The following is a 56,098-nucleotide window of genomic DNA, read 5'->3' as shown; positions in this document are numbered from 1 at the left end:
AATATGGTCGGAGGGACGGTCTATCCTCTCCTTCAGAAGTTAGAAAAAAATGACTTGATTTTTAGTCAGAATAAGCCCTCGCCAGATGGACCCGATAGGAAGTATTTTTATCTGACAGACCAAGGAAAGGCTTATCTAGAAGATTTTTGGAGCCAGTGGACGGAATTGGTTCAAAAAGTTCAGCGATTGAAAGGAGAATAAGATGAGCAAACAAATGGAATACCGCAAGCAGATTGAAGTGATTGAAAGCCAGCTGACCAAGGAAAACAAGGAGTATATGGGCCGTATCAATGGCTACATGATGATTGCCTCTGTTTTTTACAGGCAGGAAGAAGCAGTGACTGCCCAGCTCTTGTCCATTTACCAAGATGTTCTTGAAGCCCAAAAAGACGGGCTTTCGGCGGAGGATTTTCTAGGTAAAGACAGCAAGCAGATGGCGGATGACCTACTCAGCTATCTCCCTCCAATTGGTTTTTCTGAAGTCGTCAATCTGAGCGGCCTCATGCTGGTCATCTATCTAGGTAGCCAATGGCTAATGGACTTTGCAGGGACAGGAACAATCTCCCTCAACTGGCTGGACTTGATCTGCGACGCGGTACTTAGCCTCCTCCTCCCAGCAGGGATTTTCCTTATCATTCGCAGTCTGATTTACCAGACCAGCAAAATCAAGGTTTGGGCAAGTTTTCTCTGCATCCCCCTTCTTTTTCTTGTGATTTGCGGACTTCGTCTCTGGGCAATGCCCAAGGAACCTGACCTAGTCTTGACTGGCTGGGGGCTACTAGTACCACTCACCTTGCTCGGTCTCGCTCTGCTATTTTTCCAAAAGGAAAAATTAGTCCGCTATGTCTTTTTACCGACCTATCTCTTCATGATTGTTGGCGGTGTGGTAAATATGGTCATGACCGTTCCAGTTTGGCTCAATCTGATGTTGGTCATTCTTCCAGCTATGGCCTTTTGGATTGGAACTGCGGTTTTGTTGGTGAGAAAGGAGAAGTAAGATGAACAAGCAACAAGAATATTTGAATGCTATTAGTAGCTTACGGGGGAAGTTGACCAAGGAAAACAAGGCCTATATGCGTAAACTTCATGGATATATGATATTGGCTTCGGCCTTTCATGAGCAGGAGGAAAGGGCGACAGAACTATTGCTTTCTATTCACCAAGATGTCTTGGATGCCCAAACAGACGGTCAATCCGCTGAGGAATTTTTAGGAAAAGATAGCAAGCACATGGCGGATGAACTCTTGTCAGACTTGCCGCCTATTCGCTGGTACTATGGTCTGCGGTTAACAGGATTGATTTCCTTGGTCTATATTAGCTGGTTTTTCTTAGGTTTGTTTGGAGTGACTGGTGAAATGGTCCTAGAATGGCGGGGCTTGCTGTGCGATTTGTTTCTGGCACTCATTCTACCCAGCTCTGCTTTTTTCATCCTAAAGAACCTAGTCTATGAACGGTCAAAAATCAAGTCCTATCTGCTGATGGGGACCTGGGGGCTTAGCTTTGTGGGGTTAATTGTCTTGCGTTTTTGGATTAGTCGGCAGTTTTATGAGGGGATTCCCCTGCCCTTGTGGGGCAGTCTTTTGGTGATTCTAGGAATCGTAGCTGGTCTCTTCTACTATCGCAGCAAGTCAGCAATTTTAGATACCTTGATTCCAGCCTCTGTCCTAACGGTTCTCAGCGGCTTTAGTCAGTTGCTGGTCAGCCAGTTTGGCTATGGATCGCAGGACTGGACAGGATGGTTGCCTCTGCTCTTTATGGTTTTTGCCTTTTTCTCAACGCTTGCAGGCACATTTTTCCTATTGAAAAAGGAGAATGTGGGTTAGAAACACGATCAGGCAACTCTTTAGAGTGGTCTGATTTTTTGGTATAATGGTTGAAAGAGAGAAAAGCAACAAAGGAGTAAAACCATGACATTTGAAGAGATTTTACCAGGCTTGAAGGCCAAGAAAAAGTACGTTCGCACAGGCTGGGGCGGAGCGGAGAACTACGTCCAGCTCTTTGACACCATTGAGGTTCACGGGCAAAAGCTGGAGGCGACGCCCTATTTCCTCATCAACGTGACAGGCGAGGGCGAAGGCTTCTCCATGTGGAGCCCGACCCCCTGCGATGTCCTTGCGACCGACTGGGTAGAAGTCCATGACTAAGACAGCCCTCATCACCGGCGTTTCCAGCGGCATTGGACTAGCGCAGGCGGAGATTTTTTTGGAAAATGGCTGGCGTGTCTACGGGATTGATCAGGCCAGCAAGCCTGATTTGGCAGGGGATTTCTACTTTCTACAGCTGGACCTGGCTGGCGATTTAAGCCCAGTCTTTTCCTGGTGCCAGACAGTTGATGTCCTCTGTAACACCGCAGGCATTCTAGACGATTACCGACCCCACCTCGATATTGCGGAGGATGAATTAGCTCATATCTTCGCAGTTAATTTTTTTGCGGTGACCAGACTAACCCGCCCCTATCTGCAACAAATGGTGGACAGACAGTCGGGCATCATTATCAATATGTGCTCCATTGCCTCCAGTCTAGCAGGTGGTGGAGGCTCTGCCTATACTGCCTCCAAGCACGCTTTGGCAGGCTTTACCAAGCAGTTGGCACTGGACTATGCCAAGGACAAGGTCCAGGTCTTCGGCATCGCCCCTGGTGCTGTCCAGACAGGCATGACCCAGAAGGACTTTGAGCCTGGTGGCCTGGCGGACTGGGTGGCAGACCAGACCCCTATCGGACGCTGGACCCAGCCCAGCGAAATCGCAGAGCTGACCTTCATGCTGGCTACTGGCAAACTCGCTTCCATGCAAGGCCAGATTGTCACTATTGACGGTGGCTGGAGTTTGAAGTAGGGGGGAGTATTATGATTCTAGAAACCAATCGTCTGGTGCTCCGCCCTTGGAGTGAAACAGATGCAGCGGACTTATTTTCTCAGGCTAGTCATCCAGATGTGGGTCCCGCAGCGGGTTGGCCAGTTCATCAAAGTCTGGAAGAAAGTCGAGAGATTATCAAGACAGTCCTCAGCCAACCCGAAACCTATGCCCTTGTCCTCAAAGAAACAGGCCAGGTCATTGGCAGTATTGGTCTCATGATTGGCAAGCAGAGTGGTCTTGATTTACCTGATTCAGAAGCCGAACTGGGCTATTGGCTTGGTCAATCGTTTTGGGGACAGGGTCTCATTCCAGAAGCTAGTCAAGTTTTACTGGATTACGGATTTGCCCAGTTGAGTTTAGATAAGATTTGGTGCTGTGCATTTGTAGAAAATAGCAAGTCCCTACGTGTCCAAGAAAAGCTGGGTTTTGTACACCAATACCTCTTGGAAGATGTACATTTCCCGCTCATTGATGAAGTCCGTACCGAAAGAGTGAGTTTATTGACGAGAGAGATATGGTTGGAAAGAGAGGAACATTATGGAAATTAAAGGAAAAAATGGCTTGGCCAAAGTCTTTACAGACAATATTGACCAAGGTGCCGTTGAACAAATTGAGAAAATGTTAGACAATGCGATTACGGAACAAACTCAAGTACGGATTATGCCGGATGTACATTACGGAAAAGGCGCGACAATCGGTACCACGATTCGATTGCCAGAAAATCGGAAGGATTGGAAGATTTGTCCGAATGTTGTGGGCGTTGATATTGGTTGTTCCATGCGGACCGTCAATATTGGAGTCCAGTCGCAGCTAGATTTAAGTGTCTTTGATGAGGCAGTGCATCGTCTAGTTCCTGCTGGTCACCGCGTTCACCAGAAACCCTTACTGCCTCAAGAAGAAATTAATCAGCTCTTAGACGGTTTGACTTTTTCCTTAAGTGCTCAACAAAGAGAACGGATTTCGTGTTCGCTAGGTACCTTGGGTGGAGGAAATCATTTCTATGAACTGGGGTGTGATGATGAGGGAGATTACTGGATTACCGTTCATTCAGGGTCACGTTATCTCGGTGTTTTGGTGGCAATTCATCACCAACAGATTGCAGGTGCAGAAAAAGAGCGGTATAGAACAAGACAATTTGATTTTCTAGTAGATACCTTGAAAAGAACAAATCGTCAATCGGAGATTCAGTCAGTCAAACTGGCTTGGAAGGAGGAAAAAATCACTTCAGAAATACAGGAAATCTTATCAGAATTTCCAGAAGTGTTTGTTCCTGCCAGTCCAGGTTTAGAGTATCTAACAGGGGACTTGTTAGAAGACTACCTTAACGATGTTCACATTGCCCAAGTTTTCTCCAGTCTGAATCGAAAATTGATGTTAGATGCCCTAGTGAAAGAGTTTGATTTTCAGGTGAAGGACGGCTTTGAATCCATGCACAATTATGTTGACATAGAGGCTGGTATTGTTCGGAAAGGTGCAACTTCTGCACAGAAAAATGAACGCCTGATTATTCCTATCAATATGAAAGACGGCTCTATTTTTGCTAAAGGTAAGGGAAATCCAGATTGGAATTTTTCTGCCCCGCATGGTGCAGGTCGCTTGCTTAGTAGAACGCAGGCAAGACAGCAGGTACAATTAGCGGACTTCAAGGAAAGTATGCAGGGGATTTATTCAACCTCTATCGGTGAAGCAACGTTAGACGAGGCTCCAAGTGTTTATAAGCCTTTAGATGAAATCGTTGAGAATATAAAAGACACAGTAACGATTGAAACGATTGTCAAGCCAGTTTACAATTTCAAAGCACACTAGAAAGGACCCCATGACACCTACACAACTCTGGCAAGATTTTCTTGCCATCAATTCCCAAGCAGGTCCTGAGCCGGAGGCCTGGGCCTTTGGGGCGGAAGCTGATCGACTGGCTGACTTGGTGGCCAGGGGCATAAAAACTTCGACCAGCTCTGCTCATGCCCTCTACGCAGTAGAGGGAGAAGAAATCCCAAGAGCTGGTGGCTATGCCATCATTCTGGACGGACAAGGTCAGGCTGTGTGCATTATCCAGACCACCAAGGTCTATGTGACGCCCTTTTCCCAAGTGACGGAAAATCATGCCTATAAGGAGGGCGAGTTCCGTCAGGAAGGTGACTTGTCTGACATAAAAGCGAAAAGTCTGATCCACTGGCGACAGGTCCATGAAGAGCTTTTCACTATCTGGCTGGAAGAAGCAGGCCTGTCCTTCTCAGAAGATATGCTAGTCGTCTGTGAAGAATTTGAATTAGTTTATCCTAAAAACTAGGTTCTTGCTTGTTTATTTTAAGTTGTTTATATTATAATAATATAAAATTAAACAAGGAGGTTCCTATGAATAAGGAACGTGCCATCAATTTATTGGACCAGCTTTCTTCTATTATTGCTGGAAAAGAGGAGGAGATTGGCAAAGAGAAGACAGGGAAGTTGCAGTCGGCCTTGCTTGTTGCCAAGGAAGATGTGGCTAGTAAGGAAGGAGTGGCTTTGGCAAATAGTTTGTCAGGCTTTGTTCAGATGATTTCCAAGGCTAGTCTTCCAGGCGCCAATCTCCGTTTTACAGACCAAGAACGCCCTGTTTGGGAAGAGTTTAAAGCCTTGACAGAGAAAGCAAGAGAAGATGGTCAACGAGGCCTTCATTTAACAATCTAAGGAGCTCAGGCTCCTTTTTATATCCTAGATTGTAGCATCTTTCTTGAACCTGGCATCAAAACAGTTTAGGCTATTCAGTGAAGTGTTTCAACCTAAACCTAGAAAGGTAGAAGCGAGGAAAAGGTTGAGATGTTGGCGGTAGTAGGTTCACATCATTCAGGGACTACAGTTAGCCCAGACTAGATGCTTGGAAGTGAGAGGGATACTTTGCATTTTGTCGAGTTCTATTTTCACTTCTTCCGCTATTTTCCAAAAACATCAAAATTTGCTATAATAGGAGTATATCATTGAAAAGAGAGAAAACTATGAGCAATAACTATGCAATTATCCTAGCGGCGGGTAAGGGAACTCGCATGAAGTCTGACTTGCCAAAGGTCCTACACAAAGTGGCAGGAATTACCATGTTGGAGCATGTCAAACGGGCTGTAGATGCTATGGAACCTGCTAAAACAGTAACCATTGTCGGTCACAAGGCAGAATTGGTGCAGACTGTTCTCGAAGGTCAGTCAGAGTTTGCCCTTCAATCTGAACAGTTGGGGACAGGCCACGCCGTTATGATGGCTGAGCCAGCTCTTGCAGGTTTGGAAGGTCAGACCCTTGTTATCGCAGGAGATACACCGCTGATTACAGGAGAAAGCTTGAAGAACCTCATTAACTTCCATGTCAGCCACAAGAATGTTGCGACTATCTTGACAGCTCAGGCTGATAACCCATTCGGATATGGTCGGATTATTCGCAATGCTGATGGGGAAGTGCAAAAAATTGTTGAACAAAAAGATGCCAACGATTTTGAAAAACAAGTGAAAGAAATCAATACAGGAACCTACTTATTTGATAATAAACGTCTTTTTGAAGCGCTTAAAGATATTAATACGGACAATGCCCAAGGAGAGTACTATCTGACAGATGTTATTTCGATTTTCCGTCAGGCAGGCAAAAAGGTTGGTGCCTATGTATTGCGTGATTTTGATGAAAGTTTGGGTGTAAATGACCGTGTCGCTCTTGCGACTGCAGAAGCTGTTATGCGCAAACGAATCAATGAAAAACATATGGTCAATGGTGTGACATTTATCAACCCAGATGCTACCTATATTGATATTGATGTTGAGATTGGCGCAGAAGCTGTTATCGAAGCTAATGTTGTCTTGAAAGGGCAAACGGTGATTGGTGAACGCACTGTCTTAACCAATGGTACTCGTGTACGCGATGCGAAAATTGCAGCAGATGTTGTCATCAGCAACTCAGACATTGAAGAATCTGTCATTGAAGAAGGTGTGACGGTAGGACCATACGCCCATATTCGTCCAGGCAGTCTCTTGAAAAAAGATGTTCACGTTGGAAACTTTGTGGAAATCAAGGGCTCTACACTTGGTCAAGGAACGAAGTCTGGTCATTTGACCTACCTAGGAAATGCAACGATTGGCGATAATGTTAACGTTGGTGCTGGTACCATCACTGTCAATTACGACGGTAAAAATAAATTTAAAACAACCGTTGGAGATAATGCCTTTGTTGGCTCTAACTCAACCATTATCGCACCAGTAACTATTGGGGACAATGCCTTGTTGGCTGCAGGTTCTGTTATTACAAAAGATATTCCAGAGGATGCCATCGGTATTGGTCGTGGTCGTCAAGAAAACAAAGAAGGTTATGCGACTCGTTTTCCGTTCCATCCAAGTCAAAAATAGGTAATCGTATGAATTTTGAAGAAAAAACCATTGAGCGGACAGAAATTTTTAAAGGGCACATTTTTGATGTAGTAGTAGATGATGTTGCCCTGCCAAATGGTGGAACTGGTAAGCGCGAACTCATTTTCCACAAGGGAGCAGTTTGCGTTTTAGCCGTCACTCCAGAAGGTAAAATGATTTTAGTCAAACAATACCGCAAGGCTATTGAACGTACTATTTATGAAATTCCGGCGGGGAAATTGGAGCTGGGCGAAGAAGATACGCTTGAAGATGCTGCTTTGCGTGAATTAGAAGAAGAAACAGGCTATACTAGTGACAAACTGACCTTGTTGGCAGATTTCTATTCAGCCATCGGTTTCTGTAATGAACGAATTCGCCTTTATTTAGCAGATAACCTTATCAAGGTTGAAAATCCTCGTCCAATGGATGAAGATGAGGTTATCGAATTACATGAGGTAACCTTGGAAGAGGCTTTGAACTTGGTGACTACTGGCGATATTTGTGATGCAAAGACCATCATGGCTATCCAATATTTACAACTCATGAGAAAGTAGGAAACTAGCAATGGGCAAGCCCTTGTTGACGGATGAAATTTTAGAGAAAGTGAAAAAGAAACAGTATTCCGACCAATCTAGCCAGTTTGGACACTATCGTCCAAACCAGGATATATCAATGGATGATGCTCTATTCGATCCATATCTAGAAGAAGATTATCAGGGATATGAAGAGGGACAAACGATCCGAATCCCGGTCAAACCTACTGTAGTAAAAAGTCGCCGTATCGAAACCATCAAGCGAGAAGCTTTCCGCAGTAAGGTAAACAAAATCCTTTTTTGGGTCATCATCTTACTGATAATGTTTATCATTGCAGTATTATTTATTTAGGAGAAGAGATGAAATTTGGAATTATCGCAGCCATGCCTCAGGAATTAAAGATTTTGGTCGAGCATCTACAAGATGCAACTGAAATCGATGTCTTGGGTCGAACTTACTATCAGGGACGAATCGGTCAACATGAAGTCGTTCTTGTTCAGTCTGGTATCGGTAAGGTTATGTCAGCTATGTCCGTGGCTGTTTTGGCAGATCGTTTTTCAGTTGATGTCATTGTTAATACTGGCTCGGCAGGAGCTGTTGCCGAAGGTATTGCCATCGGTGATGTGGTTGTAGCAAATCAATTGGCTTACCACGATGTGGATGTGACGGCTTTCGGCTATGCTTACGGGCAAATGGCCGGGCAGGAATTGTATTATCCGGCAGACCAAGTCTTGTTAGAACAGCTAAGAACCGTTTTAGCAGAGCAGGAAATGATTAGCCATGTGGGTCTGATTGTGACAGGTGACAGTTTTATCGCAGGTCAGGAGAGAATCGCTACAATCAAAACTCATTTTCCAGAAGTCCTTGCCGTAGAGATGGAAGGAGCAGCTATCGCTCAAGCAGCTGTCAATACAGGTAAGCCATTCTTGGTTATCCGTGCCATGAGTGACACAGCTCAGGGAGATGCCAATATCACCTTTGATGAATTTATTATTCAAGCAGGAGAACGTTCTGCCCAGACCTTGATTGCCTTTCTGGAGAAAAATTAAGCAGATTTTGACAACAATACATTGAAAAGGATGACAGTAGCAAAGAGTTGTTACTGTTTTTCTTATGCAGTAATTTGAGCCCGATATTATAAGGTTTCGGCTATCTGTCCCCATACAGTTGTGAATATGTAATGTTGAAAAATGTATGATAATCATTTACAATTTTGTTTATGAAAAATAATTTAGGAGGAAGATTTGATGCAACGATTATTGCTTGCAAATGATTTGCCTGGTGTGGGCAAGGTTGCCCTAGCCACTAGTATACCAATTGCAGCAGCTTGTCAGGTAGAAACAATGCTTTTACCTACAGTTCTTTTATCCTCACACACAGGCGGTTTCCCAGATGTTGTCACTGAAGATATGACTGACTTGAATCAAGCCTATTTTGAACAGTGGAAGAACTTGAATTTGGAGTTGGCAGGCATTTTGTCTGGCTACTGTAGAAATCCTCGGCAGCTAAGTCAGTTGGCTATGTATGCTAAACAAACAGAGACACCATTGATTGTTGATCCGGTCATGGGGGATGGAGGGAAGTTGTATACAGGTTTTACCCCTACCTATGTAGAAGCCATGAAAGCATTGATTCAGTCGGCCAAGCTCATTCTCCCCAATGTAACAGAGGCAGCTTTTTTGACAGGGAGGGATTATTTGGGAGCTTGCTACGATAGGGCGGCTATTGAGGACTTACTGGAAGCTTTAGCAGAGCAGGTGTCTGCAGATATTGTACTGACAGGAATTTCCTTTGATGATAGCCAAATAGGTGTAGCCTATTTTCAGCAGGAAACAGGGGAAATAACTACCTATATGTCTAAAAAATATCCAGCAAATTTCTTTGGAACAGGTGACATTCTATCTACCTTGTTGGCTGTAGCAACCATCCAACAAATCAATCTCCATCAAGCCATCCCTCTAGCTTTAGATTTTATCGACAAGAGTTTAGAGCGTACTCTCGCTTTGGATAGAGACTTGAAATTTGGGATTTCCTTTGAACCTTTTCTAGCAGCATTACAGCAGGCATTTCAAACATTAAAGGAGAAATTATGAAACAGAATCAATTGCGTCAATTAACAGAAATTAGCCTATTTGCAGCCCTTATTTGTGTGGTTGTCTTCTTTATTCGTATTCCTTTTGGGAGTCAATTTGTCCATCTAGGAAATGCTCTGGTGGTAGTAGGAGTACTAATCTTTGGTGCCAAAAAAGGGGCATTGGCAGCCTCACTCGGTCTAGGGATCTTTGATTTACTGTCGGGATATGCTTCCGTTGCTTGGATTACCATTCTAGAATCACTCATTGTCTGTTTTGTCCTCCACTTATTTTATGAGAAATTCCTACAGGCAAACGATAGTCTATCAAATATTATGTTGGTTGGGATAGTTGCAGCCTTCACAAAAATTATCTTGAACCTGTTGAAGTACACAGTGACGGGTAGCTTAGTCGGTGGACTAACGCCATCAGCATCATTTTTAGCTGCTTTGGGTAGGATTTTAGGAACCTATGGCACTGCGATTACGACCATCATTGCTGTACCTATTCTTTATCAGGTATGTAAAAGGTTATATAAGAGAAAGTAATTTATATTAGTGACATTAGTTAAATTCAATATGAAAAAAGGTCAGAAGGACTACACTGTAAGTGACGAAACAAACAGGAGGTTATACTCTTCGAAAATCAAAATTATCCGTTGTCAACTTGCCTTGATGAACTCCAGTTCTATCTTCGGCTTCGTTTCCTAGGCTACTTTTGATTTTCATTGAGTATTAGTACAAGTTCTTTCAAATATCGCCGTAATGTTGTCCTATCTATAGTAGAGACAAAAATAAAAGCACAGACAATTCGGCTGTATTTCATCAAAAATCAGCTTGAATCTATCTGTGTTTTTATTGGCTAGTTCTTATACTCATGTTTGTTGCGTATTTTTTAGAGCTCGTCAATAGAGTGGGTTAGTTTTTCCGGCGATGACTAACATCATTAACTCGTCAAGCACAAAGCCCTCACTAAGATTATACACCTAGTGAGGGCTTCATATTTATTTTCATTATTCTGTGGGTGAGGTCGGAACCATCAGGGATGCCTTTCCCAGCTTTTTTTATTATTTTTCTAAAGTAAATTCTTCATTTCCGTTAATAATGGTGGTATTTCCCTTGCGAGAATAGGAAATAATATCTTTTATGGAAATATCGTATGTAGTCAGTTGTTTGATTGCTGCGTCATTAATTTTTGTAATGGTTACTGTATGGAGGAGCTGATCGACATCTCCCTCGAAAAAGGTAGCAGAGATAGTACCAGTTTCTTGATTGTATGTGGCACCTAGTTCTTTAGCATACTCGTCTTGGTACTTATGAAATTCTTTTTCCGCCTCAGCTTGTGTAGGTAGAAATGATTTCAATTGCTTTTCATAGTCTGCTCCGAGAGCGGTTGTTAAGTATTCTTCTACGGAAATTCCCAGAGAACTTGCTTCTTTTTGTGCTTCCTCTAACATTACCTTATAGGCTTGATCCAAGGTTAATTTTGCGATTTTAGGAATATCAAAGCTTGTTGTAGCGGTGAAGACAGCTTTCTTATCTACGACTGTCATCGTATAAGTTGCATCAATCCACGTTTTATCGATACCTGGAAGTTGATTTTGTAACTCCTTGATACTGGTTTTGACAATGTCTTGTTCAGCTTGGGAATTGCGCCATGTACCGCTAATGTTGCCACTATTATATTTGAATAATGCAAGACAGGCAAAAAATACGATAATAGCGGTAAAGAGTGTGGTAATAATTCTAAGGATGCGATTACGTTTCTTTTTCTGTTTCGCAATGAGTTCTTCGAAAGTTTGAGTAGATGTATTTTCCATATATTCTCCTTTTATTTCCCTATTTTTAATATACTATAGTTTGTTTGCTTTGTCAATGGTCGTAGGGATGGAAACACGCTATCTGTATGAAGAAAAAGGTATGTAACTATTTTCTTGTTGTATGCATTTTTTTTAAAGCTTTTGTAAAACCTTCGCTTTAACAAGGACAATCCCTCATTTCCAAGGCTATTATATTACATTTTTTCTACTAAAAACTGACAGCAGTCGTGAAAATATGGTTTATAAAACAAATTTTTTCATGCGTTTGTCGTGGAATGGAAAATTTATTCACGAACAATCATTGTCAGTTGTTTTTTCTTGCAAAAATCAAAAATAAAATATATACTAGTTAATTGTTAACTGGTTAATAAGTCTAGGAGGACAAAAATGAAAAAGAAAACAACCTTATTTGCCTTGACAGGCATTATCCTATCTTGTCATCTTTTTTTGGCGGGTTGCCAAAAAACAGAGAATACTGCAATAAATCATCAAGATGTTCAAAGTAGCAATGTCTCAAAAGTAGATGAAAATACGATTGTGGTGTCTGAAGTTAAATCTAATGGCTATATGCGTCTATATGGAGAAGAGTCATACTTTTTTGAAGGTCCTATCCCGTATGCGGCACACTTTTTAAAAGATACCCTTCCAGATTCTGATTATAAATTGAATAAAGAAGATATTCAGTATCAGCTAGAGAAAGGTTATATTATAAAAGTAAATGAGCAGTACTTCTACTATCCAAAGGATAAAGATGCTAATGTAATTTCTATTTCTGAAGCTAAGAAACTCACCAAAAATCAAAAGAAACCTACTTCTCAAGCTAAAAAAGGGGTAGCTGGTGTTGATTATCCTACGGATGATGGATTTCTTTTTGAAAATGAAGGTCAAATTCTTTCAAAAACGGATGAGGGACTGGTCTTAGAACATAATGGTCATTCACATTTTATTTTCTATAAGGATTTAAAAGAAAGCAAATGGTCCTATTTGGTACCCAAAGAGTACATTGAGAATAGCCAATCCAGCTCACATTCCAACGCAAAGCAAGCGAAGCTATCACAAACTTTTGATGATGGTTATGTATTTGATCCGAAGGATATAGTGGCTGAAGATGCGAATGGCTATACGGTACGTCATGGAGATCATTATCATTATATTTGGAAATCAAGTTTGCAACACGGACAAGGAAATACTGGGGAGACCATTGGAAAAAAGGGACAGATTACTGTTCTTGATAATCATTCGTTGCATACTCCGACCACAAGAAATAATTTCGTCCCACTCAAGTCTACCACAGAAAAAGGGCATACTTCCACTCAGTCTAATTCAAAAAAAGCTTTCCCAGGTATTGATTATCCAACAAGCGACGGTTTCATTTTTGATGGTAGTGGAGTCCAAGGTCAAACAGCGTTAGGGTTACTCATTGGCCATGGTACGCATACTCATTTAATTCCGTACAGTCATTTGATAGGAAGTCCGTGGGAGTCTTATATTCCTACTCAGTATTTAGAGACTGCTAGAGCAGAATACCATTCGTCAACTTCCACTCAAGTTGATGTAGAAATTCCGTTGTCACCACAAGAAGGTGGGAAACCTAACTCAAGTGTAGAAGAAGAACGAGAAGCTAAAAAGAGCTACCTAGCCGAAAATCTGCATGTTTCAAAAGAAAAAATCAAGGTGATAGAAACAGATGCAGGACCTGCTTTCGTTTACCCTCATGGTGACCATTCTCATACAATCTTGATTGAGAAAATTGAAGTTGGAAAACCGATCGAAGACCCTCACGGTGACCCACATGCTCATGATAAAATTGGAATGGCTACTTTAAAACAATTAGGTTTTGATGATGAGATTATTGAAGATATTTTGCATGCTACGGCTGATACTCCTTTCCCATCTAATGAAACAGATTCCGAGAAGATGAGAGAGTGGTTAAAAACGGTAAAATATCTAAATATTGGTCAGCGAAAAGATCCGCTAAAGAGAGCCGGTCTGGACTTGATGCCAAATGTTGAAGTGTTGGGGATTGGTTTTACACCAATTGATGATGTAAAACCTATCTTGCAATTTAAAAAATTGAAACAATTATGGATGACCAGCACAGGCGTTAAGGATTATCAGTTTTTGAAAGAAATTCCAACATTGGAGGGAATTGACTTATCACAAAATGGTGTTTCTGATTTGGGCTTTTTGGAAGAATTTCCAAACTTAAAAGTAGTTTCTGCTGCAGGAAATGACATTGAAGATATCACTATTCTAGCTAAATTAAAAGCTTTGGAATCCTTAAATTTAGATCATAATAAAGTGACGGATTTATCCCCATTAGCAGATTTGTCACAATTGACAGCTGTTAGTTTAGATAATAATCGTATCACAGATTTATCTGCGCTTCAAAACAAGAAGAAGTTAACCCGTTTGTATATATCACAGAATCCTCAATTGGATATATCAACTCTAAAAACAGAGAATTTAGAAGAACTGACAGCTAATGAAAGTAATGTAAAAGATCTTCAGTTTGTAAAAAATAATCCAAACTTAACTAGTCTTACTCTTAAGAATAATAAGATTACTGAATTACAAGGGATAGAAGAAAATGAAAAATTAGTAAATCTGGATGTAGAGGGTAATCAAATTAAGACTTTGGAAATAGAGGGTAAACAAGAATCGGTTGTTCGATTAAATATTGCAGATAATCAATTGAAGAATCTAGAAGGAGTCAATGATTACAAAGCCTTAGAAGACCTGAATGCTTCAAAAAATGATATTGAAACACTTGCCATCACAGAGCCAAATAAGACTTTGAAAACAATTGATGTGAGTGAAAATCACATTCCGAAGGAAGAATTAAATCTAAATGATAAGAAGATCCCATCTGCGATTGCAGAACATTTTCCGGCAGTTGAAGGTGGCAGTATTGAGAACAATCAACCTAAAGAAGTTGATAAGGAAGCAAAGGTAAGCGAGTAATTCTCATGTTTGGTAAAGACCTAGTGCCTAAGATAGTCAACTAGTAGCTTTTTGTGTTATACTATAGAAAAATACCAAAGGAGCCATATTATGGGACTATTTTCAGGTTTACTAGGTAATGCCTCGCAAATGGATAATGATAAGATTGAACAGGAATTGGAGCATGTTCTACTGGATAATGAACAGGTTGAGATGGCATTTAGTCTGGTTCGTGATTTGATTGTTTTTACAGAATATCGATTGATTTTGGTCGATAAGCAAGGAATGACTGGGAAAAAGGTATCTTATAAATCGATTCCTTACCGCTCGATTTCACGCTTTACGGTAGAAACCTCTGGTCATTTTGACTTAGACGCTGAGCTGAAAATATGGATTTCCTCGGCTGTTGAACCTGCTGAAATTCTTCAGTTTAAGAGCGATAAGAGTGTCATTGCTATTCAAAAAGCTCTGGCTTCAGCTGTCTTAGGAAAATAGGAAAAAAGTACAGAAAGTGGCTATCCGCTTTCTGCTTTTTTTGATATACTAAGGTGGACTGTTTGTGAGGAGAGAATATGATGCAGATGAAATGGAGAGACTGCTTATTGATATGTTTTGGGGCAATCCTATATGCCCTTGTTTTGAATATGCTCATCATTCCACATGAATTTGGCGAAGGTGGGATTACTGGTGTTACCCTGCTTTTGTTTTATATGACAGGGATTGAAACAAGTCTGTCCAGTTTTGTTTTGAATGGGATTTTGATTGTATTAGCCTATCGCTTTTTGAGTAAGTTAACGGTTTTCTATACTTTCTTAGCGGTTGCTACTATGTCCTTAACCATGCATTATACGACTTTTCTGCAAATAAAATGGTTGCCCCTGATTCCCTCTGCTCTCTTGGCGGGATTGGTGACAGGTTTATCAATGGCTCTAGTCATTTATGGAAACGGGTCCACGGCAGGAAGTGATATTATTGCATTGTTGTGTAATAAATATTTCAAATGGAAGATTTCCACCGTTATTCTCATTTTTGATGTATTTGTGGTAACTCCTTTGGCTTTTAAAATTGGGCTTGTAAAAACATTTTGGACATTGGTAATGGTTGTCATTATCAGTAAAAGTTTGGACTGGTTCTTGCAAGCATTGAAAAGGAATAATCATAAATAAAAATACAAGAAAAGTCTAGCTATGCACATATAGCTAGGTTTTTTGTTATAGTCGAATGAATTAACTTTCAGACAAGGAGCAGATACTAGAGTAGGGCAAACCGAAAGTGTCGATGTATCAAAGCTAATTCAAATGACTATAAAAATGATGGACTCCTCATGAAAACGTATTATTGAGTTTTTAAAGGTAAATACTAACTATTATTGTTAGATTGTGTTATACTTGGTAAGTTGCAAATCCAATATCAGTGGTTCGACCCTGATATCTTGTTACAAAAAAAGTTAGATAAGGTAGCTTCGCACTGCCTTGTAAAAGAAAGGAAATGCGTTAGGAAACTAGTTCGGGAAGAGCATTCGAACCCGTGCTAAAAACTTCGTGAAAAAGATAGACTTCCTAGTGTGTTGTCACACTGCGTCAGTCTCCTATTTTCACCTTGTTTTCTTAACGCACTTGGTATCATAATTGAAATTTACTGAATTAAATCTGTCAGAAGACATTTTGCTTGCCGTTGAGAAGGCAGGTTTTGAAACGCCGTCGCCTATCCAGGAGCAGACTATTCCGCTTGCTCTGGAAGGAAAAGATGTGATTGGTCAAGCCCAAACGGGTACAGGGAAAACTGCAGCCTTTGGTCTGCCAACTCTCAACAAAATTGACACCAACAATCAAGCTGTTCAAGCCTTGGTTATTGCCCCAACGCGTGAGTTGGCGGTGCAGAGTCAGGAAGAGCTTTTCAAATTTGGTCGTGAAAAGGGTGTGAAAGTCCGCTCTGTTTACGGTGGATCAAGTATTGAAAAACAAATCAAGGCCCTTCGCTCAGGTGCCCACATCGTTGTTGGTACGCCAGGGCGTTTGTTGGATCTAATCAAACGCAAGGCCCTCAAGCTTGACGGCGTTGAAACCCTCATTCTTGACGAGGCTGATGAAATGCTCAACATGGGCTTCTTGGACGATATTGAAGCTATCATCGAACGTGTTCCTGAAAGTCGCCAGACTCTCCTGTTTTCTGCGACCATGCCAGAGCCAATCAAACGTATTGGTGTTAAGTTCATGAAAGAGCCTGAGCACGTTAAGATTGCGGCTAAGGAATTGACCAATGTGAACGTGGATCAATACTATATCCGTGTCAAAGAACATGAAAAATTTGACACCATGACACGCCTTATGGACGTTGACCAGCCTGAATTGTCTATTGTCTTCGGTCGTACTAAGCGCCGTGTCGATGAATTGACTCGTGGTTTGAAATTGCGTGGCTTCCGTGCAGAAGGTATCCACGGAGATTTGGACCAGAACAAACGTCTACGTGTTATTCGTGACTTTAAAAACGATCAGATTGATGTCCTTGTTGCGACGGACGTTGCAGCGCGTGGATTGGATATTTCAGGTGTAACGCATGTCTATAACTACGATATTCCACAGGACCCAGAAAGCTATGTGCACCGTATTGGTCGTACAGGTCGTGCGGGTCAATCAGGTCAGTCTATTACCTTTGTTTCGCCGAACGAGATGGGCTACTTGGCTATCATCGAAGATTTGACCAAGAAACGTATGAAAGGTCTCAAGCCAGCAACTGCTCAGGAAGCATTCGAAGCTAAGAAGAAAGTTGCTTTGAAAAAGATTGAGCGCGAAATGGCGGATGAAACTATCCGTAGCAATTTCGATAAGTTCAAGAAAGATGCAGTCAAGTTGGCAGCAGAATTTACCCCTGAAGAGTTAGCGCTTTATGTATTGACCTTGACTGTTCAGGATCCAGAAAGCCTGCCAGAGGTAGAAATTGCGCGTGAAAAACCTTTGCCATTCAAGTTTGCACCTGGTCAAGCTAAGGGCAAGGGTGGCCGTGGTGGTCGCGACCGTGATCGTGGTGGCCGTCGTGACGGTGACTGCAACCGAGACCGTGGAGGACGCCGTGGCGATCGCAACGACCGCAACCGTCGTGATGACAAGTTCAAACGTGACAACCGCCGTCAGGACAACAAAAAACCACACCAACGCACATCAAGTGAAAAGAAAACAGGCTTTGTTATCCGCAATAAAGGGGAAAGATAAGCTCAAAACCGCTTCATAATTGGAGCGGTTTTTGTTATACTAGAAGTAGCAAAACAGGAGGAAAGTCCATGGGTGTTTTGACAATGGATAGAGCCTTTGTATTCTAAAAAACAATACAAAGGAGAAGATCATGATTACTTACAAACAACATCCTCAGCTTGATTTTCAAGCTGTCCTTGACCTCTATGCTTCAGTTGGTTGGACAAATTATACTGACCGGCCTGCCATGTTACAGAAGGCTTTGGAACATAGCCTGTTTGTTCTTGCGGCCTTTGACGGTGATTGTCTCGTGGGTCTCTTGCGAGCAGTTGGCGACGGGCATTCAATCGTTTTTATTCAGGACATCTTGGTCCTACCAACCTATCAGCGACAAGGAATTGGGCGTCAGCTTTTGGAGCAGGCCGTTACCCACTTTCCGGGTATTTATCAGCTTCATCTCTTGACGGACAATACTGAGAAAACACGGTCTTTCTATGAGGCAATTGGCTTTACAGCCGTTGATAGCCTGGACTGTGTCGCTTACACCTATTTAAAATAATAAAACAATCTAAAAAAGCAGAGGCTGGGAGACCAGCCTTTTGCTTCGAGCAAATGATTTGAATTTCAAATCAAAAAGAGTAGAATATATTTATCAATAATTAGTAATAACGGATAACAAAGGAGAGAACCAATGGCAAATCTATTAATCGTAAAAGCCCACCCACTTGACGCACAAAAGTCCTACGCCTTGCGGGCTTTGGAAGAGTTTCAAACACGGTACGCCAGTTTGCACCCAGAAGATCGGATTGAAATAGTAGATGTCTTTGAGGACCAAATACCAGCTTTGGATAAGCCCTTGTTAGAGGCTATGGGAGCAGCTAAAAGAGGCGAAGCTATCAGCCCTGAACAAGCAGAGCAGTTGGGCCGCTACAATGCCTTGACCCAACAATTTCTTGCAGCAGATAAGATTGTCGTGGTCAATCCCCTTTGGAACCTCAATGTGCCAAGTCAATTAGTGTCATGGATCAATACCATTAACGTTGCAGGACTGACATTCAAGTATGGACCTGAGGGCTCTATCGGTCTGGTCAAGGGCAAAAAATTGTTGCACATCCAGTCCAATGGTGGTGTTTATGCAGGTCAAGATCCAGCTGCCCAATATATCAAGTCTATCTTTGAGTTTCTTGGATTTGAAGACATTCATCAGGTCTTTATCGAAGGGCAATCTGCCGATCCAAGTCAGGCTCAGGCTATTTTTGAAGAGGCTATGGGGAAAATTGATACAATTTTGGAAGTATTTTAAATAAAAAGCCTCGTACTATTTTGTACGAGGTTTTTTTGTCATTTCTGCGATATAATCTAATTTACTTTGCCGACTGCGTTTCTTAAAGAGTGCCTCAGCGGACATGGCTTCCTGCTTACTAGCAAAGGCTTCTTGATAGAGTAGGCTGACAGGCAAGCGTCCGCGGGTGTACTTGGCCCCTTTCCCACGATTATGGGTAGCAAGCCGCTTCTCCACATCAGTCGTATAGCCAGTATAAAGACTCCCGTCGGCACATTCCAAAACATACAAGTAGGCCTTATTTTCCATAATAAATCTCACGAATGGCAGGAGTATAGTCGCCATTTTCCTCATGAACAACCAGAGGTGGCAGGATGTGCAGCCCATCTACCGAGCCGTCCTTGATCGCCTCAATCAGCAACATATTGGCCTCCTTGCTGGCCTTTGGATAGACAAACTGGATGCGTTTGGGAGCTAGTTTGTAGGTTCTCAGCGTGTCCAAAATATCTAAAAATCGATCGGGCCTGTGGACCATGGCCAAGCGACCATTGGACTTGAGCACCTGTTGGGCCACCTGACAAATGCTGTCTAGGTTGGTCGCAATCTCGTGTCTGGCTAGAAGATAATGCTCGCTTTCATTGAGGTTTGATTGTTCATCCACCTTGAAGTAGGGAGGATTGCAGAGCATCAAATCAACCTTGGAGCGCAGGTCATATTGGGGCAGATTGGCCAAGTCGTCATTGATAACCGAAACCTGCTCCTCCAGACCATTGAGGGCAATGGAACGGCGGTTCATATCCGCCAAGCGTTCTTGTAATTCAACCTGAATAATCTGAGCCTTGGTGCGAGTGGAGGCAAAGAGACCCACCGCCCCATTTCCGCTACAAAGGTCAACAATCAGCCCCTTCTGAGCAGGCATTTTTGGAAACCGCGAAAGAAGAACGCTGTCAATCGAGTAGCTAAAAACCTCTCGATTTTGAATAATCTGAACATCTGTCGAGAAGAGCTGATCGATCCGCTCTCCGTCTAGTAAATCAATTTTTTGCATAGGTATATTATACCATCTTTGAATGAAAATCACTGTATATTTTGAAACAAAAAGAGAGCGAATACCCCGCCCTCAACTCTTAAACAAAAAATTCAATCCAAGCCCCAACTAGCAAGAAGGCGATACAGAGATAGATTTGCCAATTTGCCCTCAACATCCATTCTTTAGACCAAAAGGCACTACGGGCAGTACCGACAGTAGCAAAGAGCAAGAGTGCAAGCCAGAGGCTAGGTCCCTTATTTAGCCACTCCCCGATACTTCCTAGAAACAACAATATCATCAGATAAAAATTCAAACTCCGATAATATTCTTTATTAAATTCCTTAAACATATAAAATCCTCACAATACAAAGAAGGAAATGATTATCCAACTAGCAATCAATCCAATCGTCAGATAAATTTGCCATGTTTTTTTAATCCAGCTACGTGACTTAAAGAAAGCTAGATAACCAGCATAAAGTCCGACTCCAAGCTTGAGAAAATGGATAAACCAAAATGGTCCATGTATAGCAGCAGAAATCACTTGTAGGATACAGGCAAGAGACAAGTAAAATTCCCAGGTCCGATAGAATTCTTTATTGAATTTTTTAGACATAGTAAGCTCCTTTCTATTTACCCAAAATAAATCTCAGATAAACAATCACTACAATCAATCCGATATAGAAGATATAACCTATGCGAGTGAGCTCCTTTTCTTCTTTTAGGAAAAAAGCCCTGAAAATATGAATAGGAATGATTATTAGAATTAGGCTTGTATACCAGAGTGGCCACTGATCAAAGCTATCATTGGCAGTTGGTAACAGAAAACAAATCCAAAACACCATAGAATAAAAATTACTGAAACGGTAGAAGTATTTGTTGAATCTGATTTTCATAATGACCACCTCTTTGTCATTATATCAAATTAATAATGGGTAATCCAGCAAGTATATGTAAGGGGGGGAGATGTTGTTATAAAGAAAAACTATAACAAAGCTTGCTATTTTTCTATAAGTATTTTTGGATATTTTTCACACCAAATCTCCTATTTCATGCTAGACTATATTGTAAGTTAGATTGGAGTAGATGTTATGACAGATTATAAGATTGATACGATTTTAGCGCATACGGGCATCAATAGCGATGAGAGAACAGGTGCCTTGATTTCCCCTATCCACCTTTCGACGACCTATCAACACCCTGAGTTTGGTCAATCGACAGGTTATGACTACACGAGAACAAAAAATCCGACACGTGCCAGTTTAGAGACGACTTTGGCAGCTATTGAAAAGGCCGACTATGCCCTAGCAACGAGCTCGGGGATGGCTGCTCTGGTCTTACTTTTTAATGGTTTTCCTGTAGGGAGTCAAGTGGTAGCGGCGCGTGATTTGTACGGTGGTTCCTTCCGCTGGTTCAATGAGCAAGAGAGTATCGGTAGATTTCAATTTACCTATGCAAACACCGAGGAGGAGCTGATTGCAGCCATCACCGAAGAGACAGACTATGTTTATCTGGAGACACCGACTAACCCACTCATGGTAGAGTTTGACATCGCTAAGGTTTCGGCTATCGCCCATGCCAAAGGTGCTAAGGTGATTGTCGATAACACTTTTTACAGCCCTATTTATCAAAATCCACTTGTTCTAGGAGCGGACGTTGTCCTACATTCAGCAACCAAGTACCTATCTGGGCATAATGATGTACTAGCTGGCGCTTTGATGACCAATGATCAAGACCTATATGATAAGCTCTTTTATGACCAAAATACATCGGGTCCAACCCTATCTCCACTGGATTCTTACTTACTCATGCGTGGACTCAAAACCCTCTCGCTTCGAATGGAGCGGGCGACACAAAATGCTCAGAAAATTGTTGCCTATTTGGAGAAGAGTCCAGCAGTCAAGCAAGTTTACTACACAGGAAAAGGTGGGATGATTTCGGTTAAGGTGGTAGATGAAAGTCGGATTCCCCATATTCTCAACACCCTGAAAGTCTTTACCTTTGCTGAAAGTCTGGGTGGAGTAGAGAGTCTGATTACCTATCCAGCCACTCAGACCCACGCAGACATTCCAGCTGAAACCCGTCATTCTTACGGTTTGACAGATGATTTGCTTCGTCTGTCTATTGGTATAGAGAATGCGGAAGACTTGATTGTAGATTTAAAAACAGCCTTGGAGGGATAAGATATGACACAGTATAATTTTATAGATAGTCCGAATCGTCTATCCCAGCATGCGGAAAAATGGAGAAAAGTAGAGACGGATAAAGAACTCTTACCTTTGTGGATAGCAGATATGGACTTTGAGCCTCTACCAGAAATTCGCCAAGTTATCCGTGACTACGCAGATCATCATGTTTTTGGTTATCCTTATGCTAGTGACAGCCTCTATCAGTCTATTATTGACTGGGAAGATAGACAGCATGGCTATAAGATTGAAAGAGAGTCTATTCTACTCATCGAAGGAGTTGTTCCTGCCTTATCTGTGGCTATTCAATCTTTGACAGAAGAAGGGGATGCAGTCCTAATTAATACACCTGTCTATCCACCCTTTGCGCGGACTGTAAAATTAAACAATCGTCAGCTAGTCACCAATTCACTAGTTGATGTGGATGGTATTTTTAGGCTTAATCTTAACCAGCTTGAAAAGGACATTGTAGAGAATCAAGTGAAACTCTATATTTTCTGTAATCCCCACAACCCAGGTGGTAGAGTTTGGACAAGAGAGGAAGTGTTGGCCATTGGACGTCTTTGTCAGAAACATGGTGTTATCCTTGTCTCAGATGAAATACATCAAGATTTGACCTTGTATGGTCACAAGCATTATTCCTTTAACACAGTGGATGAAAGTTTTAAAGAATTTTCAATCATCTTAGCATCTGCGACCAAGACCTTCAATATTGCTGGTACAAAAAATAGCTTTGCAATCATTGAAAATCCAAGCATTCGCAAGACTTTCGCTAAGCGTCAATTGATAAATAATCAGCACGAGATTCCAACGATTGGCTTGTTAACCACAGAAGCTGCTTTCACTTATGGAGATGAGTGGTTGAAGGAGTTGAAGGTTATTTTGGAGAGAAATATAGACTTTGTTGAAGAGTATTTGACTTCCCATACTCGGATCAAGGTCATGAAGCCCCAGGGAACCTACCTCATCTGGCTTGATTTTTCTGCTTATAAGTTAGAGCATGCGCAACTCTTTGATATTCTTCTTTGTAAAGCGAAGTTGATTTTGAATGATGGTTTGACCTTTGGTAAGGAAGGTAAGTATCATGCACGTCTGAATGTAGCAGCACCATTCAACATGATTGAAGAAGCCTGTCAGCGACTTGGTAAGGTTTTTGGATAAAGAAATAAGGACTAGGTGTGACTAAACTCACCTGATCCTTATTTTTTTGTGTTTTTCTAAATTCTGTCGGGCTCATGTGGAAATAATTTTTGAAGGCCGCGCTGAAGGTGAGAGGGTCTTTGTATGTTATATCAACCTAAAAGAAAAATCCTTTGAAATTGTTGAAATTGAAGAGGGAAAAATTACCACAATTGAGTTATAATATGATTATATAGAAAGAGGGGGATTCCTCTTTTTCTTACATTAATAAGATTGTACAGAAAGGATCAATCAAATGCCAGAAATACAAAAAACAGATTGGTGGAAGAAGTCCGTCATTTACCAAATTTATCCTCGTAGTTTTCAAGATTCAAATGGAGATGGAGTAGGGGATATTCGAGGGATTATCAGCCGATTAGATTATCTCCATGAGCTTGGAATTGATGCTATTTGGCTCAGTCCTGTTTATCAGTCCCCCATGGATGACAATGGTTACGACATCAGTGACTACCAAGGAATTGCTCCAGAATTTGGGACCATGGAAGATATGGAAGAGTTGATTGCAGAAGGCCATAAGCGCAATATCAAAATAATCATGGATTTGGTGCTCAATCATACCTCGGATGAACATTTCTGGTTTCAAGAAGCCCTCAAAGGACCAGATAATCCCTATTATGATTATTATGTTTGGGCTGATGAGCCGAATGAATTACGCTCGACCTTCTCAGGTTCTGCTTGGGAATACGTTCCACATCTGAACAAATACTACCTCCACCAATTCTCTGTTAAGCAACCAGATCTGAACTGGAAAAATCCTGCTCTGAAACAAGAAATCTGGGACATGATTAATTTTTGGATTGAAAAAGGTGTCGGTGGTTTCAGGCTAGATGTAATTGATTTGATTGGAAAAGAACCAGAAAAATTAATTACAGCCGATGGACCGACTCTCCATCCTCTTATTCAGGAATTAAATGAGAAAACCTTTGGTGCATACGACTTAGTGACTGTTGGGGAAACCTGGAGTGCCAATCCAGAAAATGCTCAGTTATATTCACATCCTGACAGAAAAGAATTTTCGATGATTTTCCAATTTGAACATGTAGGACTTGATCAGCAGGAAGGGAAAGAAAAGTGGGATTTGGCACCGCTTGATCCAGCTCGTTTGCATAAGGTTCTATCCAAATGGCAGACTGAACTGGTTGGTAAAGGCTGGAACTCGCTTTTCTGGAATAACCACGATTTACCTCGTGCCATTTCTCGCTTCGGTGATGATCGACCTGCATTTCGTGAACTTAGTGGTAAAATGTTGGCTATTTATCTTCATTTTATGTCAGGGACACCTTATATCTACCAAGGTGAGGAAATTGGTATGATTAATACACCGATTACGGATATTAGCCAAGCGGACGATATCGAAACACGTCGCATGTATGCGGAACGGATTGAAAATGGCTTCACCAAGAAGGAATTGATTACTTCTATAAATGCCAAAGGCCGAGACAATGCTCGTCGTCCAATGCAATGGACAGCAGAAGAAGGAGCGGGCTTCAGTACAGGTCAATCTTGGCTGGCTTTGGGAGATACTGTCGAAGACATCAACGTTGAAAAAGCACTTGCAGACAAACAATCGCTTTTCTATACCTATCAAAAATTAATTGCTCTTCGGAAAGAGTATCCTTGTATGTCTGAAGGAAAATATGAAGTGATGGAGACTGGAAATAGCTCGGTAATGGCCTACCGTAAATATGATGAACAGGATGATTTCATCATATTAGTAAACTTTTCAAGCCAGGAGCAGGCTTATACTATAGCTGTGGAAGAATATTCTATTTTCATGAACAATTATGAAAACGAAGAGGCGATTAATAAAGGGATGTTGAGACCTTTTGAAGCTATCGTTTTCAAAAAATAAATAAATTTGCCATATTCTCAAGCATTTTTTCAATTTTTTTGGTAAAATAGAAAAAACAAAAAAGAGAGGTTTTATCATCATGGGGAAATTCCAAGTCATTTCACACCCACTCATTCAGCATAAGTTGTCTATCCTTCGTCGTACATCTACTTCAACAAAGGATTTTCGTGAGTTGGTTAATGAAATCGCGATGCTGATGGGTTACGAAGTTTTGCGTGACTTGCCACTTGAAGATGTGGAGATTGAAACGCCAATCACTAAAACAGTTCAGAAACAAATTGCAGGTAAAAAATTAGCTATCGTACCAATTCTTCGTGCAGGTGTTGGTATGGTTGATGGTTTGCTAAGCTTGGTACCAGCAGCTAAAGTTGGTCACATCGGTATGTACCGCGATGAAGAAACCCTTCAACCCGTTGAGTATCTTGTGAAATTACCAGAAGACATTGATCAACGTCATATTTTTGTAGTTGACCCAATGCTTGCTACAGGTGGTTCAGCTATTCTTGCAGTTGATTCATTGAAAAAACGTGGTGCTTCAAATATCAAATTTGTTGCTCTTGTTTCAGCTCCAGAAGGTGTAAAAGCTCTTCAAGATGCACATCCAGACATTGATATTTACACAGCAGCTTTGGATGAAAAACTCAATGAAAAAGGCTACATCGTACCAGGTTTGGGAGATGCAGGTGACCGATTGTTCGGTACAAAATAATTAAGAAATCAGCTCTGCTGGTTTCTTTTTCATTTCCTGAAATCGTGTTTTTTATTTGACCAATTTTGACTATTCATATATAATGGGTACAGAAAATCTCGAAAAGGAGTAATTTTATGATTCCAGTAGTTATTGAACAAACTAGCCGTGGTGAGCGTTCTTATGATATTTACTCACGCCTTTTGAAAGACCGCATTATCATGTTGACAGGACCAGTTGAGGACAACATGGCAAACTCTATCATTGCACAATTGCTTTTCCTTGATGCCCAAGACCCTACAAAGGATATTTACCTCTATGTTAATACGCCAGGAGGATCGGTGTCAGCAGGTCTTGCCATTGTAGACACGATGAATTTCATTAAAGCTGATGTTCAAACCATCGTTATGGGAACAGCTGCGAGCATGGGAACCATCATTGCATCAAGCGGTGCCAAGGGCAAACGTTTCATGTTACCAAATGCAGAGTACATGATTCACCAGCCAATGGGTGGAACTGGTGGCGGTACTCAGCAAACAGATATGGCTATTGCAGCAGAACACCTATTAAAAACACGTAATAAGCTAGAAAAAATCTTGGCAGACAACTCAGGTAAGACAGTCAAGCAAATCCATAAGGATGCGGAACGTGATTACTGGATGTCAGCTGAAGAAACCTTGGCTTACGGATTTATTGACCAGATTATGGACAATACAAAAGTCAAATAAGCAGTGACAAATATGTAATAGTACTGACTATTCCTATTAGCTCCAACTCTTTTACAGGTAGTTGGAGCTTTTCATTTATCATTGAAAACGGTATAATATAGAAAGAGAATTTTTAGAGGAGAAGACATGTTTGAGAAGAAAAATCGCACCTGCTTAACTGTCTATTTACACTACAATCGTGATGCACGTAAACTCAGCCAATATGGAGATATTGTTTACCATTCCAAACGATTACGATATGTTTTGGTGTATATGGATCAAGAACTAGTAGAAGCTACCATATTAAAATTGAAAAAGGAACGTTTTGTAAAAAAAGTGGTTCCTTCATACATTAAGGAATTAGACCAAAACTTTGTAGGTAATCTATGGAGAGATGAAGAACCCTCAGTCGTAGGATAGTCGGAATTAGCAGGTATGTATCCCCTGCTAATTTTTTATTTTAAAAATTTTTTCTTTTTTTGTTGACAATTTTCAGATAATTCAGTATATTAGATACATCGTAAAATTTAAGAAAGATTTAAGGAGTTTTCATGAAAACAAGAAAATTTGCAGTAGCGCTTGCTACATTTGCCTCTGCAGCTCTACTCGCTGCATGTGGTAATGTTTCGACAACCAATACTTCAGCCGCAGGTTCTTCTGTAGGTGATACGTTTAAAATTGGCTACAACTTGGAGTTGTCAGGTGCTGTTTCATCTTATGGTCAAACAGAGGAAAAAGGTGCCAACCTTGCCGTGAAAGAAATCAATGCTGCGGGTGGTATTGACGGCAAAAAAATCGAAGTGATCACAAAAGACAACAAGTCTGAAACAGCAGAGGCAGCTACTGTTGCAACAAGCTTGGCAAGTGAAGGGGCAAACGTTGTGATTGGCCCTGCTACCTCAGGAGCTTCAGCAGCCTCTATTCCAGCATTGACATCTGCTGGTGTTCCTATGATTACTCCTTCAGGAACTCAAACAAACTTGGTTGTGAACGATAAAGGTGAGGTCCAAGAATACTTCTTCCGTACAACCTTTACAGATGGGTATCAAGGTCAAATTATGGCTAAATACGCTACTGAGAACTTGTCAGCTAAGAAAGTTGTTCTTTACTTTGACAACTCTTCTGATTATGGTAAGGGTGTAGCAGAGGCTTTCAAGAAGGCTTACAAAGGAGAAATCATTTCAGAAATCACATTTGCTTCTGGCGATAAGGATTTCCAAGCTGCTTTGACAAAATTGAAAGATAAAGAATTTGATGCCATCATCATGCCTGGTTACTACAATGAAACAGGTACAATTGTGAAGCAAGCACGCGGTTTGGGTATTGACAAGCCAATTCTTGGTTCAGATGGTTTTGACTCACCACAATTTACTGAATTGGCAACTGCATCAGCAGCATCAAATGTTTACTACCTTTCTGGATTTGTAACATCAGCAAGCGAAAAAGCAAAAGCATTCCATGATGCATACGTGAAAGAGTACAATGAAGAGCCATCAATGTTCTCAGCTTTAGCTTACGACTCGGTTTACATGGCAGCAGAAGCAGCAAAAGGTGCAGCTGATTCAGCAGCAGTGAAAGCTAATCTTGCAGCTCTGAAAGACTTTGAAGGTGTGACTGGTACAATGTCTGTTGACAAAGAGCACAATGTCGTTAAATCAGTTTATGTTGTTAGTTTAACAAACGGAGAAGAATCATCTGTAGATACTATCTCTATTGACTAATAGTGGACGAAAAGAGGGAATTCCCTCTTTTTTACTTGCCAGAATGTATAGAATAGTATACATGTTGCTTTAAAATTTGGTTAAATTTTCGGTAATTTTAATGATTAAACTCTCTATCTAACTTGCTTATTTTCAGAAAATTTTGTATAATGTAACAATGCTATTGAGCTCGAAAAATATTTAGAAAGATTGGTGAACCTATGCTTCAACAACTTGTCAATGGTTTGATTCTTGGTTCTGTTTATGCCCTTTTGGCCCTTGGTTATACCATGGTGTACGGAATTATCAAACTCATTAACTTCGCCCATGGCGATTTGTATATGATGGGTGCTTTTATGGGGTACTTCCTATTAAATAATTTAACTTTTATTGCAGATGGTGGAACGCGTTTCTTTGTTGCTCTCATTCTAGCGATGGTAGGGACGGCTATTCTCGGTGTCGTTATAGAGTTTTTAGCCTATCGTCCTTTGCGTAATTCAACGCGTATAGCAGCTTTGATTACGGCTATCGGTGTATCCTTCTTCTTAGAATACACTATGATTAAATTCTTTACAGCAGACGTAAAAGCCTTTCCACAAGCAATCGAAGCTGTGACTTTTAACCTTGGTCCAGTTTCTGTTACCAATATCCAGTTGATTATTCTTGGTGTATCGCTTGCGTTGATGGTCGCTCTTCAATTAATTGTCAAACGTACAAAAATGGGGAAAGCCATGCGTGCGGTCTCTGTAGATAGCGATGCAGCTCAGCTTATGGGGATCAATGTAAACCGTACAATCAGCTTTACTTTTGCTCTTGGGTCAGCTCTTGCGGGTGCTGCGGGTGTTCTCCTAGGTCTCTACTACAACCAGATTGAGCCTTTGATGGGTATGACTCCAGGTTTGAAAGCCTTTGTAGCGGCAGTATTGGGTGGTATCGGTATTATTCCAGGTGCTGCGCTTGGTGGCTTCGTTATCGGTATCATCGAAACATTTACCTATGTAATTGAATTCGATACTTTCCGTGATGCGATCGTATATACTGTTTTGATCATCATCCTTTTGGTGCGTCCAAGTGGTATTCTTGGTAAAAATGTGAAAGAGAAGGTGTAACCATGAAGCAAAATTTAAAAGTTAATGCGATTTGGTTGGCTATCTTATTGGCTGGTTTTGGGCTTATTCAAGGTCTTGTATCAGCAGGGATTCTGAATTTTTACTACATCCAGATTGTTCAGCAAATCGGTATTCAAATTATCTTGGCAGTTGGTTTAAACTTGATTGTTGGTTTCTCTGGTCAATTTTCACTTGGTCATGCTGGTTTTATGGCTATTGGTGCTTATGCAGTAGGTATTCTTGGGAAAATGATGCCAACTTATGGTGGATTTGCTATCGCCTTGATTGTTGGGATGTTAATCTCAGGTGCAGTAGCTCTTTTAGTTGGTATTCCAACCCTTCGTTTGAAAGGTGACTACCTTGCAATTGCGACTCTTGGTGTTGCAGAGATTATTCGTATTTTAATTATCAATGGTGGTAGTGTAACGAATGGTGCAGCAGGTATTATGTCTATTCCACTCTTTACAAGCTGGCCTTTAGTTTATATTTTTGTAATCATCACAACCTTGGTGACAGTTAACTTTTTGCGCAGTCCGATGGGACGTGCTACAATTTCTGTTCGTGAGGATGAAATTGCGGCAGAATCTGTAGGTGTCAATCCAACATTTGTGAAAGTTTCAGCCTTTGTATTTGGTGCCATGACGGCAGCCATTGCAGGTGGTCTCCATGCAGGATACGTTGGGACAATTGTTCCGAAAGACTTTGCCTTTATGACCTCCGTTAACGTTTTGATTATCATTGTATTGGGTGGTTTGGGCTCTATCACAGGTACCTTTGTAGCAGCCATTGTACTTGGTATTTTGAACGTATTCCTCAAGAGTTACTCTGATATTTCAATGATTATCTATTCATTAGCTCTTATTCTCTTGATGATATTCCGTCCAGGAGGTCTTTTGGGAACTAAGGAATTCAGCGTAGCAGCTCTACTCAAGAAGAAGGAGGTTAAGTAATGGCATTACTTGAAGTAAAAGATTTAACCAAGAACTTCGGTGGCCTAACTGCCGTTGGTGACGTGACCATGGAACTTCATGAGGGGGAATTGGTTGGTCTTATCGGTCCAAATGGTGCTGGTAAAACGACTCTTTTCAACCTCTTGACAGGTGTTTATGAGCCAAGCGAGGGGACAATTTCTCTTGCAGGGACTATTTTGAACGGTAAAGCACCATCAAAAATTGCTTCGCTTGGTCTTGGTCGTACTTTCCAGAACATTCGTTTGTTCAAAAATATGACCGTTTTGGAAAATGTTTTGATTGGTCTTGGCAACCATGGTAAATCAGAAGTATTTGCAAGTTTCTTCCGTCTTCCAGCATTCTATAAGAATGAAGAAGCGTTGAAAACAAAAGCGATTGAACTTTTGAAAATCTTCGATTTGGATGGCGATGCAGATACATTAGCTAAAAACCTTCCTTACGGTCAACAACGACGTTTGGAAATCGTTCGTGCCCTTGCGACTGAACCAAAAATTCTTTTCTTGGATGAACCAGCGGCTGGTATGAACCCACAAGAAACGGCAGAATTGACCCAACTTATCCGTAAAATCAAAGAAGAATTTGGCATTACTATCATCTTGATTGAACACGATATGAGCTTGGTTATGGAAGTGACAGAGCGGATATACGTATTGGAGTACGGTCGTTTGATTGCCCATGGTACACCAGAAGAAATTCGTAATAACAAGCGTGTAATTGAAGCCTACCTTGGAGGTGAAGCTTAATGGCAATGTTAGAAGTAAAAAATCTTTCCGTTAACTACGGTGTTATCGAAGCTGTTAAAGATGTTAGCTTTGAGGTTAATGAAGGTGAAGTTGTAACACTTATCGGCGCTAATGGTGCTGGTAAAACCTCTATCCTTCGTACTATTTCAGGACTTGTTCGTCCATCAGCTGGAACGATTTCTTTCCTTGGAAATGAGATTCAAAAAGTTCCTGCTCGTAAAATCGTTGCAGACGGTTTGTCACAAGTTCCAGAAGGTCGACATGTCTTTGCAGGCTTGACTGTTATGGAAAACTTGGAAATGGGTGCCTTCCTTCGTAACAATCGTGAAGAAAACCAAGCAAACTTGAAAAAAATCTTTGCTCGTTTTCCACGTTTGGAAGAACGTAAAAACCAGGATGCAGCTACCCTTTCAGGTGGGGAGCAACAGATGTTGGCTATGGGACGTGCCCTAATGAGCCAACCAAAGCTCTTGCTCCTTGATGAACCATCAATGGGCTTGGCTCCGATCTTTATCCAAGAAATTTTTGATATCATCCAAGATATTCAAAAACAAGGAACAACTGTCCTCTTGATTGAGCAAAATGCCAACAAAGCCCTTGCTATCGCAGACCGTGGCTACGTCCTAGAAACAGGAAAAGTCGTCCTCTCAGGAACAGGAAAAGAACTCCTCGCCTCAGAAGAAGTCAAAAAAGCATATCTGGGTGGCTAAAAAGGTCCGGGGGACCTTTTTAGGTTGGAAATGAGAACTGCCGGCAGGCAGTTTTTTTATATTCGGATAGGCTGTTTTAATCGGGAGATAGGAAAACTAGCAACTTGGGTTGCTAGTTTGTCCTCGTGGCTGACGCCTCTTTTTAGGTCGGAAATAGGGACCGCCGGCAGACGGTCTTCCCTTTTGTTCATTTTTAGGGACCTTTTTAGGTGGAAATGGGGAGTGTTCTCTTATGTTATTGCTATCTATGCAGTGGTCTTCAAATATAGTATAATGAATGTATATTTGGAGGTTTGTATGATTAAAGTTGAAGAGATTTTATCGACTCTATCACCGAATCAAAAGGTTAACTATGATAAAGTGTTTCAAAAAATGGCAAGCACGTGGCAGGAAGCGGGGCTTCGACCGAAAATTCTCATGCATGTCTGTTGTGCCCCATGCTCGACCTATACATTGGAGTACTTGACTCAATATGCAGATGTAACCATCTATTTTGCGAATTCCAATATTCATCCAAAGGCGGAGTACCAGCGGCGGGCAGCCGTGACGGCCCAGTTTGTCAAAGAATTTAATCAGAAAACTGGACAGTCGGTAGGCTACCTAGAAGCTGACTATAGCCCTCAGGAATTTTTCAAGAAAACTCAGCATCTCGCCAATGAGCCAGAGGGAGGAGATCGGTGTAAGGTTTGCTATGATTATCGGTTGGATAAGACTGCGGAGAAGGCAGTTGAGCTTGGTTTTGACTATTTTGGTTCGGCTTTGACAATCAGTCCACATAAGAATTCGCAGACCATCAATGCTATTGGGATTGAGGTGCAGAAATTATACGATACCCAGTATCTTCCGAGTGACTTTAAGAAAAATGGAGGCTATCAGCGTTCAGTTCAAATGTGTGAAGAGTATGACATTTATCGCCAGTGCTATTGTGGCTGTGTCTATGGAGCCAGTGCCCAAGGTGTCAATCTCGTACAGGTAAAAAAAGAAGCCTTGGAATTTTTAAAAACGCACAGAGATTATTCCCACATTCCTTTCAAGGTGCTGGATAAGAATTGAGTTTTTGAGTTTAGTTTTTACTTAAAGAGCTTTTTTTCTTGCTTTCTCTATGAAATTGGTATATACTAATTCTGGATAATATATTGTACTACTATGAGAAAAGCAAAATGAAATTGAGAAAAGTATCATTTATTTTAGTTACCTTTGTCATCGGTTTACTATCGTTATCAAGTGTAAAGGCGGAGACTTCAATATTTGTACCAGTAGGTCAACAGAATGTTCTGGGGGTAAAAGTAGCTCCTTTTAGAACTGGTTCAGACTCTATTCATGTCCATGTTGGCTCATTTGGTTATGTCGCTACATATATAAATGGAGAACGATTGAAGGTCGAGCCTGTAAAGCATGAACTCAAGTGTCCGAATTATACTACAGAGAATTGCCAAACGAAAGTGTGGTATACAAGTGGGGAACGTGCGGATGGCAGTGGAGATTATGTTGTAAAATTGAATAAGAAACTCGAAGAAGGTGATGTTGTTACATTAAAATTTGCAGACGATGGGAATTTGTATTTTGGTCAATTAGTATATAAAAGCGAAAAGAAACGAGTTGAACAGAATCAAAAGGAACAAGAGGATGAGTACGCAGATGCCTTGTTCAAACGTTCTATTGAGGAAGAAGAAAATAAGACTTGGAGAGATCGGATAAAGGATACTTTTCAAGATACTTGGTGGAATTTCAAAGGGTGGTGGAATAGCTAACAAAGGAACTGCTATTTGGGAAATAGGTCATTTGGAGTGATTATCAATTAATTTTTTCTACCTTCCTGATATAAATTTCAATGAAAGAGTCCAGACTTTATGTCTAGGCTCTTTTTGTGGTACAATGAGAAAAGAATTTTGAGGTTTTTATGACAGTAATTGAACAGATTGAAAAATTAAAAAAAGAGAAATTAGAGCTTCTGACCGTTTTATGCGGTGAAGACATCGGACAATACCAAATAGCGAAAGACTTACTTCTGAGGAAGCTTGATTTTGATGCGGCAGATTTAGGTTTTGCCTATTTTGATATGTCGGAGGCTGATTATCATCAGGTAGACTTGGACCTAGTTTCTCTTCCCTTCTTTTCAGATGAAAAAGTAGTGATTCTTGATTATTTTGCAGATTTAACGACAGATAAAAAACGGCATTTGACAGATGATGAATTCAAACAGTTTGAGGCCTATTTGGAAAATCCTGTCGAAACAACACGTTTGGTCATTCTAGCACCGGGTAAGTTGGACAGTAAGCGTCGTCTGGTCAAACTCCTCAAACGAGATGGACTAGTATTAGAAGCCAATCCTCTGAAGGAGATGGATTTGAAAAATCATTTCCAAAAGGAGATAATGCATCTGGGATTGCAGATGGGAGGAGAGGTTTTTCAATATCTTTTAGAAAAGTCCAATTTTGATTTTGCAGAAATCAGTAAGAACCTGGCTTTTCTTCAATCTTATAAGGGAAAAGAGACGATTGAAATTTCAGATATTGATGCGGCTATCCCCAAAACACTACAAGATAATATCTTTGATTTAACACAGTTAATTCTACAATCCAAGGTAGATGAGGCTCGCAACTTAGTTCGTGACTTGCGGTTACAAGGGGAGGAAGAGGTTAAGTTGATTGCCATCATGCTAACCCAATTTCGAACCTATCTACAGGTGCAAATACTACTAGAGCAAGGCCGAGGGGAACAGCAGATAGTAGCTGAGTTATCAACTATTATGGGGCGTAAGGTGAATCCATACCAAGTAAAGTATGCTTTGCGTGATTCACGCCATCTGTCCATTGGATTTTTGAAAAAAGTCGTCAAGCTCCTAATCGATACAGATTTTCAAATTAAAACAGGCCAATTTGATAAGGATTATTTATTTGATTTGGCATTATTAAAAATTGCGACCACATAGTAAAAAGAGTATTTTTAGACCGCGGGTCAACCGTAGTTTCAGACAAATAAATTGAAAAGGCTCTCACATTGGAGTAGAATAGAACTATCACTTAGTATAGGAGAAAACGAAAATGGCAATTATTTTACCAGACCTTCCATACGCATACGATGCCTTGGAACCACATATTGATGGAGAAACAATGACCCTTCACCATGGTAAGCACCATGCGACTTATGTTGCAAATGCTAATGCAGCACTTGAAAAACATCCTGAAATTGGCGAAGACCTTGAAGCTCTTCTTTCAAATGTTGACCAAATTCCTTCAGACATCCGCCAAGCTTTGATTAACAACGGTGGTGGTCATTTGAACCATGCTCTTTTCTGGGAATTGCTTTCACCTGAAAAAACAGAAATTTCAGCAGAATTGGCAGCAGATATTGATGCAACTTTTGGCTCATTTGATGCATTCAAAGAAGTCTTCACTACAGCAGCAACAACTCGTTTCGGTTCAGGTTGGGCTTTCTTGGTTGTTAATAAAGAAGGCAAGTTGGAAGTTATCTCAACTGCTAACCAAGACACACCAATCATGCAAGGTTTGAAACCAATTTTGGCATTGGATGTTTGGGAGCATGCTTATTATCTCAACTACCGTAATGTCCGTCCAAACTACATCAAAGCCTTCTTTGAAGTAATCAACTGGGACAAGGTTAACGAACTTTATAAAGCAGCTAAATAAGAACAGTTCTCTTCTTTTGGGAAGAGATTTTTTAGTTGCCAGGATTATTTTTGAGAGAATTGTGTAAGGGAAGAAAGGGAATTTTCGTATTATAGATAAAAATGACAAGATATTTTCAGAAAAACGATGTAAAAGTAAGAATAAACGAATATTTTTATAATTTTTTGTTATAAATGACTGATTTAATATTGAAAAGCTGTAAAAAAAGGATTATTATAGATATGTCAATATGAAAAAAATAGAAGGAGCATTGTTTTGCTTATGAAAAAGAATATTCGGTTGAAAAGCAGTATACTAGCTCTTGTAGCTGGTTTTAGCGTTATTGCAACACAAACTGTTTTGGCAGATGAATTAGCTGTCCAAATTATGGGAGTTAATGATTTCCATGGTGCGCTTGATATGACGGGGACAGCGCGATTGGAAGGGGAAACAGTTCGGAATGCAGGAACTGCCGCTTTACTTGATGCTTACATGGATGATTCACAAGCAGAATTTGAAGAAACAGCAGCAGAAACAGAGACACCTGCAGAGTCTATCCGTGTTCAAGCTGGGGATATGGTTGGTGCAAGTCCATCGAATTCTGGACTTTTGCAAGATGAACCAACTGTAAAAGTCTTTAATAAAATGGATATTGAATACGGGACTTTGGGGAACCATGAGTTTGATGAGGGACTTGATGAGTATAACCGTATCATGACTGGTGAAGCTCCAAAAAAAGGTCAGTTTAATGAGATTGTAGATAATTATACTCGTGAAGCTGCTAAACAGGAGATTGTTATTGCTAACGTTATTGACAAAGAAACGGGTGAAATTCCGTATGGTTGGAAGCCCTACGCTATTAAGACTATTCCCGTGAATGATAAAGAAGCTAAGATTGGCTTTATTGGTGTAGTTACGACAGAAATTCCTAATCTTGTTTTGAAGAAAAACTATGAGCAGTACACTTTTTTGAATGAGGCAGAGACGATTGCTAAATATGCGCGTGAGTTAGCTGAAAAAGGTGTAAATGCGATAGTTGTACTGGCTCACGTTCCAGCTACAAGCAAGGATGGTGTGGCTGCTGGTGAAGCTGCAGATATGATTGCTAAGCTAAATGAAATCTATCCTGAACACTCAGTTGACCTTGTATTTGCTGGTCATAACCATGTCTATACAAACGGTACAACGGGCAAAACCTTGATTGTTCAAGCTACCTCACAAGGTAAGGCTTACGCAGATGTTAGGGCTATTTATGATACAGATATTGCCGACTTTAAAGCTGTTCCGACTGCGAAAATTATTGCAGTAGCACCAGGGCAGAAAACACCAAGTCCGGAAATTCAGGCAATTGTGGATGAGGCAAATACCATTGTTAAAAAAGTAACAGAGCAAAAAATTGCTACAGCTAGTCAAGCGACAGATATTTCTCGCGAAGTGAATGAATTTAAAGAAAGTGCTGTAGGTAATCTAGTAACATCGGCTCAATTAGCTATCGCTAAGAAATCGGGTTATGATGTTGACTTTGCAATGACAAACGATGGCGGGATTCGGGCAGATTTGAAAGTCCAAGAAGATGGAACAGTTACTTGGGGTGCAGCACAGGCTGTGCAACCATTTGGGAATATCTTGCAAGTTGTTCAGATGACAGGTGAGCAGATTTATACAGCCTTAAATCAACAATATGATGAAGGTGAAAAATATTTCCTTCAAATGTCTGGAATCAAATATATCTATACGAAAGCAGATAATCCAACGGAAGAAAATCCTTACAAGGTTGTTAAAGCCTTCAAAGAAGATGGAACAGAGATTGTTCCGACAGAAACCTATACACTTGTCATCAACGACTTCTTATTTGGTGGTGGGGACGGCTTCTCGATTTTCAAAGAAGCTAAACTGATTGGTGCTATCAATCCAGATACAGAAGTATTTGTGGAGTACTTAACTGATTTAGAAAAAGCAGGTCAAACCATTAGTGCAACAATTCCAGGTAGAAAAGCATTTGTAGAGAAGTACGTAGAAGAACCAAAAGCAGAAGAAAAAGGAGATACTGCTGGGACAACTACCGATACGAAAACACCTGAAAAAGCAAGCGACGGTAGCGATAGTGTAGCAAATCAGAAAGCAAACGAGCAACCGGCACCATCTGGAAGTGTGGCTCCTATTTCAAATAAGAAAGCTGAAAAAGCATCAGGAAATCAAACACTTCCAAATACCGGTCAAGAAGCCCTAGGCTCACTTCTTATTAGCTTGGGTGGCTTAGTCTCACTCGGAATGGCTGTCTCAATGAGACGTAAGGAAGGGGAATAGGAATCAAGCATAAAAACGACAAATTTTCGAAGTATGTTCTAGGAGCGCTTCTTTTAGAGACTATCATGAGAGGAATACATAAAAACAATAGTGTTTCATCTTAGAGTAAGTTCTGCTTTTTTGTAAAAATTTGAAAAAACTTACATAACCTTGCTCTTGCAATCTGCTCTCTTCTGGGGTACAATAGAGAGGCAGACTTCCCTTAGTTAAATGGATATAACAAATTCCTCCTAAGAATTAGTTGCAGGTTCGATTCCTGCAGGGGAGATGGAGAGTATACGAAAAAGCCTAAATGATAGGCTTTTTTGCATTATTGAATTTCCTCACCTGCACCCCATAAATAGTCTGTTTTCTGTTTATAAGATAAGCTATGGCAAGTACAGGAATAGCATAGGGCAGGATATTAGCTCCGAATACTTCATAACTAATGAAGAGAGGAGCTAGTAAGGTATTGGTGGCTGTTCCAAATACGGCACAATACCCAAGGGCTGCAACAAGTTCAGTTGGTAGACCTAGTAATCCTGCTAAAACAGCCCCAGAACTTGCTCCAATCGCAAAGAGTGGAGTAACTTCGCCTCCTTGAAAACCTGCAGCCAAACAAAGACAGGTTAGTAGGAGTTTTAGTAGCCAATCGTAAGCAAACACCTGTTCCCCAGCTAGACTGGCATCAATCAAATTGGTCCCCAAACCAGCATAACGACCTTGATGGAAGAAAAATAGTAGAACGGTCAGTCCAACTCCCATGATAGCTATTTTAATGTAAGGATTTGGAAGCCATCGAGTTGAGATGCTTTTTGCTTGCGCCAGAAACCAAGCAAATAAATTACCTACAACTCCAAAGCAGATGGCAATTAGAAGCCATTTGAAGCTATCTGTAAAATGGAATGAGGTAGTCGCGATGGCATACGAAAATTTCTCCAATCCCAGTAAATGGGAAGTAGTAGAAGCCGTGAGAGCAGCGACTAGACAATAGGGGAGACTTGTCCAAGAATATTGGCCAACGACTAAAACCTCAATGGCAAAGAAACTAGCAGCCAATGGTGTTTGAAATAGCCCAGCAAAACCTGCGGCCATACCAATCTTTGTTATCATGTCTTTGGGCAAGTGTGTGAAACCATGTTTTTGTAACCAATGCGAGAGACTGGCACCAAGTTGAACAGCTACACCCTCGCGACCAACGGAAGCGCCAAAAAGATGACTGAGCCAAGTTGTAGAGATGATGAGCGGAATGAGAACTGGAGAAATTTGCACATTCTCCCCTTGTCCAGCTTTGAAGACTAAGCCCATGCCTGCTTGGACTTCCCTCCCCCATTTTTGATAAATGAAAACAATCATTATCCCTGCAAGTGGCAGAAAAGGAATTAGAAAAGTAAAATATTCAGATCGTAAGTCACTAACCCCTAGTAGAATTTTCCCAAAAAGTGTGGTAATTATTCCTGCACCGACTCCAATTAAGCTGGAAAAGAAAAGGAGTTGGATGGCTTGTTTCATCTTATTCCTCATGATTCGCTAGCTTGGAAGATTGATAGGCTCTTGATTGGGCCATCATATCACTAAAGGTTGCTTGAATGGCAGAGCGGTAATCATCCTTTTGAACTAATTTTCCAACTCTTTCAAGGACAGCATTTTCTCGGCTGGTATCCAAAACAGGCTTACCTGTTGCTCGTTTGTAGGCTGTGACTTGGTCGACCAACTCCATTCGTTTTTCAAGTAGTTCAACCAATTGGCTATCAATCGTGTTGATCTGTTCGCGGATGCAATCCAAATTCATCTTATAGACCTCCGTATATTGTTTCAGTTGTTTTTTAGTATAGCAAAAAACAAGGCAGAATACTAGCCTTGTTTGAGGAAGTTACCAACTTGCTTTTTTTACCCCAGGAAGTTGACCAAGATGGGCTAATTCACGGAAGGTAATCCGACTCACACCGAATTTTCGCATATAAGCATGCGGACGGCCATCGGTCCTGTCGCGGTATTTCAGTCGATTTGGATTTGAGTCGCGAGGCAATTTTCGAAGTGCTTGATAGTCACCTTTTTCTTTGAGACTTTTTCGCAAATCTGCATAACGTTCGATTAATTCCAATTGCCTCTGATAGCGTGCCATTTTTGATTTTTTAGCCATAAAATTCTCCTTTTTTTAAAAAAACTTAACCAGTTAATTATATATCAAAAAAATAAAGATTGCAAGCAATAGGTGTACAATCTTAAGAATAGGCTAAAAGAAAACAGACTAGACCTATTGATAAGCCAGTCTGTCTGTCAGTTAATTCATTGTATCTAGTTTAGTAACAAGGTCTGTCGCGAATTGCTCAAGGTTAACAATATCCTCATCTTCAGCAGCAAGGTCTACCTTAACATTTTCGGCACCCTTAGTTGCACCACGTGAACCCAACATGACATCAAAGTCATCTACTGCACTACAGAAGTCATCATAGAAGGTATCGCCAGAACCACAAACACCGTAGACCTTACCGGTCAAATCTAAGTCAGCTAGGTCAGCATAGAAATCAACAATTTCATCTGGAAGCTCACCGTCTCCACCGTAAGAATAGGTGTAGCTGGCTACCACGATGAGGTCCGCATCCAAGATTTCTTCGGTTTCAATAGTCGTACATTCGTGAACCTGTACTTCCAAACCTAACTCTTCTAGCTTACTGGCGACGATGTCAGCAATTTCTTCTGTGTTACCAGTCATACTAGCGTAAACTATTTTTGCTAGTGCCATAATTTCCTCCAAATTACATAGTAATTCCATTATACCACACTCCCATCATTTTCAAAAGGGGAAGTTTATGCTAAAATGATGAAAAGGAGTTGCTATGACAATTTACAGTAAAATTATTGAAAAAATTCACGAATACGACACGATTATTATTCACCGACATAAACGACCAGATCCGGATGCCATTGGTAGTCAAGTTGGCTTGCAGAAACTCTTACAGAAGAATTTTCCTGAAAAAACCATCAAGGTAACCGGTTTTGAGGAACCAAATCTTGCTTGGATGGCAGGAATGGACGTAGTTGCAGACCAAGATTATCAAGGAGCCTTGGTTATCGTGACAGACACTGCCAATACGGCGCGTGTGGATGACGACCGTTATACTCAAGGAAATTTCTTGATTAAAATCGATCATCACCCCAATGAAGAGCCTTATGGTGACCTGCTCTGGGTCAATACGGAAGCCAGCTCATGCAGTGAAATGATTACGGAACTGGCTATCCAATGCCAACTGGAACTAGATGGAGAGATTGCACGTCTACTCTATGCAGGAATTGTGGGCGATACAGGTCGCTTTCTCTATCCGGCAACCAGCTCGCGCACCTTTGAGATTGTTGCTCGTCTCCGCCAAGAAGATTTTGACTTTGCAAGGATGTCTCGCCAAATGGATACCATCGATTTCAAGATTGCCAAGTTGATAGGTTACGTCTACGACAACTTGGAAGTGGATGAACATGGTGCGGCACGTGTCGTTTTGACACAGGATATTCTCAAAAAATACGGGGTGACCGATGCGGACACTTCCTTTATCGTAGGTGCGCCAGGACGTATTGGAATCGTTCAATCTTGGGGGATTTTTGTGGAACAAACTGACGGAAATTACAGAGTCCGTTTGCGCAGTAAGTATCTTCCAATCAACGAGATTGCCAAACGCCACGATGGCGGTGGCCACCCACTAGCAAGTGGTGCTAACTCTTATTCACTCTCCGAAAATGAGCAAATATACCAAGAAATCCAAGAGGTAGTGAGGAATGCAAGCAAGTAGTCGCTCCCTTCGTTTAATGGGCACTGTCATTGAAACAAAAATCTGGCATCCACAGGCAGAACCGATTTTGGATCAGGTAGAAGAGTTGCTCTATCTCTACAAGGATCGGTTTTCTGCCAATGACTTGACTTCTGAATTGATGGAGGTCAACCTCAATGCAGGTGTTCAGGCGGTTCCTGTTGCCGATGACCTGTATGAATTGATCAAATTGGGCAAAGAACACAGTCTGGCTCAGGGATCTTTTTTGAATATTACCATTGGCCCCCTTGTACAAAGCTGGCGGATTGGATTTAGCGATGCCAAACTTCCAACTCAAGAAATGATCAGTGAAAAACTCCAACTCATCAATCCAAGGGACATTGAATTAGATGATGAAGAGCAAACAGTCTATTTGAGAAAAGAAGGCATGGCGATCGATCTAGGTGCTCTGGCTAAAGGATATGTAGCAGATAAGATTGTCGACTTCTTGAAAAGAATAGGTGTGGAAGCTGGACTGATTAACCTGGGTGGCAACGTCCTGACCTTTGGTCAAGCTCCTCACAATGCCGATGGCTATTGGCGAATTGGTATACAGGATCCTCAGAAACCACGTGGTGAAAATGCCCTCGTCCTCAAAATAGGAGAAGAATCGGTAGTCACCTCTGGTATTTACGAAAGAACCCTTACCGTGAATGGAAAGACCTATCATCATATTTTGAGTCCTGAGACTGGCTATCCAATGGAGTCGCAGCTGGCTAGTTTGACCATTGTATCCAAACAATCTGTTGATGGTGAGATTTGGACGACTCGACTGTTTGGTCAAGAAATAACTCGGATTTATAAGATGGTAGAAGAGACTGATGGTATCGAGGCGGTTCTGATTGGGCTGGATGGCAGGATTCTAGTGACCTCAGGGCTTTCTGAGAAAGTTCTTGCCGGTAAAGAAAGAATTTCTGATAGCTTGGGCAGTCCTTCAAGAGGGGGATTTGGCGCCAGAGTAACTTCTGACCTTGCTTCAGGTGCTTCTGTACTATAACTTGAAAAAATATTAAAAAAATAGGTAAAAAGACTTGCCATAAGAACAAACTTTTGGTAAACTTAAATGGTTATAATCTATGGCTCGGAAAGAGTCCATGGCAGAAAGGAATTTTAAAATGAAAAAAGATATCCATCCAGAATATCGCACTGTTGTCTTCATGGACACAACTACTGGCTACAAGTTCCTTAGCGGTTCAACTAAGAAATCTAACGAAACAGTTGAATTCGAAGGTGAAACTTACCCATTGATCCGTGTGGAAATTTCATCAGACTCACACCCATTCTATACTGGACGTCAAAAGTTCACTCAAGCAGATGGACGTGTGGATCGCTTCAACAAAAAATACGGTCTCAAATAATCAGCGTTATAAAACCGTTAGAAACGTTGATTTTAAGCCATTCCCGTGCCTTGGGAATGGTTTTCTTTTTGAAATGGTAACGGAAATGGTAACGGCTGGGCGTTACATTCCCAAAAATTGGGCAAACTTTTCAGCCGTTTTTTCTTTTGTATTTTCCGTAACATGAGCGTAAATATTCATAGTTGTTTTAATATCTTCATGACCTAATCTTTCTTGTACTTCTTTAATCGATGCCCCAGCTTCAAAAAGTAAGCTACAATGTGTATGGCGGAAACCGTGGGGCGTTATATAAGGCAAGTCATATTTTTTCAGGATACAACGTAGATTATAGTTTATATAATCAAAACTATGGGCGTTGCCTGTTTCTGCTGGAAAAACTAGGTCAGTTGGTTTCACGCGCTGGGGGAAGTTTAAAAACTGTCTAGTCTTTTCCCATTTTTTCAGAATAGACACGGTAATAGGGTCAAGCGTGATAGTGCGCTTACTCTTTTTTGTTTTGGGTGTTTGATAGACAATAGTGTTATTTTCTCCGTAGGCTACTATTTGGCTAACTGATAAACGTGAGGTAAAGAAGTCTAAGTCTTTCCACCGTAGGGCAAGAACTTCGCTTTTTCTCATACCTGTAAAGGCGAGTAAGCGGAAAATGCAGGCTATTTCTTCCTTGTCTTCCTTTGCTAGGCAGTCTAGGAACTTTTGCAAGTCTTCACGGCTGTAGAAGTTTTCTTTTTTCTTTTCTTCTTCATCGACTTCAGAGGATTTACGGGGCTTTATTATCTTCTTCATGGGGTTATCATGAATATAGCCCAGATTTACCGCAAAATCTAAAACCATCTTAGTCATACCGATAAAGTTAGCGTATTTCTTGTAGCCTTTAAACCATTCTTGAGCCTGTTTTTGGCACATTGGTAGGCTTATTTTATCCACGTAGCACGCGCCAAAGGCTGGGATGATATGTAAGTCTGCTTGTGCCTTTTGTCTGGCGTATGTACTAGCCTTCACGGTGTTTTTATAGTGTTCCAGCCATATCTTATAGACTTCCTCAAAGGTTATTCTATCTGGCTTGTCAAAAAATCCTTCATGCTCCACTTTTAGAAGTAATTGGCTTTCAGCTATTTTGGCTTCTTTCTTAGTTTTAAAACCTCTTTTCCTTACGCGCTTTTCTTTGCCTGTAAGTGGGTCTATACCTACATAAGCAATATAAGAGTATCTAACAGAGCCGTCTTTTAGTTGGTATTGTTTAATCATTTGTTTATCCTTCCTATTGGTTTCCCCACCTAATCGAAAGAATAAAATAGTATGCGCGTGTTTATAAGTGGTTTCTTATAGTGTTACTAAGAATGAAAAAAGTGCCTAGCAAAACTAGACACCTCACGCAAATATACACCCTCGGGCGTTATAAATGCTTTCTCCGTTTATCTAGTTTATAGTATTTGGGATTAAATATCAATTATAAAAATATGGTTGCTTACATGTTGCCGTGTGTAAGCGGGGAGAATTTGACAACAAAATAAATTATCTGATAAGATATACAAGCCCCCTGAATTTACTGAAGGGAGGTGATTTAGTTGCTAGAACTTATCCTCACAAGTATTCTAGCGCCGTTATTGGTTAATATCTTGACTGAAGTAGTTAAGTATTATTTAGACGATAACGACGACTAACCCCAAACAGGGGCAAACAAAAACCCTCAACGCTGGCACGTTGGGGGCTTTTTTGATTTAGTGCTAGAATTGTCCTCACAACAATTCTTTACACTATGATTATACCCCCATTATAGGTTATGTGTCAATCAATTTGTATATTTCCACGCGCCGACCTGCTGGGTTGGCGTTTTTTAGTTGTCTATAGATTATTACAAAAGTTGTATTATTTTGGATTTAGTCTTTTTCTTCATCGCGTAAGCTTTTCATTTTTTCTAAGATGTCTTTTAAGTCATCATGGCTAATTCTTTCCCCTTCTTCTATAAAGGTTAGAACTTCTAGCGGTGTTACTGTAGTTTCTTCGAAAGTTAGTTTATCGTATATTTTTTCTATAGTCTCATTATCAGTTTTTCTTCTCGTTGAGTACCACTGCATAATTTCAATTTCCTTTTCAACGGTATGAAGTGTATAGAGCGCAACATTTTGATAGTTATCGTATTTACCGCCGTGGAAATCGTCATATTTTTGTATTATTCTCATTGCGAGTTCTAACATAGTTGCTTTTGACAGATTTAATAAAGATATTTTATTACTATCAATCATTTCAAGAATTTCTAACATTTCTTTGTCGTTGTTAACTGGGAAATCTCTTTTATCAGTACTCTTTGTTAAGTATTCTATAGAAACATGGAATAAGTCGGCAATTTCTTGTAATAATCCTAATTGAGGATTTCTCTTACCTGTTTCATATTGGCTCAAAGTATTATCTCTTATGCCTAGAATGTCACCTAATTCTTTTAAGGTCATCCCTTTTTCTTTTCTTAATTCAGCTATTCTATTTTCCAAAAAGTAGTCCTCCTTTTTTTTCTTGCAAAAATAATTATAACTTAAAAGTGTAAAAAAACCAATATTTTTTCACAAAATGTGAATTTTCTGCTTGACATTCACAAAATGAGAGTGTAATATAATACTCACAATATGTGAGTGAAAGGAGAAGATATATGCTTATAACTTTAGAACAAGCAAAAGCAATTCGCCGAAAACAAGCGGATAAGAAGTTATCCGCTAAACAAGCTAGTGCAGAGATTAAAGTTGTACCAACAACATATCGAAAGCTATGCAATGGCGGAGAAGTCAAGCCAAGTGTTTATCAAAAGGCAATGCAATGGCTAGCAAAAGATTATTAGAAAGGATTAGGAAAGCATGGAATTAGTTTACATGGACGGACGGAAAGAACCATATACGACACACGACATCATAGCAGAACATGCTGAAATTGAGAATATCTCAGTTAGAAAGCTGATTGAAAAACACAAGAAAGATTTAGAAGTTTTCGGGGTTTTGTCATTTGAAATCCATAAACCCGAAAAAGGAAGTTTAGGCGGACGACCTAGGAAAGTTTATCGATTAAATGAGCAACAGGCAACCTTATTAGTTACTTATTTAGGCAATACTGAACCTGTCAGAGAATTTAAAAAGAATTTAGTTAAAGCATTCTTTGAAATGCGTGACGAGGTAGCAAAATTTCGCTATCAGAGAGCGCTAGAAAAACCTAGGCAGAAGACCCTACACGACAGCATAGAAATATGGCAGAAAGCCCCTAAACATGCGCATAGCACGATTACAAACCTTTTGCTAAAAGGTACAACAGGAATGAACAAAAAGCAGTTGATGGCAAAACGTGGAGGTATGAGTGGAATTGACAGCCTAACAAGTCAAGAGCTTATCAGATACCAAGCATTAGAAGAAATGGTTATTGCTATGATTAACCTTGGTATGTGTTACCACGATATTAAGTTAATGGTATTTAGACCACTAAAAAAAGATACATAAGGTACATTAGTAAGAAAGGAGACAACCATAGGCGGACTACTTTATCTAACCCTAAAAAAGACGGCTAGGTACATTCTAGCTATCTTACAATGGCTATTTACTCATGATTGACCACCGACCAAGGGCAATCACGCGCAGAAAAAAGAACTAAAGACCATTTTAAGGGCGTACCCCTTAAAACTACGACCAACGACAAAAACAAATGATTAAACGATAATACAGGGTTTCCCCACCTAATCCAAAGAATAAACACGCAGGCGCGTGCTAGAAAGGAAATACAACATGACCACACTTGAAGAACGCTACTCTATTGAGCGTAGAGCCTTTTTAGGACAACGGGCGACACGCCAAGAATTACTAGAAAGGGTTATTTACCTTGAACTAATGGTAATGGATATGGCGGACAGTACACTAGATACAGACTTCCCAGAAATGGCAGTCACTACAACACTAGACCATATAGCAAATTTTGGCGATGAAGCCCTTTATCTACTAGAGAGCCTAGACCATGACGGCGATTATAAAGCCCTTTGGGAGCATACAAAAGACACAGGGGCAGACAATGGCAAGTAAGCAACTTGAAGCACTCCTAGAGCGTGCTAACAAGTCAGATGAAGAACTAGACTACATTACCGATTATCTAGCTAGTTTGAATAATGAAGCCATAGAAACGACACTAGCGGGCAAATTTGAAGCCGTTAGCCGTTTCATATGGGAGATACAAGGCTATTTACAAGAGAAACTAAAGGAGAAAACACAAAATGAGCAAGAAACAGACCTATAAAGAGTTTAAAAAATGGGTAGATGACAAGGTAAACATGGCGGAAGCTATGGGGCTAGATGAAAATGCTGAAGTTTTACCCGATATGGTGGAACATAACGCCCAAGCATGGGTACAGATCCAAGAAATGCTAGAGGAACACACTCTACATTATCGAGCAAAGGGCAAGAAACGGAAGAAAGCCCGTAAAAACTATACTATCAGCCGTAAAAAGTACCTAGATTTACTCAAACAACTGTATGAATTGTATGACCTAGCCGAAAAAGTAGAGGACTTTCAGCCCCTTATCCCGAAAGAAGCAGACAAAAAAGAATTTTGTGAACTATGGGTAGGCTTACAAGAAGGGCTAGGCTACTTGCTTTCTGAGTACAATAGCACTTTGACAGAAAAGGAGCTGGAATATATCGAGGGAGAAACGGAAGATGACTAAAACACCATTTACACAGGAACTACTACAACAAGTTTATGAAGATAATGGGCTAGTTAGCTTTGATTTACTCCTAGAACGGCTAAAAGGTTGGACGATAGAGGGAATTAAGGCACGTTTTAACCAATGGCGACACCGTGGCATTATCTCTTATAGCTTGCTGAATGATGAAATTGACGAATTTCAATTCTTAAAAACCAAACGAGAAGAAAAACAAGAAATTACCGAGGGGCGGAAGTTAAAGCTAGATGAGTATTTCAAGCAAGTTTTGGCAACGGCTGACATTATCAATAAGCCAACGGCAAGCGATACAAACCGCCTAAAGGCTATCCAACTCCAACAACAAGCCCTAACGGAAATCCCCGACGACATTTACAAAGAATTTTCTGAGGTTTACGCCTAGAGGGTGTTAAATTCTCAAAAAAAGGTACATTCTAGCGATTTTTTAGAATGGGTAGTATAAAGATACCAGAAAATAAAAAAACGGCGTATAGACGATTTTAAGCGGTATATTGAACAGAAAGGAAAAAACAAATGACTGAAGCATTGTTAAGCGAAAGCGAAAGCGCAAGCCTTGAACTTGTACGTGGTGCGTTAGTTTTGGCGCGTGAAATGGCAAAGGACGAAATAGAACGGCTAAACAAAAAGCCCCTACGACAAGGGGAAGTAATGGAGTTATATGGCTTTGACCACAAATACATGAAATATCTAAAGTCATGCGGGTTAAGGTCACGCCGTCAAGGGAAGTCTATCTACTATGATGTGCGAGATGTTGACGAAATACTGGAAAAGTTGAAAGAATGACAACAAAAAAGGCTTACACCAGCGACCAAACTGACAAGCCTTCAAATGATTAAACAATAACCAGGGAAGGGCGAACCCTTGCATACCTTTGTTATTGCCTTAATCATACCATAAGGACAATGAGAAGGCAAGTCAATATTATTTATTTCAAGATATTAAGATTTTCAAAATCATAAAGCACACACTAACTAGGCTATTATTTTGGCACACACTTACAAGATAAGTTTGGGGCGGGCAACCGCTGGGGATAGTCTAGGCTAGTTCCAAAACATGTATAGTAAAAGAAAAATTGTAGACAGGTCAACACACGGGAAAAGCACGCGCCACCGCGCGAGCCAATACCAGAAATACAAGAATAAAAGCAGAAAGGAGAGAAAATGGACTTAAAAGGAAACGACAAGCATATATATAGCCTAATCGGTGTAGGAATTGAAAAAGCCATCACGGCACGCCACATAGCACAACAAACCAACCTAGATAAAAGAACGGTTAGGGAATGTGTTAGACGGCTGATAATCAAGCATAAAATACCAATTATAGGCAACCGCAAAGGCAATCATAAGGGCTATTTTATACCAGCCAATCATAGCGAACTAATGGCAGGTATAGGGGCGCTTGAAAAACAAATCGAAGAAGAAAAGAAACGGCTTGAAGTATTGCTAGAAGCCGAGGTATAAGGAAAATCATACATGAAACAGTATTTTAAACAATTTGAAGAACGGTTACAAGTTGCAGAAGAAAAGCTAGATATTTTAAGCGATTGGCATATCGCCAAAGGTCACAAGGGAGCTACTGAAATCGCTGAAGACTGTAGAACGGCTATTACAACGCTTTGGATGGAGTTTTACAGACTATCAGAGGCATATAAAGAGGCTGAGGCAGGTCATGAAGAGTTTTATCAAGCGAATGTGGATTATTTGTTAGGGGAGTTACGGAAACACGATAATACTCTTTTAGAAAATGCGCTATCAATCGGGAAAGGGCGCCCCAACTATCTTTTATTTGATTATCTGGATAAAGAACAGCGGATTTTTGAAAATCCTGACAATTTAGCAACAGCGCCAACAGGGAATATTTGGCACTATATCCGCAGTCTAATTATCAAAGACCAAAAAGAACGAGGTATTTTATAAAATGCAAGAAATGACAATAGAACAAGCGTTAACACTCATAGCAATATTTACACCGCTAAACCTCTTTCTATGGTTTGGCGTTGGTTTAGGTAGTATTCAAGCCCCTAGCATGCCTAAAAAAGTTTCTGAGGGTAAACATACCACGCAACATATAAACGATAACTACGGGGCTTATATTTGGCTTGCTGGCAAGAGATATAACTAGGAGTTTCAAGAATGGATATAGAAGAACTATTAGAAACCGTTAGAAAAGAAGACCCCGAAATTTACCAAGTGATAATAGCTTTTCTTAAGGGAGAAATATCACGCGAGGAAATAGATATTTTTATATCTTTGTCAGATGAGAAAGATAGAGCTGAATGGGTAAAGCAACAAATAGCGAAACAAAAGAACATAGAAAGGGAAAAAGATGTATAACATTGTAGAAGTGACTATAAAACGTGGGGAACAAATACTACTAGATTTACTAAAAGACAATCCGACACGCGCAGTAATGCAAGATAATTTTTTCCGCTTTTTTTACTACTTGCCATTTGGTGGTTATATCACACCTTTCAACCTAAACAACATTACTTTAAAAGTAGTTGAAGAAATACCAGCCCCGAAAGATTGGGAACTTATTAGAGATTATCCAATAAGTATCATGAAAACAAGTCTATTAGCAAAACTAGAAGACTTTGAAAGATACACGTTAGACCAGCAAAGACAAGCAAGCAGACTATACCTAGATGGCTGGATGTTTGATACTGTCACAAATGGGATTTACACCAAGGAAGAAACGGCTATTTTTATTAGACAAATGTATTTACATGGCTATGATTTTGAACAAGTAGTAGATTTATTTTCTGCCATTGTGAAACGGTCAAGCCTAGCAAGTTATTTCTTAGACATGATGAAACGGCTTTATTTTGCTGAAGCTACAGGAAATACAATAGCATACATTATCAATCAGCAAAAACAAGATACAAAAATCATAAGCTAGACCATAGAAAGAAGGTGGGTAGTATTACACAGTATGGAAGACAAATAACAGGAGAAACGCAATATAATGCGCGTGATATACGGCTTAGAACGTTTAAAGGTTGGCAAGGGAAGGTATTGCAATTTGTCCAACACAAGCAGGCAGAACGCTATAGAGAGCTATTAGAAGACGGTTTAGACGATAAGCAGGCACAAGCAGAAATTAAAAAGCCTGTTCCACCTTTGATAGTTGCCCAATATATGGCGGAACTGCTGACAGTTTGCAGAATTGAAAGCGATGAGGGTACAAAACCCGTTTATTTTTATAATCCTGATGAGGGGCTTTATATCAATGATAGGGAATTTTTAAAAGACTTTATAAGTATTATAGAGCCACGGCACAACGAAAAAAGGGCTAGCGATTGTATTTACCACTTAACCCGAAAAGCACCACATAGACAGGCGGAAAACGCCCCACATTTGATAATAGTTGGCAATGGTATCTACAACCGAAAGACACGGACACTAGAACCATTTACAGAAACAAGGGTATTCACTCATAAGATACAAACCAACTACAATCCACACGCCCAAAGCCCGACTATAAAGGGCTGGGAGTTTAAGGACTGGCTATTAGATTTATTTAACGGGGATAAAGAACTTTATCAGCTATCACTTCAACTACTCAATGCCGTTGTACGTGGGGAAAGTTACGCTAAAATGTTTTGGTTTGTAGGAGAAGGCGGAACAGGAAAGGGAACGCTACAAGAGTTATTTATAAACCTAATAGGACGGCAGAATATAGCAAGTATAAAGATAACGGACTTAGATGTTAATAATCGCTTTACCCTAGCCCAAGCAATCGGAAAACAAGCCATAATAGGCGACGATGTGCAAGCTGGGGCGGTTATTCGTGATACTTCTAAACTATTCAGCCTAGTTGGTGGGGATACTGTAACGGTAGAGAAAAAAGGGAAAGATGCTTATAGTACCTTTATAAAAACTGTTGTCATTCAATCAACAAACACCCTACCAAAGATACGGGGAGACTATCACGCTATACGGCGTAGAATGGTTATTTTGCCCTTTAATAAGCACTTTAAAGGGAAACCTAACCGAGCAATCAAAAACGATTATATCACGCGCCCTAGCGTCCTAGAATACGTGTTAAAAACAGTTATCGACCTAGATTTCAAGGACTTTATAGAGCCGAGCAAGTCTATAGATTTACTTGACGAATATCAGGAAGCCATAGATCCTGTTTTAGCATTTTCACAAAATCTATTTACTAATTTACATTCTACCTTTATCCCTAATGATTGGGTATGGTGGTACTTTACAGGCTTTGCAGATTATCATAATTTTCAACATAATTTCAGTAGTCAAGGTTTTCACACTCACTTTCCGCAATATTTACCCGAAGACTGGGAAAAATTGGCTTATCCTATTAGGATACCAAGAGGGGCAGACCTTCCCAAAGGTTTCTACCCCAAGGAAGACCAGCCCCACTATTTACCCCTATATGTGCCCATCAAAGGGAAGGCGCAGAGGGGCTATAAGAAAAAATAAGTTACAACACTTACAACACTTGGCACAACACTTTTTAGAAAAAGTGTAGTGACGAAACCCCAACAGCCCCAACGCTTTACAGAATATTACTACACTTACTACACTTATTATATATAAAGTAATAAAAAAGAAATATACTTTCTTGTGTATGTATATATATTATAAAAAAATTCAACGTATTCAAAAAAAGTGTAGTAAGTGTAGTAACATCTTCAAACCCCTTGCGCCCCAAGGGTTTTCGCTACAACACTTTATAATTCTAAGTGTTGTTAAGCGTTGTAAGGTGTTGTAATTTTAATACAGAAAGAAGGTGGAATTATTGAAGCAAACCAATGTAGAGAACTTCAGAACGCGAACCGATGGAAAATATAAGGGAATGCTGGAAGGGCATGCCCAATGGTTAGAAAACTTAGAGCGATACTATTTCCCAAATAAGTCCGCTAGTGAATATGACAATTTAAATGCGCGTGATAAAGAAGGGGAAATAGCAAATGAACGCAGTTGAACCTATTCGAAACAAAGACGATATTCAAGCCATGAAGGACTATCTAAGGTCCTGGAATGAAAGGAACTATATACTATTTCTTGTGGGAATAAACACAGGTTTTAGAATTGGCGATATTTTAAAATTAAGAGTTAAGGACGTCCAAGGTTGGCACATTCGAGTTCGGGAACAAAAAACAGGTAAGCAGAAAACTATCAAAATGACCCGAACATTAAAGAACGAGTTAAGGAAGTATGTAGAAGGTAAACCGCCCCATCATTATCTTTTTCAAAGCCGTAACGGTGTAAATAAACCGCTTGACCGCCGTACAGTTTACTGGATATTAAAGACCGCTGGGAATGATTTAGGTATAGAAAATATTGGTACTCATACCATGCGGAAAACATTTGGCTATCATTATTATAAAAAATATAAGAATGTAGCTGATTTAATGACTATATTTAATCATTCAAGCCCAGCAATCACGCTAATATACATAGGAGTTAGACAAGATGACCTAGATACAAAGATGGCTAATTTTGACATTTAAAGACAAATTTCAAGTATTAATTAGACATAATGAAGAAAATGCTAGTAATTATTTAAGGAATAGCTGAAAGCCTTGATAGCATTGAGTTTAGAGAGTGAAACATAATTAGACAGAATATAAGATATGACTAATTGAACGAACACGAAAACCACTCCAAAAATACAAAAAAGAATATAAAACCATTAAGCCCTTTACATGTTAGTATTAAGGGCTTATCTATTGTCTGTAGTGCATTTGGAAGATAGGGGGGTGTACCCTACCACCCTATCGCCTTTGGACTTCACGCCGTCATTCTACATTTTTTCTCGCGTGAAAAATATTATAAACAACTATTACACTGATGATAGTAGTCTAGTATAAATAAGCCCCCATGCCAAAACAAAACGCTTTTCTGCAGGGGAAACGTGCAACGGGAAAGGGACATCGGAAAAAATATCTAGTCTATATTTATCGTAAGTCAAAAACGAATCAGATTATAATAGATTGTTGATTTTATATTTTACCCCCCTACCCTGTTGAAATATGTTCAAATGATTGGGAACCGAGTAAGGGAACTTCTTCCAAGTCGGGAACCGTTAGACAAAAAGGGGGTAAAAATTTTGTAGAATTTATGACAAGAGATTTTTTCTATATCCCCCCTGATTTAGAATGTTAGCACATGCAGAAAATAACGGTGTCAATCCTCTTGTGTATCTCTCCCCCAAAATTGACCAAAATTGATACATAAAAAACAATAAAAATATCAATAGTGTAAAATTTGAAATAGACATTAAAAAAAGCTAGAAATACTAGCTTTTTATTTTTATTCAAAAAATGATGTATAAAAATAAGACTTCTTATTCCTTGGAATAGGTGGGGAAACTCTTTATTTTGGTAACGGAAAAAGTTCCGACTGATGATAATTGATAAGAATATATAAGAATTTTATAAAATCTTTCTTCTATTTATATAGTTATCTTATTATTTAATGAAAAATGATAATGAATAAAGGGGTATAAAATACGGTCTCAAATAAAAAAACAGTCCTTAACGGACTGTTTCAGAATGAAGACAAAGTCGTTAGAATTATATTTCTAACGGCTTTTTCATATGTAAAGTAGTATAATAGAGATAGGAATACTAGCTAATAAGCAGAGGGAGAATCGCTATGTTACACAAAGAAAATCCAGACTACAATCGCGGTCAATTTGGTTTCTACAGTTTAGATGACCTTGTTCCTCAAGATCATCTCCTTCGTCAAATAGAGGAAGCTATTGACTTCTCCTTTATCTATGACTTAGTCGCAGATAGCTATAGCGATGATACAGGGCGTCCTAGTCTTGACCCTATTCTGCTCATTAAAATTCCAATCCTTCAGTGTCTCTTCGGCATTCGTTCCATGCGTCAAACCATTAAGGAAATCGAAGTCAACACTGCCTACCGTTGGTTTCTTGGTCTTCGACTGGATGATAAGGTGCCTCATTTCACTACCTACGGAAAGAACTATGTCCGTCGTTTTCAAGATAGACAAGTTATTGAAGGCATTTTCACCCATATCTTAGGTCTCTGCGTCAATGCAGGCTTCATAGATCCAACAGAAATTTTCATTGACGGTACCCATATCAAGGCTGCGGCGAATAATCGTAAATTCATCAATCGTGAAATTGAAAAGCAAGCCAAGTTTATGAGTGACCAGCTAGAGATTGAAATTAACAGGGATAGAGAAAAGCATGCAAAAAAGCCGCTAGGGCCCGCAAAAGAGGAGGGACCCATCGCTAAGAAAATTTCTACAACTGACCCTGAAAGTGGCTGGTTTCATAAAGGGGACCATAAGGAAGTATTTGCTTATACAGCTCAGGTTGCTTGTGACAAGCATGGTTGGGCTCTGGCTTATAGCGTGGAGGCTGGCAATGTCCATGACAGCCAGGCCTTTCCTGTACTCTTCGCTAAACTCCAACCCTTTCAGCCTAGCTTTCTCGTTGCCGATTCTGGCTATAAGACCCCAAGTATCGCTCGCTTCCTCCTAGAACAAGAGATTACTCCAGTCTTTCCGTATACACGACCGAAAGGAAAGAAAGGGAAACTACGCTCGAAGGATTTTGTCTATGATGAATACTATGACTGTTATATCTGTCCTGAGAATCAGGTCTTAACCTATCGCACTACAACCAGAGAAGGTTATCGGGAATATAAGAGTGACTCAGCTATCTGTGCTACTTGTCCACTTCTATCAATTTGTACAGAAAGCAAGAACAAGCAGAAAGTGGTAACTCGACACATTTGGAAAGAGGCTTTAGAAAGCTGTGAAGAGATTCGGCACAGGAAAGGTATGAAGGAGCTCTACCAGAAGCGGAAAGAAACCATTGAACGCCTCTTTGGGACAGCCAAAGAGTACCACAATCTTCGTTACACAAGAGAGAAAGGCAAGTCCAAAATGGAGGATAAGGTTGGACTGACTTTGGCGTGTTTAAATCTCAAGAAATTGGTAAAAATGAGGGCAGGGAAGCCTTTTTATTTTGTCCAAATAGCCACTATTCTGGCAAAAAGACGGACTATCAGACCAATAAACAGAAAAAGTCCATTTTGGACAATTTTCTTCAATCTTTTTTCTTTATGTTGAAAATAAAAAAACTCTCAGAAACGTCGAAATATCAATGTTTCCAAGAGTTTAATGACTTGTTATTTTTCGCAAACTTCTTCAATTTTTTATATTTTTAGGAGTTTGTCTACGTTCTGAAACAGTCCTTAACGGACTGTTTTTTCACGAGCTTGAAAATAAAAGAGCGAGTTGAGGCTGGGCAAAAACTAGCTTCTCACATATAAAAAACGAGCAATTCCAATTAGGAGTTGCTCGTTTTCCACTTCATGCTTTATAATTATAATAACCACAAAACAACTAGAAAGGCATGAAAATGTA

67 protein-coding genes and 1 tRNA gene (1 of these 68 cut by a window edge) are annotated in these 56,098 nt (G+C 40.2%); 57 read left to right on the top strand and 11 right to left on the bottom strand.

Annotation, left to right across the window (positions count from 1 at the left end; translation table 11 throughout):
- From ODU50_RS05595 to ODU50_RS05525, 15 genes are all read left to right on the top strand, one after another.
- On the top strand, positions 1 to 201 hold the 3' portion of the coding sequence (locus ODU50_RS05595; RefSeq protein ID WP_024418782.1) for a PadR family transcriptional regulator. Its footprint begins 117 nt before the window's first position; only the last 201 of its 318 coding nucleotides appear in the window; the start codon falls outside the window, past its left edge; it ends in the stop codon at positions 199 to 201.
- Position 202: 1 nt separating this feature from the next.
- The gene (locus tag ODU50_RS05590; RefSeq protein ID WP_203181273.1) at positions 203 to 997 is read left to right on the top strand and encodes a hypothetical protein; all 795 of its coding nucleotides are present in this window, start codon (positions 203 to 205) and stop codon (positions 995 to 997) included.
- A gap of 1 nt (position 998) precedes the next feature.
- A complete protein-coding gene (locus ODU50_RS05585; protein ID WP_238145637.1) occupies positions 999 to 1,823 on the top strand; it encodes a hypothetical protein in 825 nt (274 codons plus the stop codon).
- An 84-nt stretch (positions 1,824 to 1,907) separates the two neighbouring features.
- Positions 1,908 to 2,144: a DUF2829 domain-containing protein gene (locus ODU50_RS05580; RefSeq protein WP_004194840.1), complete on the top strand. Its 237-nt coding sequence runs from the start codon at positions 1,908 to 1,910 to the stop codon at positions 2,142 to 2,144.
- A complete protein-coding gene (locus tag ODU50_RS05575; RefSeq protein WP_105152892.1) occupies positions 2,137 to 2,835 on the top strand; it encodes a 3-oxoacyl-ACP reductase in 699 nt (232 codons plus the stop codon). Before ODU50_RS05580 ends, ODU50_RS05575 begins: the two co-directional genes overlap by 8 nt.
- An 11-nt stretch (positions 2,836 to 2,846) precedes the next feature.
- Positions 2,847 to 3,404 (top strand): GNAT family N-acetyltransferase, encoded by a 558-nt coding sequence (locus tag ODU50_RS05570; RefSeq protein ID WP_105152891.1) that lies wholly within the window; start codon positions 2,847 to 2,849, stop codon positions 3,402 to 3,404.
- Positions 3,394 to 4,662, top strand: coding sequence for an RtcB family protein (locus tag ODU50_RS05565; RefSeq protein WP_105152890.1), 1,269 nt, complete (start codon positions 3,394 to 3,396; stop codon positions 4,660 to 4,662). Before ODU50_RS05570 ends, ODU50_RS05565 begins: the two co-directional genes overlap by 11 nt.
- 10 nt (positions 4,663 to 4,672) lie before the next feature.
- Positions 4,673 to 5,146 carry an ASCH domain-containing protein gene (locus tag ODU50_RS05560; RefSeq protein WP_105152889.1) on the top strand — a complete coding sequence of 158 codons (474 nt, stop codon included), beginning with the start codon at positions 4,673 to 4,675 and terminating at the stop codon, positions 5,144 to 5,146.
- A 65-nt stretch (positions 5,147 to 5,211) separates the two neighbouring features.
- Complete coding sequence (locus tag ODU50_RS05555; RefSeq protein ID WP_105152888.1) at positions 5,212 to 5,526, top strand: hypothetical protein; 315 nt, start codon at positions 5,212 to 5,214, stop codon at positions 5,524 to 5,526.
- A gap of 305 nt (positions 5,527 to 5,831) precedes the next feature.
- Positions 5,832 to 7,214, top strand: coding sequence for a bifunctional UDP-N-acetylglucosamine diphosphorylase/glucosamine-1-phosphate N-acetyltransferase GlmU (glmU, locus tag ODU50_RS05550; protein WP_105121633.1), 1,383 nt, complete (start codon positions 5,832 to 5,834; stop codon positions 7,212 to 7,214).
- A gap of 8 nt (positions 7,215 to 7,222) precedes the next feature.
- Positions 7,223 to 7,768 (top strand): NUDIX hydrolase, encoded by a 546-nt coding sequence (locus ODU50_RS05545; protein WP_105121634.1) that lies wholly within the window; start codon positions 7,223 to 7,225, stop codon positions 7,766 to 7,768.
- Between the two features lie 10 nt (positions 7,769 to 7,778).
- Positions 7,779 to 8,099, top strand: a complete 321-nt coding sequence (gene macP, locus ODU50_RS05540; protein ID WP_002936700.1) for a cell wall synthase accessory phosphoprotein MacP — start codon at positions 7,779 to 7,781, stop codon at positions 8,097 to 8,099.
- A gap of 8 nt (positions 8,100 to 8,107) precedes the next feature.
- Positions 8,108 to 8,797, top strand: coding sequence for a 5'-methylthioadenosine/adenosylhomocysteine nucleosidase (locus ODU50_RS05535; RefSeq protein WP_015647163.1), 690 nt, complete (start codon positions 8,108 to 8,110; stop codon positions 8,795 to 8,797).
- A gap of 198 nt (positions 8,798 to 8,995) precedes the next feature.
- Complete coding sequence (locus ODU50_RS05530) at positions 8,996 to 9,841, top strand: pyridoxamine kinase (protein WP_105153638.1); 846 nt, start codon at positions 8,996 to 8,998, stop codon at positions 9,839 to 9,841.
- Entirely contained in the window at positions 9,838 to 10,368 is a 531-nt protein-coding gene (locus ODU50_RS05525) for an ECF transporter S component (protein WP_105153639.1), read from the top strand. The genes ODU50_RS05530 and ODU50_RS05525 overlap by 4 nt, the downstream gene beginning before the upstream one ends.
- Positions 10,369 to 10,886: 518 nt before the next feature.
- Here the strand turns inward: ODU50_RS05525 and ODU50_RS05520 are convergent.
- Positions 10,887 to 11,639 (bottom strand): hypothetical protein, encoded by a 753-nt coding sequence (locus ODU50_RS05520; RefSeq protein WP_105153640.1) that lies wholly within the window; start codon positions 11,637 to 11,639, stop codon positions 10,887 to 10,889.
- Positions 11,640 to 12,026: 387 nt separating this feature from the next.
- Between ODU50_RS05520 and ODU50_RS05515 the strand changes: the two genes are divergently transcribed.
- The 6 genes from ODU50_RS05515 (at position 12,027) to ODU50_RS05490 (ending at position 19,073) form a co-directional block, all read left to right on the top strand.
- Positions 12,027 to 14,603, top strand: coding sequence for a pneumococcal-type histidine triad protein (locus tag ODU50_RS05515; RefSeq protein ID WP_105153641.1), 2,577 nt, complete (start codon positions 12,027 to 12,029; stop codon positions 14,601 to 14,603).
- 90 nt (positions 14,604 to 14,693) lie between these two features.
- On the top strand, positions 14,694 to 15,077 hold the full coding sequence (locus tag ODU50_RS05510) for a PH domain-containing protein (protein ID WP_002936200.1): 384 nt from the start codon (positions 14,694 to 14,696) through the stop codon (positions 15,075 to 15,077).
- Between the two features lie 77 nt (positions 15,078 to 15,154).
- Positions 15,155 to 15,748: a YitT family protein gene (locus tag ODU50_RS05505; RefSeq protein ID WP_398581352.1), complete on the top strand. Its 594-nt coding sequence runs from the start codon at positions 15,155 to 15,157 to the stop codon at positions 15,746 to 15,748.
- A gap of 462 nt (positions 15,749 to 16,210) precedes the next feature.
- Positions 16,211 to 17,791, top strand: a complete 1,581-nt coding sequence (locus ODU50_RS05500) for a DEAD/DEAH box helicase (RefSeq protein ID WP_105153642.1) — start codon at positions 16,211 to 16,213, stop codon at positions 17,789 to 17,791.
- A 130-nt stretch (positions 17,792 to 17,921) separates the two neighbouring features.
- Positions 17,922 to 18,329: a GNAT family N-acetyltransferase gene (locus ODU50_RS05495; RefSeq protein ID WP_105106086.1), complete on the top strand. Its 408-nt coding sequence runs from the start codon at positions 17,922 to 17,924 to the stop codon at positions 18,327 to 18,329.
- A 132-nt stretch (positions 18,330 to 18,461) separates the two neighbouring features.
- Positions 18,462 to 19,073, top strand: a complete 612-nt coding sequence (locus ODU50_RS05490) for an FMN-dependent NADH-azoreductase (RefSeq protein WP_023370954.1) — start codon at positions 18,462 to 18,464, stop codon at positions 19,071 to 19,073.
- 15 nt (positions 19,074 to 19,088) lie between these two features.
- Here the strand turns inward: ODU50_RS05490 and ODU50_RS05485 are convergent, their stop codons facing one another.
- From ODU50_RS05485 to ODU50_RS05470, 4 genes are all read right to left on the bottom strand, one after another.
- On the bottom strand, positions 19,089 to 19,361 hold the full coding sequence (locus ODU50_RS05485) for a GIY-YIG nuclease family protein (protein WP_023370952.1): 273 nt from the start codon (positions 19,359 to 19,361) through the stop codon (positions 19,089 to 19,091).
- Entirely contained in the window at positions 19,351 to 20,100 is a 750-nt protein-coding gene (locus ODU50_RS05480; protein WP_044752014.1) for a tRNA1(Val) (adenine(37)-N6)-methyltransferase, read from the bottom strand. Before ODU50_RS05480 ends, ODU50_RS05485 begins: the two co-directional genes overlap by 11 nt.
- A gap of 79 nt (positions 20,101 to 20,179) precedes the next feature.
- A complete protein-coding gene (locus tag ODU50_RS05475; protein WP_023370948.1) occupies positions 20,180 to 20,431 on the bottom strand; it encodes a hypothetical protein in 252 nt (83 codons plus the stop codon).
- Between the two features lie 9 nt (positions 20,432 to 20,440).
- On the bottom strand, positions 20,441 to 20,695 hold the full coding sequence (locus tag ODU50_RS05470; protein ID WP_029172445.1) for a hypothetical protein: 255 nt from the start codon (positions 20,693 to 20,695) through the stop codon (positions 20,441 to 20,443).
- 475 nt (positions 20,696 to 21,170) lie between these two features.
- On the opposite strand from ODU50_RS05470, the gene ODU50_RS05465 reads away from it, so the two are divergent.
- The 17 genes from ODU50_RS05465 (at position 21,171) to ODU50_RS05385 (ending at position 38,149) form a co-directional block, all read left to right on the top strand.
- Positions 21,171 to 22,262, top strand: coding sequence for a cystathionine gamma-synthase (locus ODU50_RS05465; RefSeq protein WP_105154954.1), 1,092 nt, complete (start codon positions 21,171 to 21,173; stop codon positions 22,260 to 22,262).
- A gap of 3 nt (positions 22,263 to 22,265) precedes the next feature.
- Positions 22,266 to 23,426 carry a MalY/PatB family protein gene (locus ODU50_RS05460; protein ID WP_398581351.1) on the top strand — a complete coding sequence of 387 codons (1,161 nt, stop codon included), beginning with the start codon at positions 22,266 to 22,268 and terminating at the stop codon, positions 23,424 to 23,426.
- A gap of 274 nt (positions 23,427 to 23,700) precedes the next feature.
- On the top strand, positions 23,701 to 25,317 hold the full coding sequence (locus ODU50_RS05455) for an alpha-glucosidase (RefSeq protein WP_398581350.1): 1,617 nt from the start codon (positions 23,701 to 23,703) through the stop codon (positions 25,315 to 25,317).
- Between the two features lie 79 nt (positions 25,318 to 25,396).
- Positions 25,397 to 26,026: a uracil phosphoribosyltransferase gene (gene upp / locus ODU50_RS05450; RefSeq protein WP_012027487.1), complete on the top strand. Its 630-nt coding sequence runs from the start codon at positions 25,397 to 25,399 to the stop codon at positions 26,024 to 26,026.
- A 95-nt stretch (positions 26,027 to 26,121) separates the two neighbouring features.
- On the top strand, positions 26,122 to 26,733 hold the full coding sequence (locus ODU50_RS05445) for an ATP-dependent Clp protease proteolytic subunit (RefSeq protein WP_223375679.1): 612 nt from the start codon (positions 26,122 to 26,124) through the stop codon (positions 26,731 to 26,733).
- A gap of 126 nt (positions 26,734 to 26,859) precedes the next feature.
- Complete coding sequence (locus tag ODU50_RS05440; RefSeq protein WP_002937299.1) at positions 26,860 to 27,132, top strand: YlbG family protein; 273 nt, start codon at positions 26,860 to 26,862, stop codon at positions 27,130 to 27,132.
- Between the two features lie 131 nt (positions 27,133 to 27,263).
- Positions 27,264 to 28,433, top strand: coding sequence for an ABC transporter substrate-binding protein (locus ODU50_RS05435; RefSeq protein WP_105153650.1), 1,170 nt, complete (start codon positions 27,264 to 27,266; stop codon positions 28,431 to 28,433).
- Positions 28,434 to 28,633: 200 nt separating this feature from the next.
- Entirely contained in the window at positions 28,634 to 29,521 is an 888-nt protein-coding gene (locus ODU50_RS05430) for a branched-chain amino acid ABC transporter permease (RefSeq protein ID WP_012027482.1), read from the top strand.
- Positions 29,522 to 29,523: 2 nt separating this feature from the next.
- Positions 29,524 to 30,471 carry a branched-chain amino acid ABC transporter permease gene (locus tag ODU50_RS05425; protein WP_002937293.1) on the top strand — a complete coding sequence of 316 codons (948 nt, stop codon included), beginning with the start codon at positions 29,524 to 29,526 and terminating at the stop codon, positions 30,469 to 30,471.
- Positions 30,471 to 31,235, top strand: a complete 765-nt coding sequence (locus ODU50_RS05420; protein WP_002937291.1) for an ABC transporter ATP-binding protein — start codon at positions 30,471 to 30,473, stop codon at positions 31,233 to 31,235. Before ODU50_RS05425 ends, ODU50_RS05420 begins: the two co-directional genes overlap by 1 nt.
- Positions 31,235 to 31,945, top strand: a complete 711-nt coding sequence (locus ODU50_RS05415; RefSeq protein ID WP_002937288.1) for an ABC transporter ATP-binding protein — start codon at positions 31,235 to 31,237, stop codon at positions 31,943 to 31,945. The genes ODU50_RS05420 and ODU50_RS05415 overlap by 1 nt, the downstream gene beginning before the upstream one ends.
- Positions 31,946 to 32,242: 297 nt before the next feature.
- The gene (locus ODU50_RS05410; protein WP_105153651.1) at positions 32,243 to 32,998 is read left to right on the top strand and encodes an epoxyqueuosine reductase QueH; all 756 of its coding nucleotides are present in this window, start codon (positions 32,243 to 32,245) and stop codon (positions 32,996 to 32,998) included.
- A 107-nt stretch (positions 32,999 to 33,105) separates the two neighbouring features.
- Complete coding sequence (locus ODU50_RS05405) at positions 33,106 to 33,696, top strand: hypothetical protein (protein WP_105153652.1); 591 nt, start codon at positions 33,106 to 33,108, stop codon at positions 33,694 to 33,696.
- Positions 33,697 to 33,845: 149 nt separating this feature from the next.
- Positions 33,846 to 34,877, top strand: a complete 1,032-nt coding sequence (holA, locus tag ODU50_RS05400; protein WP_105153653.1) for a DNA polymerase III subunit delta — start codon at positions 33,846 to 33,848, stop codon at positions 34,875 to 34,877.
- Between the two features lie 112 nt (positions 34,878 to 34,989).
- Positions 34,990 to 35,595 (top strand): superoxide dismutase SodA, encoded by a 606-nt coding sequence (gene sodA / locus ODU50_RS05395; RefSeq protein WP_105153654.1) that lies wholly within the window; start codon positions 34,990 to 34,992, stop codon positions 35,593 to 35,595.
- Positions 35,596 to 35,856: 261 nt separating this feature from the next.
- Entirely contained in the window at positions 35,857 to 37,881 is a 2,025-nt protein-coding gene (locus ODU50_RS05390) for a bifunctional UDP-sugar hydrolase/5'-nucleotidase (RefSeq protein WP_105153655.1), read from the top strand.
- Between the two features lie 196 nt (positions 37,882 to 38,077).
- A tRNA-Arg gene (locus ODU50_RS05385) sits at positions 38,078 to 38,149 on the top strand.
- Between the two features lie 20 nt (positions 38,150 to 38,169).
- Here the strand turns inward: ODU50_RS05385 and ODU50_RS05380 are convergent.
- The 4 genes from ODU50_RS05380 to ODU50_RS05365 all read right to left on the bottom strand — a co-directional run bounded on the left by ODU50_RS05380 (position 38,170) and on the right by ODU50_RS05365 (position 40,606).
- A complete protein-coding gene (locus ODU50_RS05380; RefSeq protein WP_105153656.1) occupies positions 38,170 to 39,384 on the bottom strand; it encodes a chloride channel protein in 1,215 nt (404 codons plus the stop codon).
- Positions 39,374 to 39,652, bottom strand: a complete 279-nt coding sequence (locus tag ODU50_RS05375) for a chorismate mutase (RefSeq protein WP_024401825.1) — start codon at positions 39,650 to 39,652, stop codon at positions 39,374 to 39,376. Before ODU50_RS05375 ends, ODU50_RS05380 begins: the two co-directional genes overlap by 11 nt.
- 81 nt (positions 39,653 to 39,733) lie before the next feature.
- Complete coding sequence (gene rpsN, locus ODU50_RS05370) at positions 39,734 to 40,003, bottom strand: 30S ribosomal protein S14 (RefSeq protein ID WP_002940393.1); 270 nt, start codon at positions 40,001 to 40,003, stop codon at positions 39,734 to 39,736.
- Between the two features lie 141 nt (positions 40,004 to 40,144).
- Positions 40,145 to 40,606 carry a flavodoxin gene (locus tag ODU50_RS05365; protein ID WP_024387220.1) on the bottom strand — a complete coding sequence of 154 codons (462 nt, stop codon included), beginning with the start codon at positions 40,604 to 40,606 and terminating at the stop codon, positions 40,145 to 40,147.
- A 94-nt stretch (positions 40,607 to 40,700) separates the two neighbouring features.
- Here ODU50_RS05365 and ODU50_RS05360 point away from each other — a divergent pair, with 94 nt between their 5' ends.
- The 3 genes from ODU50_RS05360 to ODU50_RS05350 all read left to right on the top strand — a co-directional run bounded on the left by ODU50_RS05360 (position 40,701) and on the right by ODU50_RS05350 (position 43,021).
- A complete protein-coding gene (locus tag ODU50_RS05360; protein ID WP_105122007.1) occupies positions 40,701 to 41,645 on the top strand; it encodes a bifunctional oligoribonuclease/PAP phosphatase NrnA in 945 nt (314 codons plus the stop codon).
- Complete coding sequence (locus ODU50_RS05355; RefSeq protein ID WP_105153657.1) at positions 41,632 to 42,660, top strand: FAD:protein FMN transferase; 1,029 nt, start codon at positions 41,632 to 41,634, stop codon at positions 42,658 to 42,660. The genes ODU50_RS05360 and ODU50_RS05355 overlap by 14 nt, the downstream gene beginning before the upstream one ends.
- Before the next feature lie 118 nt (positions 42,661 to 42,778).
- Positions 42,779 to 43,021, top strand: a complete 243-nt coding sequence (locus tag ODU50_RS05350) for a type B 50S ribosomal protein L31 (RefSeq protein WP_012027466.1) — start codon at positions 42,779 to 42,781, stop codon at positions 43,019 to 43,021.
- Positions 43,022 to 43,123: 102 nt separating this feature from the next.
- Here ODU50_RS05350 and ODU50_RS05345 read toward each other — a convergent pair whose 3' ends face one another.
- Both ODU50_RS05345 and ODU50_RS05340 read right to left on the bottom strand, forming a co-directional pair.
- Complete coding sequence (locus tag ODU50_RS05345; protein WP_105153658.1) at positions 43,124 to 44,266, bottom strand: site-specific integrase; 1,143 nt, start codon at positions 44,264 to 44,266, stop codon at positions 43,124 to 43,126.
- A gap of 632 nt (positions 44,267 to 44,898) precedes the next feature.
- A complete protein-coding gene (locus ODU50_RS05340; protein ID WP_105142279.1) occupies positions 44,899 to 45,507 on the bottom strand; it encodes a helix-turn-helix domain-containing protein in 609 nt (202 codons plus the stop codon).
- Positions 45,508 to 45,662: 155 nt separating this feature from the next.
- Between ODU50_RS05340 and ODU50_RS05335 the strand changes: the two genes are divergently transcribed.
- From ODU50_RS05335 to ODU50_RS05260, 16 genes are all read left to right on the top strand, one after another.
- Complete coding sequence (locus ODU50_RS05335; RefSeq protein ID WP_105142278.1) at positions 45,663 to 45,848, top strand: hypothetical protein; 186 nt, start codon at positions 45,663 to 45,665, stop codon at positions 45,846 to 45,848.
- Positions 45,849 to 45,864: 16 nt separating this feature from the next.
- A complete protein-coding gene (locus tag ODU50_RS05330) occupies positions 45,865 to 46,494 on the top strand; it encodes a Rha family transcriptional regulator (protein ID WP_105142277.1) in 630 nt (209 codons plus the stop codon).
- Positions 46,495 to 46,776: 282 nt separating this feature from the next.
- A complete protein-coding gene (locus tag ODU50_RS05325) occupies positions 46,777 to 47,067 on the top strand; it encodes a hypothetical protein (protein WP_161947039.1) in 291 nt (96 codons plus the stop codon).
- A complete protein-coding gene (locus ODU50_RS05320) occupies positions 47,057 to 47,278 on the top strand; it encodes a hypothetical protein (RefSeq protein WP_074400673.1) in 222 nt (73 codons plus the stop codon). Before ODU50_RS05325 ends, ODU50_RS05320 begins: the two co-directional genes overlap by 11 nt.
- Positions 47,256 to 47,705 (top strand): hypothetical protein, encoded by a 450-nt coding sequence (locus ODU50_RS05315; protein WP_238145638.1) that lies wholly within the window; start codon positions 47,256 to 47,258, stop codon positions 47,703 to 47,705. Before ODU50_RS05320 ends, ODU50_RS05315 begins: the two co-directional genes overlap by 23 nt.
- Positions 47,698 to 48,105 (top strand): hypothetical protein, encoded by a 408-nt coding sequence (locus tag ODU50_RS05310; RefSeq protein WP_023370052.1) that lies wholly within the window; start codon positions 47,698 to 47,700, stop codon positions 48,103 to 48,105. The genes ODU50_RS05315 and ODU50_RS05310 overlap by 8 nt, the downstream gene beginning before the upstream one ends.
- Positions 48,106 to 48,236: 131 nt before the next feature.
- The gene (locus ODU50_RS05305; protein ID WP_105153660.1) at positions 48,237 to 48,506 is read left to right on the top strand and encodes a hypothetical protein; all 270 of its coding nucleotides are present in this window, start codon (positions 48,237 to 48,239) and stop codon (positions 48,504 to 48,506) included.
- A 377-nt stretch (positions 48,507 to 48,883) separates the two neighbouring features.
- Complete coding sequence (locus tag ODU50_RS05300) at positions 48,884 to 49,183, top strand: hypothetical protein (protein WP_014636469.1); 300 nt, start codon at positions 48,884 to 48,886, stop codon at positions 49,181 to 49,183.
- A gap of 12 nt (positions 49,184 to 49,195) precedes the next feature.
- Complete coding sequence (locus tag ODU50_RS05295; RefSeq protein WP_105153661.1) at positions 49,196 to 49,639, top strand: hypothetical protein; 444 nt, start codon at positions 49,196 to 49,198, stop codon at positions 49,637 to 49,639.
- 1 nt (position 49,640) lies between these two features.
- Positions 49,641 to 49,844 carry a hypothetical protein gene (locus ODU50_RS05290; protein WP_105153662.1) on the top strand — a complete coding sequence of 68 codons (204 nt, stop codon included), beginning with the start codon at positions 49,641 to 49,643 and terminating at the stop codon, positions 49,842 to 49,844.
- 11 nt (positions 49,845 to 49,855) lie between these two features.
- Positions 49,856 to 50,056, top strand: coding sequence for a hypothetical protein (locus ODU50_RS05285; protein WP_105153663.1), 201 nt, complete (start codon positions 49,856 to 49,858; stop codon positions 50,054 to 50,056).
- Positions 50,049 to 50,621 carry a hypothetical protein gene (locus ODU50_RS05280; RefSeq protein ID WP_105153664.1) on the top strand — a complete coding sequence of 191 codons (573 nt, stop codon included), beginning with the start codon at positions 50,049 to 50,051 and terminating at the stop codon, positions 50,619 to 50,621. The genes ODU50_RS05285 and ODU50_RS05280 overlap by 8 nt, the downstream gene beginning before the upstream one ends.
- A gap of 14 nt (positions 50,622 to 50,635) precedes the next feature.
- A complete protein-coding gene (locus tag ODU50_RS05275; RefSeq protein WP_105153665.1) occupies positions 50,636 to 52,168 on the top strand; it encodes a phage/plasmid primase, P4 family in 1,533 nt (510 codons plus the stop codon).
- Between the two features lie 310 nt (positions 52,169 to 52,478).
- The gene (locus ODU50_RS05270) at positions 52,479 to 52,673 is read left to right on the top strand and encodes a hypothetical protein (RefSeq protein WP_105153666.1); all 195 of its coding nucleotides are present in this window, start codon (positions 52,479 to 52,481) and stop codon (positions 52,671 to 52,673) included.
- The gene (locus tag ODU50_RS05265; protein WP_105153667.1) at positions 52,660 to 53,202 is read left to right on the top strand and encodes a site-specific integrase; all 543 of its coding nucleotides are present in this window, start codon (positions 52,660 to 52,662) and stop codon (positions 53,200 to 53,202) included. Before ODU50_RS05270 ends, ODU50_RS05265 begins: the two co-directional genes overlap by 14 nt.
- Before the next feature lie 1,147 nt (positions 53,203 to 54,349).
- Positions 54,350 to 55,801, top strand: coding sequence for an IS1182 family transposase (locus tag ODU50_RS05260; protein WP_105153668.1), 1,452 nt, complete (start codon positions 54,350 to 54,352; stop codon positions 55,799 to 55,801).
- The last annotated feature ends 297 nt before the right edge of the window (positions 55,802 to 56,098 follow it).

Source organism: Streptococcus sp. 2020WUSS084 (assembly GCF_044427445.1).
GTDB lineage: Bacteria > Bacillota > Bacilli > Lactobacillales > Streptococcaceae > Streptococcus > Streptococcus suis.
The sequence above is the reverse complement of the archived record's forward strand: the minus strand, read 5'-3'. Positions and strand labels throughout refer to the sequence as shown.

Coding starts and splice junctions, on each gene's coding strand:
- ODU50_RS05440 (WP_002937299.1), top strand. CDS start 26,860: ATGTTTGAGAAGAAAAATCGCACCTGCTTAACTGTCTATTTACACTAC.
- ODU50_RS05405 (WP_105153652.1), top strand. CDS start 33,106: ATGAAATTGAGAAAAGTATCATTTATTTTAGTTACCTTTGTCATCGGT.
- ODU50_RS05460 (WP_398581351.1), top strand. CDS start 22,266: ATGACACAGTATAATTTTATAGATAGTCCGAATCGTCTATCCCAGCAT.
- ODU50_RS05455 (WP_398581350.1), top strand. CDS start 23,701: ATGCCAGAAATACAAAAAACAGATTGGTGGAAGAAGTCCGTCATTTAC.
- ODU50_RS05365 (WP_024387220.1), bottom strand. CDS start 40,606: ATGGCACTAGCAAAAATAGTTTACGCTAGTATGACTGGTAACACAGAA.
- ODU50_RS05565 (WP_105152890.1), top strand. CDS start 3,394: ATGGAAATTAAAGGAAAAAATGGCTTGGCCAAAGTCTTTACAGACAAT.
- ODU50_RS05350 (WP_012027466.1), top strand. CDS start 42,779: ATGAAAAAAGATATCCATCCAGAATATCGCACTGTTGTCTTCATGGAC.
- ODU50_RS05380 (WP_105153656.1), bottom strand. CDS start 39,384: ATGAGGAATAAGATGAAACAAGCCATCCAACTCCTTTTCTTTTCCAGC.
- ODU50_RS05530 (WP_105153638.1), top strand. CDS start 8,996: ATGCAACGATTATTGCTTGCAAATGATTTGCCTGGTGTGGGCAAGGTT.
- ODU50_RS05410 (WP_105153651.1), top strand. CDS start 32,243: ATGATTAAAGTTGAAGAGATTTTATCGACTCTATCACCGAATCAAAAG.
- ODU50_RS05480 (WP_044752014.1), bottom strand. CDS start 20,100: ATGCAAAAAATTGATTTACTAGACGGAGAGCGGATCGATCAGCTCTTC.
- ODU50_RS05585 (WP_238145637.1), top strand. CDS start 999: ATGAACAAGCAACAAGAATATTTGAATGCTATTAGTAGCTTACGGGGG.
- ODU50_RS05470 (WP_029172445.1), bottom strand. CDS start 20,695: ATGTCTAAAAAATTCAATAAAGAATTCTATCGGACCTGGGAATTTTAC.
- ODU50_RS05485 (WP_023370952.1), bottom strand. CDS start 19,361: ATGGAAAATAAGGCCTACTTGTATGTTTTGGAATGTGCCGACGGGAGT.
- ODU50_RS05575 (WP_105152892.1), top strand. CDS start 2,137: ATGACTAAGACAGCCCTCATCACCGGCGTTTCCAGCGGCATTGGACTA.
- ODU50_RS05305 (WP_105153660.1), top strand. CDS start 48,237: ATGACTGAAGCATTGTTAAGCGAAAGCGAAAGCGCAAGCCTTGAACTT.
- rpsN (WP_002940393.1), bottom strand. CDS start 40,003: ATGGCTAAAAAATCAAAAATGGCACGCTATCAGAGGCAATTGGAATTA.
- ODU50_RS05425 (WP_002937293.1), top strand. CDS start 29,524: ATGAAGCAAAATTTAAAAGTTAATGCGATTTGGTTGGCTATCTTATTG.
- ODU50_RS05375 (WP_024401825.1), bottom strand. CDS start 39,652: ATGAATTTGGATTGCATCCGCGAACAGATCAACACGATTGATAGCCAA.
- ODU50_RS05300 (WP_014636469.1), top strand. CDS start 48,884: ATGGACTTAAAAGGAAACGACAAGCATATATATAGCCTAATCGGTGTA.
- ODU50_RS05415 (WP_002937288.1), top strand. CDS start 31,235: ATGGCAATGTTAGAAGTAAAAAATCTTTCCGTTAACTACGGTGTTATC.
- ODU50_RS05535 (WP_015647163.1), top strand. CDS start 8,108: ATGAAATTTGGAATTATCGCAGCCATGCCTCAGGAATTAAAGATTTTG.
- ODU50_RS05345 (WP_105153658.1), bottom strand. CDS start 44,266: ATGATTAAACAATACCAACTAAAAGACGGCTCTGTTAGATACTCTTAT.
- ODU50_RS05280 (WP_105153664.1), top strand. CDS start 50,049: ATGTATAACATTGTAGAAGTGACTATAAAACGTGGGGAACAAATACTA.
- ODU50_RS05495 (WP_105106086.1), top strand. CDS start 17,922: ATGATTACTTACAAACAACATCCTCAGCTTGATTTTCAAGCTGTCCTT.
- ODU50_RS05420 (WP_002937291.1), top strand. CDS start 30,471: ATGGCATTACTTGAAGTAAAAGATTTAACCAAGAACTTCGGTGGCCTA.
- sodA (WP_105153654.1), top strand. CDS start 34,990: ATGGCAATTATTTTACCAGACCTTCCATACGCATACGATGCCTTGGAA.
- ODU50_RS05545 (WP_105121634.1), top strand. CDS start 7,223: ATGAATTTTGAAGAAAAAACCATTGAGCGGACAGAAATTTTTAAAGGG.
- ODU50_RS05430 (WP_012027482.1), top strand. CDS start 28,634: ATGCTTCAACAACTTGTCAATGGTTTGATTCTTGGTTCTGTTTATGCC.
- ODU50_RS05335 (WP_105142278.1), top strand. CDS start 45,663: ATGCTTATAACTTTAGAACAAGCAAAAGCAATTCGCCGAAAACAAGCG.
- ODU50_RS05525 (WP_105153639.1), top strand. CDS start 9,838: ATGAAACAGAATCAATTGCGTCAATTAACAGAAATTAGCCTATTTGCA.
- ODU50_RS05390 (WP_105153655.1), top strand. CDS start 35,857: ATGAAAAAGAATATTCGGTTGAAAAGCAGTATACTAGCTCTTGTAGCT.
- ODU50_RS05320 (WP_074400673.1), top strand. CDS start 47,057: ATGGCAAGTAAGCAACTTGAAGCACTCCTAGAGCGTGCTAACAAGTCA.
- ODU50_RS05510 (WP_002936200.1), top strand. CDS start 14,694: ATGGGACTATTTTCAGGTTTACTAGGTAATGCCTCGCAAATGGATAAT.
- macP (WP_002936700.1), top strand. CDS start 7,779: ATGGGCAAGCCCTTGTTGACGGATGAAATTTTAGAGAAAGTGAAAAAG.
- ODU50_RS05295 (WP_105153661.1), top strand. CDS start 49,196: ATGAAACAGTATTTTAAACAATTTGAAGAACGGTTACAAGTTGCAGAA.
- ODU50_RS05560 (WP_105152889.1), top strand. CDS start 4,673: ATGACACCTACACAACTCTGGCAAGATTTTCTTGCCATCAATTCCCAA.
- ODU50_RS05570 (WP_105152891.1), top strand. CDS start 2,847: ATGATTCTAGAAACCAATCGTCTGGTGCTCCGCCCTTGGAGTGAAACA.
- upp (WP_012027487.1), top strand. CDS start 25,397: ATGGGGAAATTCCAAGTCATTTCACACCCACTCATTCAGCATAAGTTG.
- ODU50_RS05520 (WP_105153640.1), bottom strand. CDS start 11,639: ATGGAAAATACATCTACTCAAACTTTCGAAGAACTCATTGCGAAACAG.
- ODU50_RS05515 (WP_105153641.1), top strand. CDS start 12,027: ATGAAAAAGAAAACAACCTTATTTGCCTTGACAGGCATTATCCTATCT.
- ODU50_RS05490 (WP_023370954.1), top strand. CDS start 18,462: ATGGCAAATCTATTAATCGTAAAAGCCCACCCACTTGACGCACAAAAG.
- ODU50_RS05260 (WP_105153668.1), top strand. CDS start 54,350: ATGTTACACAAAGAAAATCCAGACTACAATCGCGGTCAATTTGGTTTC.
- ODU50_RS05590 (WP_203181273.1), top strand. CDS start 203: ATGAGCAAACAAATGGAATACCGCAAGCAGATTGAAGTGATTGAAAGC.
- ODU50_RS05290 (WP_105153662.1), top strand. CDS start 49,641: ATGCAAGAAATGACAATAGAACAAGCGTTAACACTCATAGCAATATTT.
- ODU50_RS05360 (WP_105122007.1), top strand. CDS start 40,701: ATGACAATTTACAGTAAAATTATTGAAAAAATTCACGAATACGACACG.
- ODU50_RS05465 (WP_105154954.1), top strand. CDS start 21,171: ATGACAGATTATAAGATTGATACGATTTTAGCGCATACGGGCATCAAT.
- ODU50_RS05475 (WP_023370948.1), bottom strand. CDS start 20,431: ATGTTTAAGGAATTTAATAAAGAATATTATCGGAGTTTGAATTTTTAT.
- glmU (WP_105121633.1), top strand. CDS start 5,832: ATGAGCAATAACTATGCAATTATCCTAGCGGCGGGTAAGGGAACTCGC.
- ODU50_RS05310 (WP_023370052.1), top strand. CDS start 47,698: ATGACTAAAACACCATTTACACAGGAACTACTACAACAAGTTTATGAA.
- ODU50_RS05325 (WP_161947039.1), top strand. CDS start 46,777: ATGACCACACTTGAAGAACGCTACTCTATTGAGCGTAGAGCCTTTTTA.
- ODU50_RS05555 (WP_105152888.1), top strand. CDS start 5,212: ATGAATAAGGAACGTGCCATCAATTTATTGGACCAGCTTTCTTCTATT.
- ODU50_RS05330 (WP_105142277.1), top strand. CDS start 45,865: ATGGAATTAGTTTACATGGACGGACGGAAAGAACCATATACGACACAC.
- ODU50_RS05315 (WP_238145638.1), top strand. CDS start 47,256: ATGAGCAAGAAACAGACCTATAAAGAGTTTAAAAAATGGGTAGATGAC.
- holA (WP_105153653.1), top strand. CDS start 33,846: ATGACAGTAATTGAACAGATTGAAAAATTAAAAAAAGAGAAATTAGAG.
- ODU50_RS05435 (WP_105153650.1), top strand. CDS start 27,264: ATGAAAACAAGAAAATTTGCAGTAGCGCTTGCTACATTTGCCTCTGCA.
- ODU50_RS05285 (WP_105153663.1), top strand. CDS start 49,856: ATGGATATAGAAGAACTATTAGAAACCGTTAGAAAAGAAGACCCCGAA.
- ODU50_RS05580 (WP_004194840.1), top strand. CDS start 1,908: ATGACATTTGAAGAGATTTTACCAGGCTTGAAGGCCAAGAAAAAGTAC.
- ODU50_RS05505 (WP_398581352.1), top strand. CDS start 15,155: ATGATGCAGATGAAATGGAGAGACTGCTTATTGATATGTTTTGGGGCA.
- ODU50_RS05265 (WP_105153667.1), top strand. CDS start 52,660: ATGAACGCAGTTGAACCTATTCGAAACAAAGACGATATTCAAGCCATG.
- ODU50_RS05355 (WP_105153657.1), top strand. CDS start 41,632: ATGCAAGCAAGTAGTCGCTCCCTTCGTTTAATGGGCACTGTCATTGAA.